The sequence below is a fragment of the Nocardia sp. CWNU-33 genome, from assembly GCF_046764895.1.
Taxonomy (GTDB): Bacteria; Actinomycetota; Actinomycetes; order Mycobacteriales; family Mycobacteriaceae; genus Nocardia.
The window spans coordinates 1-57,671 of sequence record NZ_JBKOQN010000025.1 but is presented as its reverse complement, the minus strand read 5'-3'; the positions used below and the strand labels follow the sequence as shown (position 1 = coordinate 57,671).

The 57,671-nt window shown below is 65.8% G+C and carries 40 protein-coding genes and 1 pseudogene (1 of these 41 running past the window's edge); 22 read left to right on the top strand and 19 right to left on the bottom strand.

All coding sequences use genetic code 11. The features are described 5' to 3' along the window. From ACLMAL_RS28035 to ACLMAL_RS28025, 3 genes are all read right to left on the bottom strand, one after another. On the bottom strand, positions 1-13,463 hold the 5' portion of the coding sequence (locus tag ACLMAL_RS28035; RefSeq protein ID WP_412001825.1) for an SDR family NAD(P)-dependent oxidoreductase. It extends 8,431 nt beyond the left edge of the window; only the first 13,463 of its 21,894 coding nucleotides appear in the window; it begins with the start codon at positions 13,461-13,463; its stop codon lies beyond the left edge, outside the window. A 410-nt stretch (positions 13,464-13,873) separates the two neighbouring features. Next, positions 13,874-14,761, bottom strand: a complete 888-nt coding sequence (locus tag ACLMAL_RS28030) for a helix-turn-helix domain-containing protein (RefSeq protein WP_412001824.1) — start codon at positions 14,759-14,761, stop codon at positions 13,874-13,876. Next, positions 14,742-15,260: a DUF6879 family protein gene (locus tag ACLMAL_RS28025; RefSeq protein ID WP_328402104.1), complete on the bottom strand. Its 519-nt coding sequence runs from the start codon at positions 15,258-15,260 to the stop codon at positions 14,742-14,744. The genes ACLMAL_RS28030 and ACLMAL_RS28025 overlap by 20 nt, the downstream gene beginning before the upstream one ends. Before the next feature lie 466 nt (positions 15,261-15,726). On the opposite strand from ACLMAL_RS28025, the gene ACLMAL_RS28020 reads away from it, so the two are divergent. Further along, on the top strand, positions 15,727-16,023 hold the full coding sequence (locus ACLMAL_RS28020) for a hypothetical protein (protein ID WP_412001823.1): 297 nt from the start codon (positions 15,727-15,729) through the stop codon (positions 16,021-16,023). On the opposite strand, the gene ACLMAL_RS28015 is transcribed toward ACLMAL_RS28020, so the two are convergent. Both ACLMAL_RS28015 and ACLMAL_RS28010 read right to left on the bottom strand, forming a co-directional pair. Then, on the bottom strand, positions 16,020-16,655 hold the full coding sequence (locus ACLMAL_RS28015) for a LysE family translocator (RefSeq protein WP_328402108.1): 636 nt from the start codon (positions 16,653-16,655) through the stop codon (positions 16,020-16,022). The genes ACLMAL_RS28020 and ACLMAL_RS28015 overlap by 4 nt on opposite strands. 69 nt (positions 16,656-16,724) lie before the next feature. Further along, on the bottom strand, positions 16,725-19,967 hold the full coding sequence (locus ACLMAL_RS28010) for a carboxyl transferase domain-containing protein (RefSeq protein ID WP_412001857.1): 3,243 nt from the start codon (positions 19,965-19,967) through the stop codon (positions 16,725-16,727). A gap of 49 nt (positions 19,968-20,016) precedes the next feature. On the opposite strand from ACLMAL_RS28010, the gene ACLMAL_RS28005 reads away from it, so the two are divergent. Further along, on the top strand, positions 20,017-20,637 hold the full coding sequence (locus ACLMAL_RS28005; protein ID WP_412001822.1) for a TetR/AcrR family transcriptional regulator: 621 nt from the start codon (positions 20,017-20,019) through the stop codon (positions 20,635-20,637). Positions 20,638-20,806: 169 nt separating this feature from the next. On the opposite strand, the gene ACLMAL_RS28000 is transcribed toward ACLMAL_RS28005, so the two are convergent. Next, positions 20,807-22,318, bottom strand: coding sequence for a flavin-containing monooxygenase (locus ACLMAL_RS28000; protein WP_412001821.1), 1,512 nt, complete (start codon positions 22,316-22,318; stop codon positions 20,807-20,809). A 444-nt stretch (positions 22,319-22,762) separates the two neighbouring features. On the opposite strand from ACLMAL_RS28000, the gene ACLMAL_RS27995 reads away from it, so the two are divergent. The 7 genes and pseudogenes from ACLMAL_RS27995 to ACLMAL_RS27965 all read left to right on the top strand — a co-directional run bounded on the left by ACLMAL_RS27995 (position 22,763) and on the right by ACLMAL_RS27965 (position 30,569). Next, positions 22,763-23,908 (top strand): LLM class flavin-dependent oxidoreductase, encoded by a 1,146-nt coding sequence (locus ACLMAL_RS27995; protein ID WP_412001820.1) that lies wholly within the window; start codon positions 22,763-22,765, stop codon positions 23,906-23,908. Positions 23,909-24,138: 230 nt separating this feature from the next. Then, the gene (locus ACLMAL_RS27990) at positions 24,139-25,569 is read left to right on the top strand and encodes an APC family permease (RefSeq protein ID WP_412001819.1); all 1,431 of its coding nucleotides are present in this window, start codon (positions 24,139-24,141) and stop codon (positions 25,567-25,569) included. A 148-nt stretch (positions 25,570-25,717) separates the two neighbouring features. Then, positions 25,718-26,134: a YybH family protein gene (locus tag ACLMAL_RS27985; RefSeq protein ID WP_412001818.1), complete on the top strand. Its 417-nt coding sequence runs from the start codon at positions 25,718-25,720 to the stop codon at positions 26,132-26,134. A gap of 486 nt (positions 26,135-26,620) precedes the next feature. Next, complete coding sequence (locus ACLMAL_RS27980; protein ID WP_412001817.1) at positions 26,621-28,207, top strand: alpha/beta hydrolase; 1,587 nt, start codon at positions 26,621-26,623, stop codon at positions 28,205-28,207. A gap of 420 nt (positions 28,208-28,627) precedes the next feature. Next, positions 28,628-29,362 (top strand): annotated as a pseudogene (locus ACLMAL_RS27975) (TetR/AcrR family transcriptional regulator); the annotation flags it as partial. A gap of 257 nt (positions 29,363-29,619) precedes the next feature. Continuing rightward, a complete protein-coding gene (locus tag ACLMAL_RS27970; protein ID WP_412001816.1) occupies positions 29,620-30,051 on the top strand; it encodes a DUF5994 family protein in 432 nt (143 codons plus the stop codon). Positions 30,052-30,065: 14 nt separating this feature from the next. Then, positions 30,066-30,569, top strand: coding sequence for a DUF5994 family protein (locus ACLMAL_RS27965; protein WP_412001815.1), 504 nt, complete (start codon positions 30,066-30,068; stop codon positions 30,567-30,569). A gap of 180 nt (positions 30,570-30,749) precedes the next feature. Here ACLMAL_RS27965 and ACLMAL_RS27960 read toward each other — a convergent pair whose 3' ends face one another. Both ACLMAL_RS27960 and ACLMAL_RS27955 read right to left on the bottom strand, forming a co-directional pair. Further along, entirely contained in the window at positions 30,750-31,610 is an 861-nt protein-coding gene (locus ACLMAL_RS27960) for a 3-hydroxyacyl-CoA dehydrogenase (protein ID WP_412001814.1), read from the bottom strand. Between the two features lie 43 nt (positions 31,611-31,653). Next, positions 31,654-32,325: a TetR/AcrR family transcriptional regulator gene (locus tag ACLMAL_RS27955; RefSeq protein ID WP_412001813.1), complete on the bottom strand. Its 672-nt coding sequence runs from the start codon at positions 32,323-32,325 to the stop codon at positions 31,654-31,656. Between the two features lie 294 nt (positions 32,326-32,619). On the opposite strand from ACLMAL_RS27955, the gene ACLMAL_RS27950 reads away from it, so the two are divergent. Then, the gene (locus tag ACLMAL_RS27950) at positions 32,620-34,425 is read left to right on the top strand and encodes a hypothetical protein (protein WP_412001812.1); all 1,806 of its coding nucleotides are present in this window, start codon (positions 32,620-32,622) and stop codon (positions 34,423-34,425) included. A gap of 50 nt (positions 34,426-34,475) precedes the next feature. Continuing rightward, positions 34,476-35,150 carry an HAD family hydrolase gene (locus tag ACLMAL_RS27945; protein WP_412001811.1) on the top strand — a complete coding sequence of 225 codons (675 nt, stop codon included), beginning with the start codon at positions 34,476-34,478 and terminating at the stop codon, positions 35,148-35,150. Here the strand turns inward: ACLMAL_RS27945 and ACLMAL_RS27940 are convergent. Then, positions 35,104-35,751: a TetR/AcrR family transcriptional regulator gene (locus ACLMAL_RS27940; RefSeq protein ID WP_412001810.1), complete on the bottom strand. Its 648-nt coding sequence runs from the start codon at positions 35,749-35,751 to the stop codon at positions 35,104-35,106. The genes ACLMAL_RS27945 and ACLMAL_RS27940 overlap by 47 nt on opposite strands. Positions 35,752-35,867: 116 nt before the next feature. Between ACLMAL_RS27940 and ACLMAL_RS27935 the strand changes: the two genes are divergently transcribed. Together ACLMAL_RS27935 and ACLMAL_RS27930 are read left to right on the top strand one after the other, a co-directional pair. After that, positions 35,868-37,016, top strand: a complete 1,149-nt coding sequence (locus ACLMAL_RS27935; RefSeq protein WP_412001809.1) for an acyl-CoA dehydrogenase family protein — start codon at positions 35,868-35,870, stop codon at positions 37,014-37,016. Positions 37,017-37,059: 43 nt separating this feature from the next. Continuing rightward, the gene (locus tag ACLMAL_RS27930) at positions 37,060-37,812 is read left to right on the top strand and encodes an SDR family NAD(P)-dependent oxidoreductase (RefSeq protein WP_406230712.1); all 753 of its coding nucleotides are present in this window, start codon (positions 37,060-37,062) and stop codon (positions 37,810-37,812) included. Positions 37,813-38,149: 337 nt separating this feature from the next. Here ACLMAL_RS27930 and ACLMAL_RS27925 read toward each other — a convergent pair whose 3' ends face one another. Then, positions 38,150-38,572 carry a winged helix-turn-helix transcriptional regulator gene (locus ACLMAL_RS27925; protein ID WP_412001808.1) on the bottom strand — a complete coding sequence of 141 codons (423 nt, stop codon included), beginning with the start codon at positions 38,570-38,572 and terminating at the stop codon, positions 38,150-38,152. An 80-nt stretch (positions 38,573-38,652) separates the two neighbouring features. On the opposite strand from ACLMAL_RS27925, the gene ACLMAL_RS27920 reads away from it, so the two are divergent. Further along, positions 38,653-39,561, top strand: a complete 909-nt coding sequence (locus ACLMAL_RS27920) for an NmrA family NAD(P)-binding protein (RefSeq protein WP_412001807.1) — start codon at positions 38,653-38,655, stop codon at positions 39,559-39,561. Positions 39,562-39,641: 80 nt separating this feature from the next. Here the strand turns inward: ACLMAL_RS27920 and ACLMAL_RS27915 are convergent, their stop codons facing one another. Next, on the bottom strand, positions 39,642-40,373 hold the full coding sequence (locus tag ACLMAL_RS27915; protein WP_412001806.1) for an SDR family NAD(P)-dependent oxidoreductase: 732 nt from the start codon (positions 40,371-40,373) through the stop codon (positions 39,642-39,644). A 102-nt stretch (positions 40,374-40,475) separates the two neighbouring features. On the opposite strand from ACLMAL_RS27915, the gene ACLMAL_RS27910 reads away from it, so the two are divergent. Continuing rightward, the gene (locus ACLMAL_RS27910) at positions 40,476-41,324 is read left to right on the top strand and encodes a helix-turn-helix transcriptional regulator (protein WP_412001805.1); all 849 of its coding nucleotides are present in this window, start codon (positions 40,476-40,478) and stop codon (positions 41,322-41,324) included. Positions 41,325-41,384: 60 nt separating this feature from the next. Here the strand turns inward: ACLMAL_RS27910 and ACLMAL_RS27905 are convergent, their stop codons facing one another. Next, positions 41,385-43,667 (bottom strand): ATP-binding cassette domain-containing protein, encoded by a 2,283-nt coding sequence (locus ACLMAL_RS27905; protein WP_412001804.1) that lies wholly within the window; start codon positions 43,665-43,667, stop codon positions 41,385-41,387. Positions 43,668-44,182: 515 nt separating this feature from the next. Here ACLMAL_RS27905 and ACLMAL_RS27900 point away from each other — a divergent pair. Continuing rightward, positions 44,183-45,673: a WS/DGAT/MGAT family O-acyltransferase gene (locus ACLMAL_RS27900; protein WP_412001803.1), complete on the top strand. Its 1,491-nt coding sequence runs from the start codon at positions 44,183-44,185 to the stop codon at positions 45,671-45,673. Positions 45,674-46,143: 470 nt separating this feature from the next. Here ACLMAL_RS27900 and ACLMAL_RS27895 read toward each other — a convergent pair whose 3' ends face one another. Next, on the bottom strand, positions 46,144-47,028 hold the full coding sequence (locus tag ACLMAL_RS27895; protein WP_412001802.1) for an LLM class F420-dependent oxidoreductase: 885 nt from the start codon (positions 47,026-47,028) through the stop codon (positions 46,144-46,146). Positions 47,029-47,139: 111 nt separating this feature from the next. On the opposite strand from ACLMAL_RS27895, the gene ACLMAL_RS27890 reads away from it, so the two are divergent. Continuing rightward, entirely contained in the window at positions 47,140-47,730 is a 591-nt protein-coding gene (locus ACLMAL_RS27890; protein WP_412001801.1) for a hypothetical protein, read from the top strand. Between the two features lie 48 nt (positions 47,731-47,778). On the opposite strand, the gene ACLMAL_RS27885 is transcribed toward ACLMAL_RS27890, so the two are convergent. Further along, on the bottom strand, positions 47,779-47,988 hold the full coding sequence (locus ACLMAL_RS27885) for a hypothetical protein (RefSeq protein ID WP_412001800.1): 210 nt from the start codon (positions 47,986-47,988) through the stop codon (positions 47,779-47,781). Positions 47,989-47,999: 11 nt separating this feature from the next. Further along, positions 48,000-49,085, bottom strand: a complete 1,086-nt coding sequence (locus ACLMAL_RS27880) for an SDR family oxidoreductase (RefSeq protein WP_412001799.1) — start codon at positions 49,083-49,085, stop codon at positions 48,000-48,002. 110 nt (positions 49,086-49,195) lie between these two features. On the opposite strand from ACLMAL_RS27880, the gene ACLMAL_RS27875 reads away from it, so the two are divergent. From ACLMAL_RS27875 to ACLMAL_RS27860, 4 genes are all read left to right on the top strand, one after another. Next, entirely contained in the window at positions 49,196-49,810 is a 615-nt protein-coding gene (locus ACLMAL_RS27875) for a TetR/AcrR family transcriptional regulator (protein WP_412001798.1), read from the top strand. Positions 49,811-49,917: 107 nt separating this feature from the next. Next, on the top strand, positions 49,918-50,232 hold the full coding sequence (locus ACLMAL_RS27870; protein WP_406230723.1) for a nuclear transport factor 2 family protein: 315 nt from the start codon (positions 49,918-49,920) through the stop codon (positions 50,230-50,232). Positions 50,233-50,274: 42 nt separating this feature from the next. Further along, the gene (locus ACLMAL_RS27865) at positions 50,275-51,417 is read left to right on the top strand and encodes an alkaline phosphatase family protein (protein ID WP_412001797.1); all 1,143 of its coding nucleotides are present in this window, start codon (positions 50,275-50,277) and stop codon (positions 51,415-51,417) included. 126 nt (positions 51,418-51,543) lie between these two features. Continuing rightward, a complete protein-coding gene (locus ACLMAL_RS27860; RefSeq protein ID WP_412001796.1) occupies positions 51,544-51,867 on the top strand; it encodes a hypothetical protein in 324 nt (107 codons plus the stop codon). A gap of 497 nt (positions 51,868-52,364) precedes the next feature. Here the strand turns inward: ACLMAL_RS27860 and ACLMAL_RS27855 are convergent, their stop codons facing one another. Together ACLMAL_RS27855 and ACLMAL_RS27850 are read right to left on the bottom strand one after the other, a co-directional pair. After that, the gene (locus ACLMAL_RS27855; protein WP_412001795.1) at positions 52,365-53,201 is read right to left on the bottom strand and encodes a peptidoglycan-binding domain-containing protein; all 837 of its coding nucleotides are present in this window, start codon (positions 53,199-53,201) and stop codon (positions 52,365-52,367) included. Positions 53,202-53,495: 294 nt separating this feature from the next. Then, entirely contained in the window at positions 53,496-53,669 is a 174-nt protein-coding gene (locus ACLMAL_RS27850; RefSeq protein WP_412001794.1) for a hypothetical protein, read from the bottom strand. A 113-nt stretch (positions 53,670-53,782) separates the two neighbouring features. Between ACLMAL_RS27850 and ACLMAL_RS27845 the strand changes: the two genes are divergently transcribed. After that, entirely contained in the window at positions 53,783-54,721 is a 939-nt protein-coding gene (locus ACLMAL_RS27845; protein WP_412001793.1) for an undecaprenyl-diphosphate phosphatase, read from the top strand. A 139-nt stretch (positions 54,722-54,860) separates the two neighbouring features. Here the strand turns inward: ACLMAL_RS27845 and ACLMAL_RS27840 are convergent, their stop codons facing one another. Further along, the gene (locus ACLMAL_RS27840; RefSeq protein WP_412001792.1) at positions 54,861-55,709 is read right to left on the bottom strand and encodes a LuxR C-terminal-related transcriptional regulator; all 849 of its coding nucleotides are present in this window, start codon (positions 55,707-55,709) and stop codon (positions 54,861-54,863) included. Positions 55,710-55,785: 76 nt separating this feature from the next. Then, complete coding sequence (gene secY / locus ACLMAL_RS27835) at positions 55,786-57,096, bottom strand: preprotein translocase subunit SecY (protein WP_412001791.1); 1,311 nt, start codon at positions 57,094-57,096, stop codon at positions 55,786-55,788. Between the last annotated feature and the right edge of the window lie 575 nt (positions 57,097-57,671).

Sequence of the window (57,671 nt, the reverse complement as noted above, 5' to 3'; positions counted from 1 at the left end):
GCTGTCATCTCTCGGTCGTCGCGGCCGCGCCGCAATGCCGCGACAAACCTCGCGGGACCCTCGATCGCGCGACTGCCGAGCGCCGAAAGCGTTGGTTGCGGACCAATTTCGAGGAAGGTGCCGATCCCGAGTTCGGTCAGGGCCCGCATCCCCTGCACGAAGCGAACCGGCTGTCGAGCCTGTCGCGCCCAGTACTCAGCCGTGAGCTCGCCGGCACGCACGGGGGCACCGGTGACATTCGAGATCATCGGGATCGCGGGATCCCGCAGCACGGTGCGCCGTGCGGCTTCGGCCAGATCATCGAGAATCGGGTCCATCAGAGGTGAATGGAACGCATGCGACACAGTCAGGGCAGTTGCGCGAATTCCTGCCGCTGCCAAATCATCCTGCAGCAATCCGAGCGTGCTGCGCGGCCCGGCGACCACGACCTGAGCCGGACTGTTGAATCCGGCGATCGCCGCCGCGGGCGCATAGCGTTCGAGTGCCGGGGCGAGCGCCGCCGAATCGGCCTCGACCGCCAGCATTCCGCCACCATCCGGCAGGCTTTGCATCAGCCTGCCGCGCACGGCGATCAAGCGCAGCGCATCGTCTACCCGCATCGCCTCGGCCGCGCATGCGGCCACATACTCTCCGACACTGTGGCCCAGCACTGCGGCGGGCACAATCCCCCAGTCACGCCACAGCTCCCACAGCGCCCACTCCACGGCGAACAGCGCAGGCTGGGTGAATACCGTACGGGCGAGCGTGTCTGCGGACGCACGGTCACCGTACAAGGCATCGAGCAGCCCCATTCCGTCGCTGATCGGCCCCAGCACGTCGTCGCAGTGTTGCAATGTCCGCCGGAACACCGGTTCGGTCTCGAACAATCCCCTGGCCATGCCCGGATACTGGGATCCCTGCCCGGTGAACAGCACTGCGATCTTCGGTGCGGCCGAGGCGCGCTCGACCCGGCCTCGCAGCACCGACCGCGCATCCGCTGCCGCAGCGCGCAATCGAGCGGCGGCGGTATCCGCCGTTGCCGCGACCACAGCCAGGCGCTCCTCGAAGTGGGTACGCCCGGTAGCGGAGGTGTAGGCGAAATCGGCGAGCTCGCCGACGGTCCCACTCAAACAGTCCGCCCAGCCATTCGCCGACTCGATCAGTGCGGCGTCGTCACGCGCTGAGACGACCAGCACCTGTGGTGCCGAAGCGATGTGACGACGAACGGGTTCCGGTGTGGCCTGTTGCAGAATGAGGTGTGCATTGGTCCCGCTCATGCCGAACGAGCTGACACCGACCGTGCGACGGCGGCCGGTCTGGGGCCACGCTCGCGGCTCCCGCACAACCTCCAGCGGTAGCCCCGACCAATCGATGAGCGGATTGGGCGTGTGGAAATGCAGGCTCGGCGGAATCATCGCGTGCTGCACCATCAGGACGGCCTTGATCACACCGGCGACACCGGCCGCCCCTTCGGTGTGCCCGATATTCGTTTTGACGGAGCCGATGAGCAGCGGCACGGTGCGGTGCTCGCCGTAGACCTCGGCAAGTGCCGCCGCCTCGATCGGATCGCCCAACGGTGTGCCGGTACCGTGAGCTTCCACGTAGTCGACTTCGCCCGGCCGGATTCCCGCTTGCCCCAAGGCATCCCGGATGACCCGCTGCTGGGCCGGGCCGTTGGGTGCGGTGAGCCCGTTGGACCTGCCATCGTGATTCACCCCAATACCGCGCACCACCGCGAGCACCCGGTCGCCGTGCTCGCGGGCCGCGGATAGTCGTGTCAGTACCAGCACACCGCAACCGTCCGCGCGGACATAGCCGTCGGCGTCGGCGTCGAACGCCCGCGACCGGCCGTCCGGCGATAGCGACGCCAGACGGCAGAACCCGATCGTGGTTTCCGGTGCCAGCTGCAGATTGACCCCACTCACCAGCGCCAGATCGCAGCGCCCCGCCCGCAGGCCGTCCCACGCCGACTGCACGGCGACCAGCGACGAGGAGCATGCCGTGTCGAGCGTGACCGCGGGACCCTGCAACCCGAGCGCGTAGGCCACCCGGCCGGCCGCGACGCTCGGCGCCGAACCGATCACGGAGTAAGCGCCGATCGACGCCGGATCTGTTGCCTGCGTGGCCGTTCCGGGATACTCACTGAAACACATACCGACGAAGACTCCGGTCCGGCTGCCCGCCAAACTCCCCGGCGCCCGCCCGGACCGCTCCAACGCCTCCCAGCTCGTTTCCAATAGCAGGCGCTGCTGCGGATCCATAGCCCTTGCCTCGGCCGCGCCGATGCCGAAGAAAGCGGGATCGAATTCGTCGGCGCCGTCAACGAATCCACCCCATCGGGTGTACATCGCGCCGAGAGCGGCGGGGTCCGGGTCGTAGAAGGCGTCGATGTCCCAGCGCTGCGGCGGGACCTCGGTGATCGCGTCCCGGCCCGCCCACAGCAGCTCCCAGAACTCCTCCGGGGTACGCACGCCGCCCGGGAACCGGCAGGCCATGCCCACGATGACGATCGGATCGTCGTCCTCGCCACCGATGTGCGTGACGTTGTCGGCGTCTCGTTCGTGCCGAACGGCGGTCCCCACCCCCTCGAACCGGTAGTCGATCTCCGGTTGGTCGAGGTCCGAGTGAGCGACTTGGCTCGCGCCGTTCGAATGGTCGAGTTTGACGTCAGTACCCTTGCGCTGCAACAACTTCGCTATGTCGCGCACGGTCGGGTAGTCGAAAACGAGTCCGGCGGGCAGGGGTGCACCGATCTCGGTGGCCAGTGCGGCACGCAACTCCATCCCGGTCAGCGAGTCGACGCCGATGTCGTGCAACGGCAGATCCGGATCGAGTTCGGCGGTCCGATCCAGCACACGCATCGCGATGCGCTCTACGAGCGCTACCCAACGGCCCGTATCTCGCTGTGTAGCCGCACTTTCCGAAGGATGCTGCACGTTCACCTGCCCCGTAGTCGCACCAGCATCGATAGGTCGCATGTCAGGGATCGACTCCCGTTTCGCCGCCGCGACCGAAACGCGAGCCGGATAGGCGGTGTACCAACGATCGGCCGAGAAATCGAAGACGCCTGCACAAGGACTGTCGACCGACAGCAATCGGTCCAGTGCCGCGGCAGCGTCCGCCACCCGCAGCGGCGACAGCCCGCGCCGGTCCAGGCGTTGGGTGAGTTCGGGCCGCCCTGCCGCCATCCCGACATCGGCAAAAGGTCCCCACACAATGCTCAGCGCGGACAGCCCGTCGGCACGCCGCCGCCAGGCCAAGGCGTCGAGCGCCGCATTGGCGGCGGCATAGTTCGCCTGCCCCGGAGTGCCCAGCCACCCCGCGACCGACGAGTAGGTGATGAACAGATCCAGCTCCATGCCGCGCGTCAGCTCGTCCAGATGCTGGGCCGCAAGGTATTTCGGGCCGAGGACCGCCTGGAAGCGACGCCAGGACAATTCGGTGACAACGCCGTCATCGAGCACGCCCGCGCAATGGACCACACCCCGCAGCGGCGGCAACCCCGATTCCTCGAACCCGGCGAGCAATTCCGCCACCGCTGCCCGATCCACGACGTCGACCTGACGAGTCACCACGTGAAGACCGTCGGCCCGCAGCGAAGCCACGAGCCGATCGCCCGCGTCATCCGGTCCGCGCCTGCCGACCAACAGCACTGTGCGTGCCCCGCGTGCGGCGAGCCACCGGGCCGCTGCCGCGCCGAGTCCTCCGAATCCGCCCGTGACCAAGTAAGTGCCGGTGCCGGCGACCGTTCGGATGCCGTTCGCCGTTGCACGAGTAGTCTTGCTTTGCAACGTAATAGGACCAGAATGGTGGTGTCGCCACAAGGAACGGAACGCGGTCTGCGCGTCGTCCGCCTCGTACACCGCCGGTTGGTCCCGGACAGCCAACGTACCGTTGTCGAACAGTTCCAGCACCGTGCGCAAGATCGTGCCCAGACGTTCTGGATCGGCCGAATTCGGATCGACCACTCGGTAGTCGATGCCGCGCCCGGCCTGTGCCCCGTCCTCGCGTCGGGACTGGCCCGGATCATCAATATCAATGAATCGTCCATGTGAGCCGACGATTTTTGCGGCACTTGCGGTGAACTCGCCCGCGATCGCATTGAATACGACATCGACACCTCGGCCGTCGGTGAGCGCGTGGAGTTGATCGCCCACACCGTGCGTGCGCCAGGTGTCGACCTGCGGGATATCGAGTCCGACGCCTGCCGCCCATCGGCTGAGGGCGACCGTGCCGAGCACGTGCGCCCCCGCCCACCCGGCCAACTGCACGGCGGCCATGCCGATTCCGTTCGCGGGAGCGTGCACCAGGACATGCTCACCCATCCGCACACCCGCCACCTCGAAGAGCCCGTACCACGCGGTAACGAATGCGGCCGGAATGGTGGCGCCCTCGGTGAATGTCATCCGCGCAGGCAGCGGCGCCACCAGCCGGTGGTCCACCGTGACGTAGCGCGCGAAACTGCCACTCGCCAACGCCACCACACGGTCACCGACGCGGAACTTGGTGACGCCCGCGCCCAGCGCGGTCACGCGACCCGAGCAATCCAGGCCGAGCGGCGCGGGAGCGTCCGGGTGAGTGCCCAACGCCAGCCATAGGTCACGCGGGTTCAGACCGGTGGCCTCGACCGCGATTTCCACCTCGCCCGGCGCCGGCGCGCGACGGGCGGTCGAATCCCAGCGCAATCGGCCCAGGTCACCGGATCGGTGGGCCACCAGGTGGAAGTTGTCCGCCACATCCGAATCCAGCACTCCGTCCGTCAGGTGAGCGGCATGCCACCGGCCGTCGCGGACGGCGAGTTCACGGTCTTCGATCCCGGCGACGAAGCCGGCTGTCACCAGCGCCGTGTCGACCGCGCCTGCCGCCTCCAAATCGACCAGGCGACAATCGAATTCAGGATGCTCGGTGGCAAGAGTTCGGCCCAGCCCCCACATCATGGCCTGCTCCGGGTCGGGGCGGTCGGCGCCGGAGACGCGTTGAGCACCCACCGTGAGCAGCCACAGCGTGGACGGCACACGGTCGGCACCGTCCAGCGCGCGGGCGAGCCGCAGTACTGTGCCGACCCGGTCCGCCGCGGAACCGGTGGTCCACGCGTAGACGATGCCACCCAACGGTGGGCCGGAGAGGAGCGCCGCGAAGTTCCCCTCGCCGGGCTCGATCGACAACCTCTCGCCGAGAACATCTTCCGGACGCAGCACGCTGATCTCGATATTTCGCGCCGACAGCCCGGCGGCGACTGCGTCCCCCGTCGGTCCGTCACTGAACACCAGCCATCGATCTGCGGCGCCCTTGCCGACGGGGAGTTGTTCGCCGATAGCGATCGGTGTCCACTGGAGACGATGGAACAGCCGCTCGATGCGGGCTGCCGCATGCTCGGGACCAGCGGTTTCTACGCGCAGGGCTGGAGTTCGCGCACCCCAAGGGACTGTTGCATACTCAGGACCAGCGGTCTCTCCGCGCAGGACTGTTGGCGCGCCCCTTGGGGCTGTCGCGTTCCGCAGGGCTTCGGCATCTCCTGGGCCTTCGGTATCCCTCAGGCTTTCGGCGTGCCCTAGGGCTGCGGTACCCCTCAGGGCTTCAGCGTCCCGTGGACCTACGGCATCCCGTGCTGCCGCGGCGCTCCCCGCCGCAATGAGGCACGCTCCTCCGATTGTCGCAATCGTGCCGCCGTCGCTGTCGATCAGCGTCGCGTCACCGACGATCACTCGTGCACCGCGATCGGTTACGCGAACACGGCAGCGCACCAGGTCACCGGCCGCACATTCACTGTCGGACAATGTAATTCGATCGATCGAAACAGGCAGATATAGCGTGTCAGGATCGGCGGTCAGCACGATGCTGTGCAAACAGGCGTCGAGCAGAACCGGATCCAACGACACCGACTCACTCGCAGAGGCCCACAGCGAGGTTTCCGATTCGGTCGCGCTGATCCGCCGAAACTCGGCAGCACACCGGTAGTCCTCGCTCAACCACAGCCCCCACTCCGCCACCCGGCCGTAATACGCAGCCCATGCCGCGCCATATCTGGCGTCCCGGTCGTCGAGTGGGACATGGTGGAGAGGTCTTCTGGCAGCTTGCCGCAGCCATGACCCACTCGGAGCCGGTTCCCGATGGCGGGCAGCCGCATGTAGCGCCGCCCGAGCGAAAGGATTCGACTCGGGTTCGATGCCGGAGGTACTGACGAAGCGCACCTCGTATCCGGCTGCCACAGCCTCGATTCGGATCTCGACCGTGCCAACGGACGGGACCGTGAGCGGCGATGTCAGCCGCACATGGGTGATCTCCCAGCGATCGGCCCCGGGCAGCTCGGCCGCGATCCGGGCGAGTTGCGCGACCATCCACGCGGCTGGCACCGTGGGCGCGCCGTGCAGCTGGTGCCCGCTGAACATCTCCGGCTCGACCGCGAGCACGCTGGTCGACAACTTGCCGACCGGCTGCTCACGCGGATCGTCGCCGGCCGGCCGTGTGGGCGTGAGGTCGAGCCAATGACGCTTGCGCTGGAACGGATAGGTCGGCAGTTCGATTCGTCGCCATGTTCGGTCGGAATGCACTGCATGCCAATCGATATCGGCACCCTCGACGTACCGGCGAGCCATTGTCGACAGTTCGCCGGAGCCGGTGGCTCGGTCCGCAACTGTGCCTGCGGCGCTGCTCCCGGTAGCCACCTGCTCGAGGGCCGCACGCAGTTGTGCGGTGGTGTCGACAATGATCGCCACTCGCGCGGCGAAATGCGTGCGGCCGGTATTCGCGCAGGCACAGAGGTCGTGGAGTCTCGTATCGGGATCTGCGATCAGCAGATCCCGATATCGACCGGCCAGTTCACGCAATCCGTCCGCACTCTTCGCGGACAGGGCCAGCAGGTGCCCGCGGGTGTGGTCGAGGGTGTCGGTGTGTGGCGAAACGGGGGCCTCTTCGAGGACGACATGCGCATTCGTGCCGCTGATGCCGAACGCGCTCACTCCCGCCCGACGTGGCCGTGCCGAACGCGGCCACGCTCGCTCCTTCGCGACGACTCGCACACCGATGTCGTCCCAGTCGATGTGCGGATTCCCGGATCGGAAATGCAGGGACGGGGGGATCCGGTCGTGCCGCATGGACTCGACCACCTTGATGATGTTGGCGATCCCGGCCGCGGCCTGCGTGTGCCCGAAATTCGATTTCACCGAGCCGATCAACAGCGGTGTGCTGTCGGGCCGTTCGCTGGTCAGTGCCGAGGCGAGTGCGTTCACTTCGATCGGATCGCCGAGCGCCGTTCCCGTCCCGTGCGTCTCGACATAGTCGATGTCGGATGCCGTCAGCGTCGCGTCCGCGAGCGCCGCGCGGATCACCTTTTCCTGTGCGGGACCGTTCGGCGCGCTCAAACCCTGGCTGCGGCCATCGGAATTGACCGCCGAACCCCGCACCAGGGCAAGTACTCGATCCCCATCGCGGCGGGCGTCCGACAATCGTTTGAGCACCAGCGTTCCCGCACCATCGCTCCACACCACACCGTCGGCGCGGGCGTCGAAGCTCTTACACCGACCGTCCGCGGCCAGCCCGCGCGCCCGCGCAAAATAGATGTCCAGCGAGGGTGTCAGAACCACGGTCGCGCCGCAGGCGAGTGCCAGATCGGATTCCCCGCGCCGCAGACTCTGCATCGCCAAATGCACCGTCACCAACGACGAGGAGCACGCGGTGTCAATGGTCAGGCTCGGACCATTGACACCGAGGAAATACGACAACCGACCCGAAGCGATACTCGCCAGATTCCCCGTGCCGAACCACGCATTCGGCGCCACGCCGGCCCGCGCCATCCGTTCGGCATAGTCGGTCGACATCACGCCGACGAAGACACCGGTGCGGCTCCCGGTCAGCCGGTCCGCCGAATACCCCGCGTGTTCCAATGCCTCCCAAGATGTTTCGAGTAGCAACCGCTGTTGCGGATCGAGCATCCTTGCCTCGCCGATCGAAATATCGAAGAACCCCGCATCGAACTCTTCGACACCGTCGACGAACCCGCCCCACCGGGTATACGTCTTCCCCTCGACATCCGGATCCGCATCGAAGTACGCCTCGACGTCCCACCGATCCCCCGGAACCTCGGTAACGGCATCGGTTTCCTCCGACACCAGCCGCCATAGATCGCCGGGGCTCCGGACCCCACCCGGGTACCGGCATCCCATCCCGATAATTGCGATCGCATCGTCGTACTCACTCGATCCGGCGACATCCTGGACCTGCCGACCCTCGACCTCGGGCCGCCCGTCCTCTTCTGGCCGAGCAGAGGCAGTGACCCGTTCGGCTCCGGCGAAGGTCGGGGCCGTAGCGCGGTCGGGTTCATGTGTCGCCGCGGCGAGCTCGGCTTCATCGGTTGCGGCAAAGGTCGTCTGGTGGTCGGGTTCGCGCACTGCTTTGCCCGCTGCGCGTGGCACGGTCTGTTCGGCTTCGAGTCGGGCAATCTCGTCTGCCACGGCGGCAACGGTCGGGTGGTCGAAGAGCAGCGTGGCGGGTAGCCGGACCCCGAGTTCCGATGACAACGTGTTCCGAAGTTCCACTGCGATCATCGAATCCAGTCCGAACTCACGCAGGGGGGTGCGGTCGGCGACCGGAGTCTTGCGGCCCAGCGCGGTGGTGGCGTGGGCGCGGACCGTGGCCAGGAAGTCCGTCACCGGGGGGTACGCGGCAGAAGCCGGTTGCGTGGCCACAATTGATCGGGTGGCAAGGGCAGGCGGGTAGACGGCGACGACGCCGTCAACAGCCAACAGCGACTTCAGGGTTCGGACCCCGTCCTCGACGTCGAGCTGTGCGACGCCGTGGCGCTCCCAGGCGCGTCGGGCCGCCGCGTTCAGGCCGCGCGCCATGCCGGTGTCTGCCCATGGTCCCCATTGGATGCTCAGGGCGGCCATGCCACCGGCAATCCGAACGCGGGCGAGTGCATCGAGGTACGCGTTCGCGGCCGCGTAGTTTCCTTGACCTGCGACGCCAACGGTGGCGCTGGCCGAGGAGAACAGCACGAAAAGGTCGAGCGCATGGGCAGCGGTCAGCTCGTGCAGATTCCAGGCACCGTCCGCCTTGCCCGCGAACACCCGACGCACCCGCTCAGGGGATTGCTCGATCAACAGCGCGTCATCCAGTGCTCCAGCGCAGTGCACAACCCCTGCCAATCGAGGCAGCCGGTCACCGAATCGGGAGATCAATGTGGACAGTGCATCTCGATCGGCGACGTCGACCTGCACGGTCTCGACCCGAGCTCCGAGCACTGAGATGCCCGCAATCGCCGCTGCAGCTTGCGCATTCGGACCATGTCTGCCGGCCAGCACCACCGTTCCAGCGCCGGCCTCGGCAAGTGTGCGCGCCGCGAGCAGACCCAACGCCCCCAACCCGCCGGTGATCAAATAGGCTGCGGCCCTGTCGAGTTCCATCGCACCGCTGAACTCCGGCAGGCGTGGCGCACGAAGCCCGTCAGCGCGGTGCGTGGTGTCAGGATCGTTCAGCCCCGCTGAGTCGCCGGGCGCCACCGAACGTGGGGCATAACGATCTCGTCCCCGCAGCGCAATCGTGGGATCGACGGCAGCGGTGCGGAGTTCCGCGACGAGCCTGCGGTCATCGGATCGAGCGCGATCCGGCAGATCGATCAGACGGCAACGCAGCTCCGGAAGTTCGGTGCGCACCACAGCCCCGAATGCGCACAGCGCGGCGGCCGCCGGACGCACTCGCTCGCCCGGCGTTACGGCGACGCCAGCAGTAGTGACCAGGTACAGGGGGCCGTCGTGCGCAATACGGGCCAGGGACTGCACGACTTCGACAGCGAGCTCGGTTTCGACACGCGCCGCAATCGCGCTGTCGTCTGCCTCGGCGTCACCGAGATAGACAACCGCCCGACCGGCCTCGCCGAGCATTCCGGCGATGGCGGTCCGGTCGGCCGTCCGGTCGATCCGGACAGCCGGGTGACCCGCCTTGCGAAGTGCCTCGGCCAACCGATCGGGCTGCTCACCGATCCCGATGACCAGCCACGAATTCGGCGCGACCACACCGGGTTCGGCCACCGTCCGCTCCCAGGCCGAGAGGTGAACCAGGTCCGGCATGACGACCTGCTCGTGCGCCGATCGGCCGAATCTCGTCTTCGCGTACCACACATCTTCGATATCGCAGATGAGGTCGCCGTCGTCATCGAAGACCCGGATTCGATTCGTTCGGCCGGTGCGCGTCGCTAGCGCCCACGCCGTCTCGACCTCGTCCGTGCGGTGCACGCGCAATCTGCCGATACCGACCGGCAATTGCCCGGTGTCCCCCTGCCAGGTCACCAACGCGAGCCCGGTTTGCACGGCAGCGTCGAGCAGGTACGGCAGCAGCGCCTGCGGTTCATCGGCCAGCTCTGCGGGGCGAGACAGCTTGGCCAGCATGAAGTCACCACCAGCACGCAGCTGTTCGATCCACCGAAACCGGGGGCCGAACGTCAGGCCTGCCTCGGTGCAGTTCCGATAGAACTCGGCGACATCCCATTCCGCGGCGTCGCTGTGCTCGGCCGCGGCGAGGTCGGTCGTGTCCCCTGGGCGGGTCCGTTCCCAGCGCACCGCCGACGCGGAAACAGCAGCCGCCCTTCCGGGTTCGACGCAGAACCTGATATCGATGCGATCATCAGCCGCGTCGACCACCGGCGCGGCGAGCTGGTCCAACGGAACCGGACGTGCGACAACGAAATCGACAAGTTCACAATCCGCGCCGGCGGCTCGCAGTGCTGCCCATGCCAGATATGCCGCAGGTACCACCGACCGATCCTGGAACCGATGTTCGGCGAGGTACCCGGTGTCCACCTGCGCATCAGCACTCAGCGGCGGCGCTTGACGCTCCCGCGCGAACGGGTAGGTCGGCAGTCCGTTGCGTCGCCGTGCCGGCACCGGCACCACCGCTGTCCAGTTGACATCCGCTCCAGCACAGTAGATCTCGCCGAGGCTGGTAAGGATCGTCGTGTCGTCGGACGAGGAGCGGCGCAGGCTCGGCAGCCGCATCGCCTCGGGATCCACTTGTCTCCCGAAGTCCAGCAGCACCGGATGCGGCCCCACTTCGAGATACGCGTCCACATCGAAGTCTGCCACCGTCCGCATCCCCTCCGCGAAACGCACTGTCCCGCGGGCATGTTCGCGCCAATACCCGGCATTCATCGCCGCGACCTCGAGCAACTGCCCGGTCACATTCGACACCAGCGGGATCGAGGTGATCCGGGATGGCTCTGCCACCAGCTCGGCCGCCTTCGCTTCGAAGTCGTCGAGAATCGGGTCCAGCAATGGCGAATGGAACGCTGTCGAGCCGGGCAACGAGATGGCACGAATGGCACGCTCGGCAGCCAACTCTCGAACTCGCCGCACCGCGGCCTCCGTGCCGGAGACAACGAACTGCCGCGGCCCGTTGAGGGCCGCCACCGCCAGGCTCGGTGCGAGTTCAGCGAGCAGATCCGCGAACTCGGCCTGCGCGCCGAACACTGCGGCCATTGCGCCCTGTTGCGACACGGCCTGCATCAGCCGTCCCCGCTCGGCCGCCAACCGCAACCCTTCCTCGGGGTCGAGTACTCCGGCGACCGTCGCCGCCACCAGCTCGCCGAGACTGTGCCCGAGCACCACATCCGGGCGGACCCCCCACGCGGCCCATAGTTCGACGCACGCCCACTCGACCGCGAAGAGCGCCGGTTGGGCGTATTCGGTGCGCGTGAGCACCTCGTCGCTCACGTCGAATAGCAGCGCCCGCAGCCGCAGACCACCAGGCAGCACACCGAGGATGTCGTCACAGCGATCCAGTGCCGCCCGGAATACCGGGTGACGCTCGTACAGCGCCGCTCCCATGCCCGCGTACTGCGCTCCCTGGCCCGTGAACAGCATGGCGACCCGCGGATTCCGCTCTTGCGGCAACCCCACACGGTGTTGCGGCGCCGCGAGCCGGCTCGCCGCCTCGGCCGAGGTCGATGCGACGATCGCACGCCGGTGCGCGAAGTGTGTTCGCCCGAGCGCCGCGGTGGCGCCGATGTCGGCGAACGGCAGCTTCGTGCGTGCCAATGCCGAGCCGTACCGCGCGGAGAGTGCCTCGAGGGCCGCTTCGGACCGCGCCGAAAGGGCCAGCACCGCAGGCATTTCAGGGACCGTTACGCTTTCGGTGGACGCGGCGGCCGCCTCGAGCACCACGTGCGCGTTGGTCCCAGCGAACCCGAACGAACTCACTCCGGCCAACCGCGGCCGGTCCGCCTCCGGCCATTCGACATCGCGCGTCGGCACCGCCAATGCCGTGCCGTCGAGCGCGATTCGCGGATTCAACGTGTCGAATTCGCGCTGGCGCAGGATCTGTCCCCGCTGCAACAGCAGCACCGTCTTGATCAGTCCCGCGATCCCCGCGGCCGCTTCCAGATGCCCGATCTGCGACTTCACCGAGCCGAGCAAGCACACCGACTCGTCGGACCGCGGCGCACCCAGAACCTCTGACAACGCTTCGATTTCGATCGGATCTCCGAGTGGGGTTCCCGTTCCATGGGTCTCCACATAGCCGATCTGCGCCGCGTCACAACCCGCGTCGGCGAGTGCCGCGCGCAGCAACTCCCGCTGTGCCACGGGATTCGGCGCGGTCAGCCCCATCGACCGACCATCGTGGTTCACGCTCGAGCCTCGAACGAGCGCACGAATCTCGTCGCCGTCCGCGATCGCGCGCGACAGCCGTTTGAGCACGATCACGCCCGCGCCTTCGCCGCGTACATACCCGTTCGCTCGTGCGTCGAATGGTCGGCACCGGCCGTCGGCCGACAACGCGCCCATCCGCGACAACGCCGCCGAAGTCAGCTCGGACTGCAGCAGATTCACCCCACCGGCCAACGCGACGTCGCACTCCCCCGACCGCAGGCTGCGACACGCTTGGTGCACGGCGACCAGCGACGACGAGCAGGCCGTGTCGAGAGCGACGACGGGACCGCGCAAGCCGAGCAGATAAGCCACCCGTCCCGCGACGACGCTCGACATCGTTCCGGTGAGCGTGTGTGCGTCGACCGACCGCACCCAGTCCGGCGTGATGGTCCGCTGATACTCCTGCCAACTGACGCCCAAGAAGACGCCGGTTCTCGTCGAGGCCGCACTTTCGGGCAGTAGCGCAGCGTCTTCCATTGCCTCCCAGGCAACTTCGAGCACAAGACGTTGCTGCGGATCCATCGCGGCGGCCTCCCGCGGCGCGATTCCGAAGAATTCGGTGTCGATCGCGTCGATCGGCGCGTCGAGCAAACCGGCCCGGCGCAGTCCGCTCTGCGGTGCCGGATCGGTGATCGGCCACCGGTCCGCCGGGACCTCGACGATGGCGTCGCGCCCCGAGATCAGCAGGTCCCAGTAGTTGTCCGGATTGTCTGCACCGCCGGGAAACCGGCAGCCGATCCCCACGACGGCGATCGGTTCGTGCGTGTGCCGCTGCGCCTCCAACTCCTGAATCCGGCGTAGTGCCCGCGTCAGCAAGACCCGTAGGCCATACCCGTCATCCGCCATTTGTGCCGCCAACCACAATCACACCGGGAGTTGTGACGAGGAACATACGACGACCCCGGATCGGCGTCAATCACTAGGAGTGTGCACAAAAGTAGCTCAAGTTACCACCGGGTAGCTTGTTGCTAAGCAAATGATGTTTGCTGGGTTGAAAGATTCGTGGTTGAAGGATTGCATGAGAGTGGTGCTGCGAGCACATCTTTCGCTCGGTCGTCGAGTCCGACCCCGCCGCTCTCGTCGCCGAGCTACTGCTGCAGCCGAAGTGTCAGGGACAGTGGGAGGTTCGGGCCAACTGATAGGGACCGGGCACCCCACGCGGCGAGGCGGCCGTCATCAACGCGACGCCCTCGGTGATGGCCTCGGTATTCCAGCAGGCGCGATCCTGTTCTTGCATCAATCGTCGCATCGAGCGCCTAGCGCAGTTCATGCTCTTCGGGCGGCGGAATACTCGAATCGAGCTCGTTCAATATCCCGACAATGAGCCCGCGGGCGGCCCGCCCGTAGACGGCAGAGCCTTTGAGCACCTCGAACATTCGCGCGTACATGGTGCACTCTTGCGGTTGGGTGATCTGAATACTCGCGGTCGGCGTTTCGAGTGCGACCAGTGTGTCGTCGAAGATCCAGAATCCGGTCGAGCCGACCGCCGTGCGTTCGGTCATCAGCGGGATGACGCCCAGCGAGATATTCGGCCGTGACAGCAGTTCGAGGAGTCGACCGAGCTGCCCCGCCTGGGTTTCTGCGGTGCCGAACCAGGTCCGCAGGGCCTGCTCCTCCAGCACGACGACGAATCGCTTGCCGCCGCGGCGGATGACGCGCTGCCGCTCCATGCGGACGGCCACCGCTTCCTCGATATCGTTCGGCGTGCCGAGGAATGTGGTCCAGAACGACAGCATCGCGGTCGAGTATTCCGCCGTCTGGAAGAGGCCGGGTATGACGTTGTGCTCGTATATGCGAAACACCTTCGTCTGCTCATACTGCTGGAGAGTGTGCGCGCCGAGTACCCGCTTCATTCCGGCACGGGCCTGCCTACGGAACTCCAGATAGGACGAATCGACCGAACGCAAGGTCGCGATCAGATCGGGCACCTGATCGTCGGCGGCGCACGCGGCACACCATCGGCGGATGTCGTGATCGGTGGGCGCTTGCGCGCCGTTCTCGATTTTGCTCACTCGCGTGGGATGCTGGCCGGTCTCGGCCGCCAACTCCCGCCCGCTCAGACCCGCGTCCTTGCGCATGTCGCGCAGCCTGCCGCCCAGTGCGCGGCGCGCCTCCTGAGCAGAACTAGACGGGTTGGTAGTCACGGTGCGGTATCGCCAGTTCCCACAGCGCATCGAAGGCGGTGCGGCACAGGCGAACGTCGTGCGGTTCGGTCGACGCCAACTTATCGATGGCGAGCCCGTTACCCGCATAGATCAGGAACACAACCAGACGATCGTCGAAGAGGTAGAAGTCGTTGCCGGGGATCGCGATCGAGGACACCAATCGGCGAGGCGCCCACCGGATGTCCTCCCCGGCCTCGACCATCGGCAAGGCGATGCTGTGCGACCAGCGCTGGTAGTCACTGAACGGTTCGGAAACGATCCGGATCCGACGGACCGACCGCCCGGCCGAGCTGTGCAGACGCACTGTTGCGCACCATTCTCGAAGCCATGCCAGATCGTCCGGCTGACCTGCCGCCCACTTCGCCATGTGCGGAAGTTCGACCGCCGTCCCATACGCATCGCGTGCCTCGAGGTGCACGGCCTCGCGCTCGAAATGCGTTAGTAGCCGGTCGAACTCATCATCCGATATCGACGCCACGGTCTCCCTGCCCGAAGAACCGCAGCATTCTGTCCGGGATTTCCACGCACGTTTCACCCGCGGGTATATCCATCTGAGCAAGAGCCTCCGAATCGGTAACCACCCAACCCTGCACCACCCACGAATCTCGATCGGTTCGGTAGACCGTTGGCGAACCGGCCGGGTTCGAACCAGGATCCTTGCCGATGAACGTCAGCCGCATGATGCCCCCTGGCTTCGACGGTTGCGAAGAATTGCGTCGCGCATTCATCCTGAACCGCGTCATCGCCGCACGTCAAGGGGTGTGCCGCCAGGACAGCAACAATTCGCAACTGTGTTCCCTCCCAGCGCGGATGACGCATAGATTTTGCTCGGCACCCGGCCCGGGGTCGCAGCACCGGGCACATCGACTTGCAGTGAGCCGCGGTCGGAAGGTCCGATGCGCCGGGTGCCACCGAACTCCACACTCGCATACAGGAGAGCACCGATGAGGCCGAAGGCGATCGGATTTCTGCGCCGCGACATTTCTGGTATCAGGCGGGAACGCCATGAAATGGAAATCCGTTCGCGGGCACGTGAACTCGGCTACGACCTGGCTCGCATGGTGATGCTGGGCCCGTCGGCGGATGCCATCGATCGACTGGTTGTGATGCTGAACCGACTCGGCGCCGCCGCAGTGATAGCGCCCAGTGCCGAGCATGTCGTCGAAGCGCGGGACCAGTTGTGCGCCGTGTGCGATCTGGTCATCGTCACGCCGCAGGAAAGATGGCCGCTCGGCCGCTAGTGATTGCCGCTCAGCGCGACGCTCGCGCCGACGCCGATGATCATGAGCCCGCCGGTGCTGCCCACTGCCTCGAGACGACGCGGGGAGCGGACGAACCACGAACGGGCCGTACCGGCCAGCAGCGCCCAACTGCTGTCCGAAACAACCTGGATGGCCAGGCAGACCGCGCCCAGGAGCAGGAATTGCATAGGCAGGGCGCCTGCCTCGGGGACCGCGAACTGGGGTAGCACTGCGCCGAGGAATACGTATGCCTTCGGGTTGGTCGCTCCGACGACGAATCCTTGACGCACGATCCGGCCTAGGGCCGGTTTTTCCGCGGCCGATTCCAGCGCGGCGGCCATCTGTTTGCGATCGCGAATCGCCATGACGCCCAGATAGATCAGATATGCCGCGCCCGCGATCTTGATGAGGGTGAACAGCATTGCCGATGCCGCCAGAATCGTGCCCAGGCCCAGGACAACGGCCGTCAAAGGCACAGTCGATCCCAATGTCGCACCGAGCACCGACAGTAATGCCGGACGGCGGCCCAGTGTCAAGGCCCGTCCGATGGCGAACAGCACATTCGGGCCGGGGATCACGACGATGACCAGTGCGGCGAGAGCGAAGGCTGCGAGGTGGGAAGCGGGCACCATCGGAGCAGCTTATGCTGGTGTCGGCCGGTGATGTCGCGAAGAGACTTCGCTCTGCTGGGGAGTGCTTCCTCAGTGCAGGGTGCGGATCCAGCGACGGGTGTCGGCAGGATCGATGACGGCATCGAGCTCGAGCACGGTGGCGGCGGTCAGGGCTTTGCCATTGGCGTAGGCGAGTTGGACGAGGTTGTCGAAGGCTTCGCGTTGTTTGCCGGGGTCTTCGATAGCGGCCAACTCTTTGGCGAAGCCAAGGCGAACGGCGCCTTCCAGACCCATGCCACCGATCTCGCCAGTGGGCCAGGCGATGACGAAGCGTGGCGCGCGGAAGGAGCCTGCGGCCATGGCTTGCGCACCGAGGCCGTAACCCTTGCGCAGGATGACAGTACCGAACGGGACCGACAGGGCGGCGGAGTCGATGAACAGCTTGCTGAACTTGGTGACCGTTGCTTGTTTCTCGGCGTCGGGGCCGACCATGAAACCCGGTGTGTCGCAGAGGGAGACGATCGGCAACCCATGGGCGTCGCACAGCTGCAGAAAGGCGCTCAGTTTGTCGGCGGCCGGTGCATCGATCGCGCCGCCCAGGTGGTGGCAGTTGTTGGCAATCAGGCCGAACGGATGGCCTTCCACTCGAATCAGCGCCGTGACGACGCCGACGCCCCAGTCGCGCCGCAGCTCCAGGACTGAGTCGACATCGGCGACGGATTCGATGGCGGCCCGAATATCGAAGGCGCGCAAGCGGTTGTCGGGCACAACGTGCCGGGACACGCGCGGATCCGGCGCTTCCCAGTCCCCCACCGCCCCTTGGAAGTACGCCAGGTAGCGGCGCGCGAGCGCGACCGCCTCGGCTTCGTCGCGCGCGACCACATGGACGACGCCATTGCGGCGCTGCACGTCGATGGGCCCGATGTCCTCCGGCGCGTAGACGCCGAGACCGCCGCCCTCGATCATCGCAGGGCCACCCATACCGATATTCGCGTCGGGCGTGGCGATGACGACATCGCAGATGCCGAGCAGTGCGGCGTTGCCCGCGAAACAGCGTCCGGACACGATGCCGATCAAGGGAACTCGGCCCGACAGCGCGCCCATCGCACGAAATGTGGTGACATCGAGACCCGAGATGCCCGCATAGTCGGTGTCGCCCGGTCGCCCGCCACCGCCTTCGGTGAAGAACACCACCGGCAGCCGCTGCTCGTGCGCCAGCGCGAGCATCCGGTCGGTCTTGGCGTGATTGCGCACGCCTTGGGTGCCCGCCAGCACGGTGTAGTCGTAGGACATCACCAACGCACGAGCCGATTGAGCACCGCAGCGGTCGGCATTGATGGTGGCGATGCCCGCGATCAAGCCGTCTGCGGGCGTGTTCGCGATCAGGTCCTCCTGGCTACGGCGCAGCCGCTGCGCGGCCACCGCGAGCGCGCCGTATTCGATGAAGCTGTCGTCGTCGACCAACTCGGCGATGTTTTCCCGTGCTGTGCGTCGACCCAGCCGACGGCGTTTGGCCACCGCATCCGGACGCCCCTCGTCCAGCCCGATCCGGTGCCGCTGCCGCACCTGCGCCAAATCCGCGCGCTCAGCGTCCAGGTCCACTGCGACCATGTCGGCGGCAGGACCGTCGTGGTCGGCGTCGGTCCAGGTCACCAGTAGGGCGTGCGGGTCGACAACCGCTCCCGGTTCGACGACATGACGCAGCACTCGCAGCGGCTGTTGGGCCCGCAGCACGTGCTGCATCTTCATCGCCTCGAGCACGGCCACTTCCGCACCTGCGGGGAGGGTGACGCCAGGCGGGGCAAGTGCGACGACGGTGCCGCCCATCGGGGATCGAAGCGCCTGCTCGTCGTCGTGCAATACCTCTTGCGGCCCGCGGGCCGAGGCCGAGTTTTGCTGGGCCGTATCTGCGCCGGGCGATCTGTCCTGCCCCACCGCGGACGGTTCGACGGCATCGGCATACGCCATCCTTGGTGCGTAATCCGCTGCGCGACCGGAGAGTTCGCTCATGTTGTCTTCGAACCACGAGGTCGTCACGGTGACCCCGCCGGCGAGCCGGTCGAGGGCTGCGCGCAGCAGACTCGTGTTGGTGTCCACGCCGACTACCACCGTCTCCGCCAAAGCATCCGAACATCGCCGCAGCGCAGCCGAGTACGTCGGTCCGTGGGCGATCACCTTCGCCAGCAAGGAGTCGAACTGCGCGCTCGGTCCGATACCCGCGTGCGCGGCGGTGTCGACCCGAACGCCGCCCCCCGTTGGTGGGGCGAAGCGCGTGATGGAACCCGTGCTCGGCACTATTTCCCCACCCGCGGTCACGAGTTCGGCATTGATCCGCGCCTGCACGGCGAATCCGCGCGCTGCTACGTCGGACAGCTCGAGATCCGCGAGAGCGCATCCCTGCGCGAGATCGAATTGAACCGCCACCAGATCCACACCGGTCACCTCCTCGGTCACCGTGTGCTCGACTTGCAGCCTCGGGTTTACCTCGAGGAACCACGCGTCATCACCGCCGACCAGGAATTCGACGGTGATCACGCCGCGACAGCCCACCGACTCGGCGATCCGGACGGCAGCGCTGTGCAGTCGTTCCCGCAGCGCCGCAGCGAGATTCGGTGCCGGAGCAATTTCGATGAGCTTCTGGTGCCGCCGCTGGACGCTGCAGTCCCGGTCGCCGATCGCGATCGCCCGCACGCCGTCCGCGACGACCTGGACCTCGATGTGCCGTGCGCCCGGCGCGAGCACTTCGGCATAAACGGTGCCATCACCGAAGCCCGCAAGCGCCTCGGCCACACAGCGTTCGTACGCCTCGACGATCCGAGATGCTTCGTGCACCACACGCATTCCCCGCCCGCCTCCCCCGGCCGCGGCCTTGACCATCACACCGCTCGGATGATCCGCGAGCAGTGCTGCGATCTCGGTCAGATCGGCACCGGCGGACGTCGCGGGCAGCACCGCGACCCCCGCCCGCTGCGCGGCCTCCCGGGCGGCGAGCTTGTTGCCGAAGATCCGCAACACCTCCGGCGCGGGTCCGACGAACACCAACCCTGCTTCCGCACAGGCGGCCGCGAAATCCGCACTCTCACTGAGGAACCCGTAACCCGGATGCACTAGTGCGCCGGAACCTGCCTTGCGCGCTGCGGCAACGACGGCGGCCACATCGAGATACGCCGCCGCCCCGACGCCCGGCAGTTGGACCGCGTCCTCGGCCAGCCGCACCGGCAGCGCTCCCACCTCGTCTGCGGTGTGCATCGCAAGGACCGAGTACGCCCGCTCGCGAGCCGTCCGGATCACCCGGACCGCGACCTCACCTCTGTTCGCCACCGCTATGCGCATGCCGACAGTCTGCGTTGACATTGACGTCAATGTCAACGACGATGATCCCATGACAGAGGCAGGCTGGTCGGTGCGCGCGGCGCGGGAAAGATCGCATACCTCCCGCCATCGCGCGCTACTGGACGCCGCAGCACAGGTCTTCGCTCTCCGCGGCTACGACAACACCACCGTCGCCGACATCACCGCGGCCGCCGGAGTCTCCCGAGCCACCCTGTACGTCTACTTCGCCTCCAAAGAGGAAATCTTCCTCGCCCTCGCCACTCAGGTCCGCGACGATTTCCTCGCCGCCCAGGAACCGGACATCGACCACGCCGATCCGCGAAACATGCTGGCCGCCACCATCGAATCCTTCGCCGCCGCCATCCTCGCCGCGGGCCCGATGCTGCGCCTCATCGACGAACGCGGCGCCGTCGACAACCGCATTGCCGCACTCGCCGAGGAAATCGCCGAACGGCCCATCCGCCGCTTCACCCGCTACCTGGAGCGCCTGCATGCCGCGGATCGGATCGCACCCGCCGTCCCGCCCCGCATCATCGCCGAAACCATCGGCTATACCCTCACCCGCGGCACCTTGGCCCGCGCCACCGCCACCCCTGCCGACCGCGGCGAATACCTCGCCCACATCAACACGGTCGCCGACACCCTCCTCAACCCGACCGACCTCCCCTGAGACAACCGACTCCACACCAACCTCACCCCCCACCGCAATTTCTCGGGGTGTGCACGCTTTGCGGTGCCCCACATCCGGACCGGATCCCGAAAAATGGTGCGACCAAGGGGCGACCGCCGACCGCCGACCGCCGGGACGCTCGAATGGGGCGAGCTACGGCTGGACTCGGTCAGGCGGTGCGGGAGTCGGCGAGTGAGCGATCGCCGAAGCTGGTTGCGGTCTGGGCGGCGGTGAAGGCCAGCACGCCGTCTTCGATGGGGCCCTTGCGGAGCATGGTGCGGTCGCGGAAGTAGTTGTTGATCACCTGCCATGGGCCGCGGATGCCCTGGCGCGGCATCACAGCGTCGCCGCGCTGGATGTAGCCGGAGGTGAGGGCGCCGCCCATCAGCGAGTCTTCGGAGCGGTCGCCGTCCTCGGCCACGGCGACCACCTTGTCGAAGCCGTTGGTCTGCATATGGTTGAGCAGGCGGCAGAAGTATTCCGCTGCCAGATCGGCCTTCAGCGTCCACGATGCGTTCGTGTAGCCGAGCACCACCATGGCGTTGGGAATGCCGCTGAGCAGCGCGCCCTTGTAGGCCACGCAGTCGCGGGTCACCACAGGTTCGCCGTCCACCTCGAGTGTCACGCCCCCGAGCATCTGCACGGTCAGGCCGGTCGCGCTGATGACGATGTCGGCGGGCAGCTCTGCACCGGACTCGAGCCGGATGCCGGTCTCGGTGAAGGTCGCGATGCGGTCGGTGACGATCGAGGCGCGGCCGCTGCGCAGGACCTTGAAGAGGTCACCGTTGGGGACCACACACAAGCGCTGATCCCACGGGTTGTAGGACGGTGTGAAGTGGCGCATGTCGATGTCCTTGCCGACCTGCATCCGGACCGCGCCGAGCAGCAGCTTCTTGGCCATCTCGGGGTTGGTGCGCGAGAGCTGGAAACTAGCGCGCTGCAGGGCGATATTGCGGGCGCGGCCCAGCTTGTAGGCCACCTTCGCGGGCACGCGGGTGAGCTTCATACCGACTGCGACGGGATCGTCGGCGGGCAGTGCCGTGATGTAGGTCGGCGAGCGCTGCAGCATGGTGACATGCGCGGCATCCTCACTCATGGCGGGGATCAACGTGATCGCGGTCGCGCCGCTGCCGATCACGACGACGCGTTTGCCTCGGTAGTCGAGATCCGCGGGCCAATGCTGGGGATGCACGAGTTCCCCGCCGAAGTCGGCTTCGCCGGGGAACTCGGGGCGGTACCCGTTGTCGTAGTCGTAGTAGCCGGTGCAGCCGACGAGAAAATTGCTCGTGTATATCTCGGAGTCGCCGGTCTGCTGGTCGACCGCCTCGACCGTCCACAGCCCGGCTTCGGTGGACCAGCGCGCAGTAGTCACCTTCCGCCCGAAACGGATGTGGTCGGTGACGCCGTACTCCGCCGCCGTGTCCTCGATGTACTGCCGGATGTGCGGTCCGTCGGCGAGCACCTTGGTACCGATCCAGGGCCGGAAGCCGTAGCCGAAGGTGTACATATCCGAGTCCGAGCGAATGCCCGGGTAGCGGAAGAGATCCCAGGTGCCACCAATCGCGGTCCTGCGCTCCAGGATCGCGTAGCTACGCCCGGTCTGCTCGCGGGTCAGATGGCAGGCCATGCCGATTCCGGACAGGCCTGCGCCGATGATCAGTACGTCGACATGCCGCGTCATTGAGGTACTCGTTTCGTCTGGTCTCGCCCGGGCGCCCTCGGCCGCGCGTTCCCACAAGATTACGTGTTATCGATAGTTACGTCTAGTAGTGGAGGTCGGCGCGCCCGGGTCTACCATTAGAACCGGGGTGGTGACAAGGGTGACCCCTGGCCATAACGCGCAGATCATGAACGACTGCGGCGCTCACGGCTCGCGGCGTACTGTCCCCAACCCGAGGTGTCGCATGTGTCGCGGAGCTGACCGGACTGCTCGAGGAATCACCCGCGTCGCGGTCGAGCACCGTCCGTACCACGACCGATCCGGCAACCATCACCGCCGAGCGGCGCAGCGCCGACGGCTTTGCCGGCGCCGGGCTCATTCCGCACAAGGTGTCCATCACCGACTTCACCGACACGCACTTCAACGACCTGTTCCCCCGGAACTCCTGAAGGGAGATCGGCTCCGATGAGTCTGTCGTTCCACTGGTTCCTCCCCACCTACGGCGATTCCCGCAGTCTGGTCGCGGGCGGGCACGGCACCTTCATGTCCGGCGATCGCCCCGCGACACTGCGTTACCTCAACCAGATCAGTGCCGCCGCCGAGGCCAACGGTTTCGAGGCCGTCCTCACCCCGACCGGCACCTGGTGCGAGGACGCCTGGCTGACCACCGCCATGCTCGTCGAGACCACCGAAACCCTGAAGTTCCTGGTGGCGTTGCGGCCCGGTCTGATCAGCCCCACCCTCGCCGCACAGATGGGCGCGACCTTCCAGCGGCATTCGCGCGGCCGGTTGCTGCTGAATGTGGTGACCGGCGGCGAACCGCACGAGCAGCAGGCCTACGGCGACTTCCTGGACAAGGAGCAGCGCTATGCACGTACCGGCGAATTCCTGCACGTGGTGCGGGAACTGTGGAAATCGGCCGATCCGGTGACCTTGGATGGCGAGCACATCCAGGTGCGCGGCGCCCAGTTGGCCAATCGGCCCGACCCGATCCCGCCAGTGTTCTTCGGTGGTTCGTCCGCGCCGGCGGGGCCGGTGGCCGCTCGGTACGCCGACACGTACCTCACGTGGGGCGAGCCGGTGCTCGCGGTGAGCAGGAAGCTCGACTGGATCCGTGGACTCGCCGTCGATCAGGGCCGCGTCCTGGACTACGGCCTGCGCATCCACGTGATCACCCGCGACACCGCCGAGGAAGCGTGGGCCGAGGCCGACCGTCTGCTGAAGGGCATCGACCCCGCCGATATCGAACGGGTGCAGGCCAGCCTGTCCCGCAGCGAGTCCGAGGGACAGCGTCGCATGTCCGAACTGCACGGCGGCAGCACCGACCGATTGGAGATCGCGCCGAACCTGTGGGCGGGCGTCGGCCTGGTCCGCGGCGGCGCGGGCACCGCGCTGGTCGGCTCGCACGAGGAAGTGGCCGAGCGCCTCATCGAGTACTCGAAGGTCGGCGTCAGCCATTTCATCCTCTCCGGCTATCCGCATCTGGAAGAGGCCTACTGGTTCGGTGAGGGCGTGCTGCCAATCCTCGAGCGCAAGGGCCTGTGGCGGAATCCGGTCAACGGAGCGGGCACCCCCGGCGCCACCCCGTTCACGGCGTCCTCCAACAGCTGACGACCGCCCTCGTCGCCCCCGGAAGATGCCGGATTCCATGGCGCGATGGGCACCGCCGTCTGCCGGGTCGACGAGTAACAGCAGGTGATGCAGCTACGCAGGCACTGCGTCGACGCAGTGCAGTGCGGTACCCCCAGTCATGGGTACCTGTGTCCCACCGACGAGAATGGTCTGCCGAGTCCGGCCGAGCCGGCGGACTCGGCAGACCATTTTTCGTCCAAAGGGAGTACATGACAAGCGCACCAGCGCGGCGGTGGCGCCGCCGCTTCCCCGAAGAAGCGAGCACGCCAGACGCCGGTACCGCCACGCTGAAGCGCAGCCTCGGCCGCGTCGATCTCACTGCGATGGGCGTCGGCACCATCGTCGGTGCAGGCATCTTCGTGATCACCGGAGTGGCCGCGGCGGAGAAGGCCGGTCCGTCTATCGTGCTGTCGTTCGTGCTCGCAGGCACAGTCTGTGTGCTCGTCGCGCTCTGCTACAGCGAGCTCGCCGCAATGGTTCCGGTCTCCGGCAGCGCCTACACCTATACGTACGCGACCCTCGGCGAGGGACCTGCGTTCCTGGTCGGGTGGAATCTGCTGTTGGAATTCGTCATCGCCGGTGCTGCCGTCGCCATCGGCTGGTCCGGCACGGTGGTGTCCGCACTGGACTCGATGTTCGGAATCACGCTGCCGAAGGCCATCACGGCAAGCCCTACTGAGGGTGGTGTCCTCAACCTGCCCGCGGTGCTGATCATCGGGGTGATCGTCGCGGTGCTCGTCGGTGAGGTCTCGCTGACCGCACGCATCACCAAGGCACTGGTCGGCGTGACCATCGGCGTGCTGGTGCTGGTCGTTGCCGTCGGCGCCCCGCATATCGATGTGGGAAACTGGACGCCGTTCGCGCCCTTCGGCCTCGGCGGCGTCGTCGGTGGCGCCGCCATCGCGTTCTTCGCCTTCCTCGGCTTCGATGTGGTCGCGGCCTCGGCGGAGGAAGCTCGCAACCCGCGCCGCGATGTGCCGTTCGCGATCATCGGCACGGTTCTCATCGCCACCCTGCTGTACGCACTCGTCAGCGCGGTACTGACCGGAATCGCCCCCTTCGCGACACTGAACAACGCCTCGCCGATCGCGACCGCCTTCGGCGGACTGCACATCGGCTGGATCGGCAATGTCATCGTGATCGCCTCGATCATCGCGCTCACCAAGGGTCTGCTGCTGATCGTGTACGCACAGGTGCGCCTGATGTTCGCCATGTGTCGTGACCGACTGTTGCCGAACACCCTCGCCACCACCGGCAAGCGCTCCACCCCGGTCCGGCTGACGCTGCTGCTCGGCACCGTCTGCGCAGCGATCGCCGGACTGCTGCCGATCGACATCGTCGTCGAGCTGGTGAACATCGGCGCGCTCTCGGCCTTCGCGGTGGTGTGCGTCGGGGTGCTGGTGCTGCGCAAACTGGAACCGAACCGCGAGCGTCCGTTCCGCACGCCGCTGGTTCCCGTGGTCCCGATCCTCGCGCTGGTCGGCTGCATCTTGCTGGCAACCACACTGGACGCGCTGACCTGGGTCCGTTTCGCGGTCTGGGTGGCCATCGGTATCGCCGTCTACCTGGGCTACGGCCGCAAACGCTCGGCCATGGCCGCACCGGAACCCGCCACGGAGGCAGTTCAGGCCGAGCGGTAGCGGGCGACTTTTCCGCAATTGAGATCTTGCACGAATTCGACCGAGAGCATTCCCGATTCATTGCGGATAACCAGGGATTTCGGCACGCTCTCTGGCAAGAGTCGCGGCACCCCACCCTCAACGGCCGTGTGGAAAGGACAACAACCCTATGTCCGATGACGAGAAGCAGATCCGGATCCTGATCGAACGATGGGCCGCCGCGGTGCATGTCGGCGACCTCGCCGGTGTCCTCACCGACCACGCGCCCGACATCGTGATGTTCGATGTGCCGCCGCCGAACGAGGGGATCCGCGGCATCGACGCCTACCGTGACGTCTGGCCCGGCTTCTTCGAATGGCAGGCCAAGGGCGCAACGTTCGACATCGTCTCACTCGAGGTCGCCGCCTCCGGTGACGTGGCCTTCGCCTACGCCCTACTGCTGTGCGGCACCGCGGAGGATTTCGCCACCGATCCGGCGAAACGGCTGCGCCTAACCTTCGGTCTACGCAAGCAGGAAGGGCGCTGGGTCATCGTGCACGAGCACCATTCTTTCCCCGACACCGGTTTCGAATCGGACAACGGCTAGCCCGAGGCCGGCCCTGCGGCTGCACTCGATGCAATCATGCAGCAGACGCCACTCCGGACATCGCGGCGCAGAACGGAATCGCGCACGGGGCCACGCCAAGCCGCGACAACGCTCTGAGCTTTCCTTTTCTCCTTTCAGAACTCCAGCGGCATCTGAAATTTCATCGAATGCCATTGTGCGCACAACGCAGTGCCGCTCGGGCGGTAGCAGTGCGGTGCGCAATACCGCATCGCGTGCACCAGGAGTTCCACGTGAATCAGCCAGGCTACGAGAAGCATTCGGGCACCCGACCCTCCGCCCGGTAAGAGAACCGGACGGAGGGTCCCGATCCGCCCGGCAGCATCGGACCGATGCTCAACAGTGAGCGCAAGTTCGCTGCGCGGAGTAGTCGATACCGCCTCGGTTTCATTCCAACGAAGAAAGCCGCGCGCAGCGTCGGGCCCATGCTCTACTCGAAGGCATTGGTCGGTGATCGGGGGTCTACCCATGCGACGTCCTTTTGGGCTGCTCGGCATCGCGGCGGCCGTACTACTGGTCGCGGGGTCCGGCTGTTCCCCCAACGGACCCGTGCCAGGCAAGGCCGTCGCGTCGCCGCAGCCATTTCCGACGCACGAGACCTATCTGGCGCAACGGGTCGAATGGCAGCCGTGTCGGGAGGAGCCCGACCTGGACTGCGGATCAATTCGCGTTCCGGTCGACTACGAACGCCCGGCTGCCCTAGCCATCACAATGCCGTTGGTCCGGCTGCGCGCGACCGATCCGGCGCATCGACTCGGCGTGCTCACCACCAATCCCGGCGGGCCGGGCGAATCCGGTTACGAGCAAGTGGTATCCGCACGCAACCCGCACGACACCAGCCTGCGCAAGTTCCTTGCCCGCTACGACCTCGTCGGCTTCGACCCGCGCGGTGTCGGCCGCACGGCGGGCGTCAAGTGTCTCGGCGACCGCGAGATGGACGAGTATCTCGCCACCGACTTCACCCCGACCGACGCCGCTGGACTGCACGCGGTCGCGGCGGCGCACAAGCGTTACGCCTCGGCGTGCCTGCGTCAGACCGGCACGTTGCTCGGCTTCGTCGGCACCGAATTCGTCGCTCGCGACATGGACATCATGCGATCGGCCCTCGGCGAGGACACACTCAACTTCATCGGCTTCTCCTACGGCACTCGAATCGGCCAGCAGTATGCCGAGCAGTTTCCACATCGAGTCGGCCGCATGCTGCTGGATTCCGTCGACGATCCGAGCGTCCGGACCGAGCGCTGGGATTTCTCCGGCGCGGAACCCGCGTCGAGCACAGGCCCCGTCGAACTAGCTCCGCGCGACCGTGTCGTACGCGACATGCTCGCCTCGTGCGCGGCCCGGCCGGACTGTCCGGTGGGGACCGATGCCGAAGCGGCGATGCGCGCCCTGCGCGAACTCATCGACCGCATCGACGCGCACCCGATCCCCGCCGCCGACGGCAGGAAGGTGGGCTCGAACCTGGCGCTGATCGGCATCTTCCAGGCGACCTATGACGAAAGATATTGGCCCAGCTTCGAAAAAGCCTTCGCGCAAGCACTGGACGGCGACGGCACCGGATTCGCCCAGCTCGCCGACAGCTATGTCGGTCGCGGCGATTCGGGCGCCTACTCGACCTCCGATTCGGCCTTCTGGGCGGTCCAGTGCGTCAACGACGATCCGGCGACCTACCAGTCGAAGTCCGAGGACGAGATACTGGCGGAGTTGGCGCGGATCGCACGAAGTCGCGCGGTGGCTGCGCCGATTTTCGGCGCCAATCGAGTGTTCAGCACCCCGCTGTGCCTGTTCTGGCCAGTGCCGCCGACACAGCAGTCCAGAGCGGTCGATGCCGCGGGTGCGCCGACCATCGTGCTGCTGAACAACACCGAGGACCCGGCGACGAAACTGGAAGGCGCACAGAACGTCGCGCGCAACCTCGCCGACGCGGTCTTGGTGGTGAACGAACACGAAGGCCACATCGCCTTCGACAACGGCTCGAAGTGCATCGACGCGATCGTCGTCGGCTTCTTCCTCGACGGCATCGTCCCCGAGAAGGGGACGCGCTGCCAGGGCTGACCTGCCACGTCAGCCCTGGCAGGCACCAGAGGCGCAGCACCCCTCACCGCGTCGCGCGGCCAGCCCTTCTTTGACGGCAATCGCGGCAATAGCCAGTCCCGCGAGGGGATCGGCCTACCCTGTACCAAATCCGGGTTACGGGCTGGATTGAAGGATCGCTGTGTCGCGTCCCGCGCCCGATCAGGTTGCCGCTCCAGCGAACACAGTCCATGCCGACCGGCAATGCGCCGGTCAGAAGTTGTGATGTGGGCCGCCGATCGAATGGCCTATGCGAACCCGCCTCGCCATCAGTGATCCTTCAACAATGTAGACATCGAGCGTAGACCTACAACGTTGACACCGCGTCGATATGGGCGTGTACTGGAGGTCTAGACGCCGGGACGGCCTGACACCGACTCCGGCCGAGAGGTGCTGAATTCGATGAACGCAACCAGAGATGGACCAACCGGACGCCCGAAAGGTCATGGCGACAGGAAACGCGCCAGCCACAGCCCGCTGACCCGGGCCGCAATGCTCGCGGCCGCGCTCGAGATCATCGACCGCGACAGCGTCGACCAACTGTCCATGCGGCACCTCGGCGACGCGCTCGGCCGAGACCCGATGGCGCTCTACCGACACGCGGCCAACAAAGCGGCGGTCCTCGACGGAGTCACCGAGATGGTGCTCGAACAACTGACCGTCGACATCGACGACCCCGACTGGCGCCACCAGCTGCGTGTCGTGGCACGCGAGTTCCGCGAGCTGGCGGTGGCGCACCCGAACGTGGTTCCCCTGCTGGTCACCCACCCGCTGGCCACGCCGCTCGGACTGCGGCCGCTGGGTACCCTGCGCCCACTGGAAAACACGCTGGATCTGCTCACCCGCGCCGACTTCAGTGGCGCGGACGCCCTGCACATCTACCGCGCCCTGTTCGGTTTCCTCAACGGCCACATTCTCAACGAGCTCCAGGAAATCGTCGAACGCCCCGAAGAAACCACCGACCTGTTGCGCCTCGGCCTCAATCGCCTGCCGATCGGTGAATTCCCTTTGCTGCGCGGCCTCGCCTCGGACCTGGCCGCCTACGACGGCGTGACCGAACTCGAGCGCGGCCTGGACATCCTGCTGTCCGGCCTCACCATGACCATGACCCCAAGCCGGTCCACAGTCGAGACAGGAGCCCCAATCATGACACCTTCACCGATCCGAACCGATCCGAACAACCGCATTCCGTCCACAGATCGGCTCCGGCTGCGGTGCACACCACAAGCAGCCGACGCCGGCGACGTCGACGATCCCGAAACTATTGCCGCACAGCAGCGTTGGGATTCCGAAGGCGGAGCCGAAAGTCGCCGGAACGCGACCGTCATCACCGGGACAAGGCAGCACCTCGCTGTCGAGAGGCCCGAATTCGCAGCCGAGACAGGAGCCGCACCATGACCTCAGTACAGATTCGACGGCACGCTGCGCGCCACCGCGTGCCACCCGACTACACGCCTCGGCTGAGATTGAAGCCGAAAGCCGAAAGCATCGGGTATCTCGACGGCGCGTGGTGGCCCCGATCCGACGACCTCACCGCCGAACTGCCAGATCTGCTGGCAGTCTTGGCAATTCGACTCGGCCCCGTCTGGCGAGTCGTCTACGACCCCGCCGGATGGTCATCGCCGCCCCCACAGATGACCGCCAACGGTCGGGTAGTTCGACTCGACGCCTACCCGTTCGAGCTGTGGAACACGATGTATGTGTTCGGCAGCGACAGCACCTTCATCGTGCTGCAGGTAATCCCGTCCGCAACGAATCAACTCACCGCGCATTCGGCCCTGATGGCCGCCGCCACCCCCGAACCGGCGACCACTATCTCCAGATGAAAGGAAACCAGACCATGATCCCCATTCAAACGCAACGCCCCATTACCAATCACCGCGACATGACGAGGAATACCGGTCCACCCCAACGCGACCGGCAACCCTTCCGCACACCCACCCGCACACCACGCCTGCTACTGCGCGAAGGCGGCACGCGGTCCAGCAACGTCGACGGCGCGTGGTGGCCGTGGACGGCCAATCTCACAGCCGAGCTGCACGACCTCATCAGCGTGCTCACCCCACGGCTCGGACCGACTGTGCGTATCGGTTTCGACTGGAACGCCGTCAGTCTCACCCAACGACGTATCGATCACGACGACGGCATACAGATACACGGCCCGGGCAAAAACCAACCACCCGACGTCATGCACCTCATCGGAGCCCAGGGCGCCCGCCTCACCTTGCTCGTCATCCCTGCCGATACCTCGCCCCTCCAGGCCGACCGGCAGATGCGGCGAGCATCAGGAAAGCCGCTGTCGCCGACCGCGACAGCACCCAGCCCCGAGACCAAGTCCTACTGAAGGACGATCGCGATACCAGGGCCCGGTTCAGAAGTACCGGGCCCTCGCGGTGGAGTTGTGTCGGGGAGCTAGTGCATGTCGGTGACCAACCCGAATTCCCTGAGCAATTCACCGCACTCGGTCGAGCCCAATTTCTTGATCAAACCTGCTGCGCGTTCGAAGTGCTTGTCACGCCCGCGGTCAGGCGGAATAGCGGTAGAACCCCTCTCCGCTGGCGAGGCCGAGCTTGCCCTTGTCGATGTAGTTCACCTTCAACCACGCCGCGAGTTGCTGCGCGTCCTCGCCGCCGTTGGCAAGGATGTTGTAGGGGGTGGTGAGGCCGATGACGTCGAGGATCTGGAACGGACCGTGCGGGGAACCGGTCGCGATCCGCCAGGTCGTGTCGACCGCCTCTGGTTCGGCGTATCCACCCGCACCGAGCGCCATGGCGGCGTTGAGCAGCGGCACGAGCAACGAGTTGAGCACGTAGCCGGCCTTTTCCTTGTGCAACTCGATCGGCACCATGCCGATCGCGGCCGCGAAATCGACGACCGCCTGGAACACCTCGGGGTCGGTCTCGGGCGTGCCCATGATTTCGGCAGTGTTGTACTTCCACACGTGGTTCGCGAAGTGCAGCGCGAGGAATTTTTCCGGTCGGCCTGTGAAGTCCTTGATGTCGCTGGGCAACAGGGTGGAGGAGTTGGTGGCGAAGATGGTGCGATCGGGCGCGAGCTCGCCCAGTTGCTTGTAGATCTCCTGCTTGATGGTGAGAACCTCCGGCACCGCCTCGACGACCAGGTCGGCGTCCCGCACCGCGGCGGAGAGATCGGCGGTCAGCACGATTTCGGCCGCCGTCTGCTCCGCCTTCCCATCCGCGGCTCCGGCAACCTCTTCGTCATAGGTTGCCGCCAGCTTGTCGAAACGATCGCGAGCGCCGGTCAGGGCATCATCGCTGATGTCGTAGGCGGTGACATCGAACCCTTTGAACGCGGTCTGGAACGCGATCTGCGAACCGAGCACCCCCGTCCCGAGGACTGTCACCTTGCGAATCTCGATGGTCATTGCTGTCTCCTTTCTTCACGGGGCGAAGTCCGCCCCTCGATGTTCACTCGTCGTCTTCGGTGTCGGCACGGTCGAGCGACGCGAAGAATCCGGCGACGATCTGCGTGATCTGGTCACGCAAGTCGCCGATCGCGCCATAGCCGGGATGCACGCCGGTCGACGGCCGGGCAAGGATCAGGTGCAGCACCGCGAACACGCTGCGACCTGCCAGCAGTGCCTGCTTGTCCAGGCGGCGCGATTCGCGGCCGCCCTGCCTGGCGGCAGCCGCCAAACGCACGGCGATCATCGCCTCGAGCTGTGCAACAAGGGCAAGGCCCTCGGCGCGGTACTTCTCGGTCGGCGAGCCGAATAACAGTTCACGCTGGTAAGCCACGGTGTTCTCGACATGCCGGTCGGCAGCCTCCACGGTCGGCCGCACCATGCTGAGCACCGCGTCCACCGGCTCACTCTGCGAGCGCGACTGCGCGTCGCCGAGTTCGAGTGCCAGCCGGAGGTCCTCGTTGTAGACCATCAGCAGCAACTCACCCTTGGACGACGCGTACCGGAACAGCGTCCCCGCGGCGACATCGGCGCGGTCGGAGATCTGCTGCGTGGTGACGCTCTCGAAGCCCCGCTCGGCAAACAGCGCCGCGGCCGCTTCGAAGATGCGCAACTGTTTGTCGCGCATGTTCCGCTGGCGGCGACCCGCGTGCGCCGGGTCGGGCGAGATCGTCATCCGACACCCTAAGATAGTGAGCAGACTCATTAATGAGCGTACTCCTTGTTGTCTGATGGGCAACCCCCAAGACCGCGACCGACGCGCGGACCGAAACCATCGGCGCAGACCGACGCATCGGCACAAACCCGCGCTCAACTCGTTTGCCGCAGTGCGGAATACGCGACACCATCCGATCTCGCCACCCATCAGCTCGGCCTCCCATAGACGGCAACAACCACGCCGACCGCGCGCGCATGGGTGAGTAACCTAGGGTCTTTTCGACGCCGATCTCGGGGAGAAACAGTGCCGAATGTGCCTTCGCACACGCTGACTTCACTGGTAACCGTGGCAGCCCAACAACTGGGTTATGTGTGCCGGGCGACCAACGCCGACGAAGTGGCGGAGTTCATCGGCCCGCGTGGCGACGGCCCGCACTACCTGTGGTTGGACAACCTGCGCCGTAGCCTGAACGAACACCCAGCCGACCAGTGGCCAACGCTCGTCACGGACTACGTCGGCACATTCCTCGCCGAAGTGGACATGGAGTACACGGATCCGCTGGACACCAACGACTTTGCCACAGTGCGGGGCCTGCTCAGGACGCACTTCGCTCCGGCAGGTGCCGACACGGGCATCGATGGCGTCCGCCGGGACGTTGCGCCGGGAATCGTGCAAGTGGCGGTGCTGGGGCAACTCCACACCGCCGTGGCTGTCACCCCCGAGATGCTCGCCCACTGGGATATCGGTCTCGACGAACTCTTCGACCTCGCCGAGGCGAACACGCGCGCCGACAGTCGCCTCGAGGTCGAGTGGAAGGGCTACAACGACGCGTACTTCGCCTTGCTGAGCGGCTCGGACTTCGCCAGCGCCCACGCAAGGTGGCTCGACGACTACCCGGTAATCGGAATGTACGGTGCACTTTTCGTCACCTCTCACGAGGGAAACGTGTACGTGCACCCCATCACCGGACCAGACGCGATGACGGCCATGATCCTGCTCGGCAAGGTAGCGGCCAACACCTATCGCAGCGAACCGCGACCGGTCAGTCCGGCGGTCTATTGGTGGAAGGACTCGGAGATCAGCCTCGCGGCCGGCACCGAGATCGACAAGGACGGCAACGTCGCGGTACACCAGACGCCGGAATTCGACTCGCTGCTGACCAGCCTGGCGGTGACGTGCGATTTCGGAGTGGTCCCGGCCGGCGAAGTCGATACCGCCCTCGACGCGCTTGCGCTGTATGAGCAGATGTGCGCCCATTCGGACAACAGCACGGCACCGCCCGCCGTCCTCGACCTCCTGGCCGAAATAGAGAGCAGGGGCGCGGCCGTCGGATTCGTCACGGCCGTCGCGGATGTCCGCGGAGCCGTGTTGCGCACCTGGGGGCCGAGCCGGGGCCAGCACCTGCTTGCCGTCCTGAAGCTGACCAAGGACCGCGACCTCGCCGTACTCGACGTCGCGACCGGGCACCTCTACGACCCGCGCGGCCGCGTCGATGTCCGCGTCACTGTCGGCGCACACGACCACGACAGGAGGACACTGCCCTATCTCACCGCCACGCTGCTCGAGGACTTCGTGGTCGGTGCCGCCGACCCCGACGATCCGTTCTTGTTCGTCGCGCGCAACGATGAGAACTACATCCGCACGCGCCGCCACGAGTGGGTCTATGAGATCGAACATCGGGCCGGATCCGCCGCGGAGCATTTCCGGGTGTACACCATGCTGCACACTGTGGTCCGCGCCGTCATCTGGGCGTGGGCCTGCGGCGACCCATCGTGGACGCTCGCTGTGCAATGGCGGCGGGTCGATCCCGAAACGCCAGGAATCGAGGCGGCGCAGGGGCAGGAAATCCTGCAGGACGAGCTGTCGTCCATGGCGTCCGGCATGACCGTCGACGGATTGGCCATCCTCGAGACGTTTCTGGCCGTACGAGACACGCCGCTGCCCTCACCCGAGTCCCTCGATCTTGCGGTCGATCCGTCCGTGCTGCGCGAGCTGGGGTCGGCGCCCGCCGAGTTCGTCACGCCCAGCGCCGAGACAGACGGAACCGCAGCGTTGACCGAGGGGCTCGACGACGACCAGGAACCTCCGGAGCAGCACTTCCCGAATCGCAACGAGTAACCATCACAGGACATCTGTGCGGCCGATCGACAGGCCGCTACAGTCGGTTGGTGACCTGGACCATCGGCTTCGACCTGGACATGACCTTGATCGACTCCCGTCCCGGCGTCGCACGGGCGATCGACACCATCGCTACCGAGTTCGATCTCCCGCTGCGTGGCGTCGAGCTCGCCGACCGGCTCGGCCCCCCGCTCGACCAGCTATTGGGCGACGCGGGTGTCCCCGCCGATCTCATTCCGGCCCTGGTGGCCCGTTATCGCGCGCTCTATCCGACCGTGGTGCCGCACATTCCGGCCATGCCCGGCGCCGATGCGGCATTGGCCGCTGTGGCCGAGCGCGGCGGGCGAGTAGTGATCATCACCGGCAAGCACGAGCCGTTGGCACGGCTGCATCTGGTCGAACTCGGTTGGCAGATAGATCATTTGGCAGGTGATCTCTGGTCGGCGGGCAAGGCCGGTGTGCTGCGCGAACAGCGCGCCGATGTCTTCGTCGGCGATCACGCCGGTGATATGCGCGGCGCGCGGGCCGCGGAGGTGGCGGCTGTCGGCGTCACCACCGGACCGTGCGACGCCGACGAACTCCGCGCGGCGGGCGCGGACGTCGTGCTGGAGAACCTCACCGAGTTTCCGGACTGGCTCAGCGAATTCGGAGCCCGCGCGGTGCATCGACCACCGGCGGTCAGTGGCCGGGCGCGTCCGAGGGCAATGCCTGGAATCGCAGGGTGAGACCATCCAGTAGCGCGTCCAGGCCGGTTTCGAAAGCGGCGTCGTCGATTTCGCGTTGCCGCCCCGACAGCAGGTGGGCTTCGTCGAGGTGCGGGTAGTTGCCGCGATACACCGCCGCGTCCTCGGGGAAGCCGCCCGCGAACGACCCCAGGGTGGAACCGGTGACGAAGAACCGCATGAGCGCGCCCACCTGAGTTGCTTCACGTCGCGGCCAGCCCGCCGCTACCAGCCCACCGAAGACGGCGTCTGCCTGGCGTAGTGCGTTCGGCCGCCTGCCCATCCCCTGATGCAGGGCAGGCACCAGGTTCGGATGGTCTGCCAATGCCGCGCGATACGACCGGGCCCAGGCTTCGAGCGCGCCGCGCCAGTCGGTGTTGCCGCTGAACATCGACAGATCCACCTTGCCGAGCACCGCATCGACCATCGCGTCGAGCAGGTCGTCCTTGGTGGCGAGGTGGTTGTACAGCGACGGCCCCTGCACCCCGAGTTCGGTGGCCAGCCTGCGGATGGATACAGCTTCGAGGCCTTCGGCATCGACCAGGGCCAACGCGGCGGACACTATGCGCTCGCGGCTCAGCAATGGTCGGCGCGGTCTTCCCACGAAAACCTCCTGGTCGATCGGCCCTCAGTGTCGCATGAGGGCAGTAAACTTGCGTTGTTAGTTTATGCAGGGCTAGCCTACAAGAAACTTTCAGCGTTAGTTTTCTTGGAGTTGCGGTGAACCTGGAACTGTCCGATGAACAGGCAGCGGCACAACGCATGGCCGCCGACTTCGTCGACCGCGAGATCACACCGCACGCAACGGAATGGGATCGCGCCGAATCGGTCGATTCAGCGATTGTGCCGCGGCTCGGCGAGCTCGGATTTCTCGGTCTCACCATTCCGGAGGAATACGGCGGCAGCGGCGGCGACCATCTCACCTACTGCCTCGTGCTGGAGGAGCTGGGCCGCGGCGACTCCGCCGTGCGCGGCATCGTCTCGGTCTCCCTCGGCCTCGTCAGCAAATCCATCCACCACTACGGAACCGACGAACAGAAGCGCACCTGGCTGCCCCGGCTCACCGCGGGCGAAGCGCTCGGCTGTTTCGCGCTCACTGAACCCGAAACCGGGTCGGACGCAGCACAATTGAGCACCCGCGCGGTTCGCGACGGCGACGGCTGGGTGATCTCCGGCAGCAAGATGTTCATCACCAACGGGACCTGGGCCGAGGTCGCGCTCGTCTTCGCACGCACCGGCGGCGCCGGGCACCGCGGTATTACGGCCTTCCTCGTTCCGACCGACTCCCCCGGCTTCGCCGCCCGCCCCGTGCACGGCAAGCTCGGGCTACGCGGGCAGGCGACCGCGGAACTCGCGCTCGACGACGTTCGCATCCCCGACAGCGCACGACTGCACACCGAGGGCAAAGGTTTCACCGTCGCGATGGCGGCACTCGCCAGGGGCCGGATGTCGGTGGCCGCGGGTTGTGTGGGCATCGCACAGGCCTGCCTCGACGCCGCGGTCGGATACGCCACGCAGCGGACACAATTCGGCAAGCCGATCGCCGGACACCAACTGGTGCAGGAACTGCTAGCCGACATCGCACTCGACGTGGACGCGGCCCGGCTGCTGGTGTGGCGGGTGGCCGATCTGATCGACCGTGGCGCCGAGTTCGCCATCGCATCATCCAAGGCGAAGCTGTTCGCGAGCGAGGCTGCGGTGCGCGCCGCCGATCGCGCGCTGCAGGTGTTCGGCGGTTACGGCTATATCGATGAGTTCCCTGTCGGCAAGTATCTGCGCGACGCCAAGGTGATGACGCTCTACGAGGGCACCAGCCAGATCCAGAAACTGCTGATCGGCCGAGACCTGACCGGAATCAGCGCATTCTGACGACGTCGGATCCGGCCTAGCCGAAGAACAGAAAGGACCATCGATGAACAGGTTCACCGACAAGATCGCCGTCGTGACCGGTGCGGCACAGGGCATCGGTGCGGCCACCGCGGTGCGGTTGGCCGCCGAGGGCGCTGCGGTGGCGGTGCTCGACCGCAATGCTCCGGACAAGACCGCCGAGCAGATCACCGCGGCAGGCGGCACCGCACGCGGCTATGTCTGCGATGTCACCGATCGCACCTCGGTGCAGTCCGTATTCGACCAGGTGGCAATGGATCTCGGGCAACCGCACATCCTGATCAACAATGCCGGGATCACCCGCGACGACATGTTCTTCCGACTTTCCGAGGACGATTGGAACGCGGTCCTCTCGGTCAACTTGACCGGGGCCTACCACTGCGCGCAGGTCGCACAGAAGTTCATGGTCGCGCAGCGCTACGGCAAGATCGTCTCGCTCTCCAGCCGCTCCGCCCTCGGCAACCGGGGCCAGGCGAACTACGCCGCCGCCAAGGCCGGGATCCAGGGCTTGACCGCGACGCTGGCCATCGAACTCGGCCCCTACAACATCAACGTCAACGCGGTCGCCCCCGGCTACATCGCCACCGCAATGACCGCCGCGACCGCCAACCGAGTAGGGCTCACCGCCGAGGAGCACCAGCAGTCCGTTGCTGAGCGCACCCCGCTCGGCCGCGTCGGACAGCCCGAGGAGGTCGCCGCTGTCATTGCGTTCCTGGCCAGCGACGAGGCCTCCTACGTCAGTGGCCAAACGCTCTACGTCAACGGTGGGGCCCGCTGAGCCGGCCCGAGTGCCGCTATAGCAACCGCCCGGTATAGCGAGGATAATGAGCACTTCGATCGACTATGTCGATAGGAAGGAGCCACGGCAATGAGAGCTATGCCGAATCGCTCACTCACAATCCTCCTCGCGGGTCTGGCAACCGTCGGCAGCCTGGGGCTGTCGGGTACCGCGGCAGCTGCCGTAAGACAGCAGGACCCACAGCAACAGCCGGAGTGCACGGTAGGCGAGAGATCGGACCAGGGTCCCTTCCGCTGCGAGTGCGGACCCGATGGCAAATGGATCTGCATCAGAAGAAGGTGATACGGATAGCGGCCCATCGGCCGCACAGTTCCATTCAAGCCTGATTCGCGGATGCGTGCTCGGCATCCCACTGCTGCCGGGCGGCGGCGATGACGCCTCTGTGCTCTCGCGACCAGTCGGCGAGCACCAGCACCGTCTCCGCGAGACTCCGGCCGGTCACGGTGAGCCGGTACTCGACCTGCGGCGGGATGGTCGGGTAGGCGATCCGTTCGATGATCCCGTCCCGCCACAACCTTTTGGTGGTCAAGGTCAGCATGCGCTGGGAAATACCCGGAATTGCTCGCTCCAGTTCGCGGAAGCGACGCACTCCCTTGCTCAGCTCCACGATCACCAGCACCGTCCACCGGTCCCCCAGCCTGTCGAGGACGTCGCGAATCCCGCAGTCGTCATCGCCACAGGGTCCATCGGGCATAGGGCCCGCTGCCTGCGAGCTAACCGCCGTGTTCGTGACTGACATCAGAGTGCCTCCTTATGCTGCCGCCCGCGATTGCGGATGCTGGGTCATGTTCAGCAACTACAACATTCGGGAGTGCACCAATGATCCTCGTCACCGGTATTTCCGGTTCGCTCGGCAGCCTCGTCTTCGGCGGGTTGTCCGCGCTCGACGACATCACCGTCACGGCGGGCAGCCGTTCCGGTGACGGCGCCGGCGTCCGGCACATCGATTTCGACGACCCCGCCACCCTGGTCGAAGGGTTTCGGGAGGTGGACGTGCTGGTGTTCATCTCGGCCGGATACGCGGAAGACGACGTGGTGCTGGCCAGGCACGACGCGGTAGTCGCCGCCGCGACGACGGCCGGCGTCCGGCACGTCATCTACACCAGCCTCGCGGGCTCCGGCGATCAGATGACCATCGCGCTCCCGCACCGATGGACCGAGACACGGCTGGCTTCGGCGCCGCTCGATGTGACGATTCTGCGCAACGGACTCTATGCCGAAGTGCCGATCGGATTGGCGGCCGCAGGTGCCGCCCCGGCCGCCGAAACAGGTTTCTACACAGCCGCATTCGGCAATGGACGAGTGTCGGTTGTCGCTCGCGAGGACCTCGCCGACGTGGCGGTGCGGGTAGCCGCCGAAACCAGCCGTGACCTCACGGCCGGCGGTCGTAGCAGGCACGCGGGCAAGGTCTACGAACTCGAAGGTGTCGCGACGATCGGCGGGTCCGACATCGCAGCGGTGCTGGCCGAATCGCTCGGCCGACCGGTGAGCTACCGACCCATGTCATTGTTCGACACCCGAATCGCACTGCAGAACATCGGAATGGAGCCCTACCAAGTCACGAATGCCGTCTCCATGTTCGCCAACATAGGCGCGGGTGTGCTCGAGGCAAACCGGACCGACCTGCTCGAACTACTGCCCGGTGTGCCCCGCGATGTCCGGGCACTGCTCACCGCGGCCGTGCGAACCGGCGGGTACCAGTCCGTTTCGATCACTACGACCCGCTGAGCACCGCTGCCATGACGGTCACCGCACCGCCGAGCCGGACGAACTCGCCGCTCGCGCGGTTGGTCACCGCTCGAACGCGGTCACCAGGGCACCGGACCGAAGCGATCGAAGAATCCACCGGTCGGTCCGTCCGGTCCGATCGACGCCAGGCGGACGATCGCGTCGGTACCCTCGGTGACCGTTTGGTGGCCTGAGTTGTTGTTCAGATCCGTTGCGGTATAGCCGGGGTCGGCGGCGTTGATTTGGATGTCGGGCAGCGCACGAGAGTACATCGAGGTGATCATGTTGAGGGCGGTCTTCGAGGACGGATAGGGCAGGCCGAGAAGGGTGGACTCGATGCGGGTCGGGTCGGAGGTTCGGGCCAGGGAGCCGATGCCGCTCGACACCATCACGATTCGAGGTTGGGTGGCCGCGCGTAGCAGCGGCAGGAACGCGTTGGTCACCTGAACCGCGCCGAAGACGTTGGTCTCGAATACTTCTCGGAAGTCTGCGGCTTCGGTGTCGGGCGGAAGTTTGCGGGTGCCGCCGATGCCGGCGTTGTTCACCAGCACATCCAGCTTCCGCGTCCGTTGCCCCACCGCCGCGACGGCCGCAGTGATCGAGTCGGCTGAGGTGACCTCCAACTGGATGAACTCGACGTCGAGGCCTGCGGCAATGAGGGCGGCCGCCGCCGACTTACCGCGATCGGCGGCGCGTGCGGCCAGGAACACCTGCCAACCGAGGCTCGCCAGCCTGCGGACGGTCTCACGACCGAGTCCTTTGTTCGCTCCGGTTACCAGAACCGTCGTTGCGGAGTTCGTAGGGTTGTTCATCATCCGAGCATCGCCCGCCGCAGTCGAGGTACTCCAGGACCGGCAGCTCCTGGGACCCGCGGTACCACCCCGCCGCGCGAGTAGTACGGCATGATCGACGGCATGGACCGCACGGAACTGGCCGAACTGCTTCGGCGGGCCCGTGCCCGCATCCAGCCCCGCGATGTCGGCATCCCCGCGGGCTTCCGCAGACAGGTGCCTGGACTGCGCCGCGAAGAGGTCGCACAACTGGCCGGTGTCAGTGTCGATTACGTGGTTCGGCTGGAACAGGGCCGCGGCCCCCGACCGTCGATCGCCGTACTCGCGGCGCTGGCCAGGGCCCTGCGCCTCAATGACGAAGACCGCGATCTGCTGTTCCAGTTCGCCGGATCCGCACCACCGCAAGCCGGCCGGATCGCCATGGTGGTCCGGCCGAGCGTGCTGCGACTGCTCGACCGGATGGCCGACCTGCCCGCACTAGTTCTTTCCGCGAAAGGCGATGTGCTGGCTTGGAATTCGATGGCGGCCGCACTGCTCGGCGACTTCACCGAGTGGCCGCCCGCGCAACGCAACATCATCTGGCAGCAGTTCCTCGGCACCGGACCACGCCGGGTCGCGGCGACCCCCACCGAGACACAGACGGCTGCCGTCTTCTCGGTGAGCAGCCTGCGCAGCGCCCGAGCTCATTACCCCGATGATCCCGACCTGCTGCTCCTGATCAGCGAACTCCGTACGCGCAGCACACGATTCGAACAGTTATGGAACGAACGGCCATCCGAACCATGGCGCAGCGCCAGCAAGTCGGTCGACCATCCAGAACTCGGTCTCCTGGTCCTGGAGTGCGACACTCTCCTCGTCCCCGACTCCGACCAGACCGTCATCGTCTACTCCGCAGCACCCGGCACCCCCGCCGCCTCGGCTCTCGACCTGCTCCGCATCACCGGCACCCAACAGTTCACCGGCCACAGCTGATTCGCCCCGAGGTCGGGGGCGCTGTAGCCGGAAATCGACCCCCGGCTACAGCGCAGCCGCTTACGCCGCCTTGTACTTGCGCAAGTACTCACCGGTCAGCGAGGTCGGATGCTCGAGAAGTGCCGCCGGCGTGCCGGTGAAGACCACTTCACCACCATCCTTGCCACCATCCGGCCCGAGATCGATCACCCAGTCCGAGTGCGCGACCACATCGAGGTTGTGCTCGATCACCATCACCGTGTTGCCTCGCTCGACCAGACCGTCCATCAGCGCGAGCAGGGTGTCTACATCCGACATGTGCAGCCCGGTGGTCGGCTCGTCGAGAACATAGACGCTGCCGGTGTTCTGCAGTTGGGTGGCCAGTTTGATGCGTTGGCGCTCGCCGCCCGAGAGCGTGCTCATCGCCTGGCCGAGGCTCAAGTAATCCAGACCGACCTCGTTCATAGTGCGCAGCTTCGTATGCAGCGCCTTCTCGGGGAAGAACTGCACCGCCTCTTCGGCCGACATCTCCAGCACGTCCGCGATCGAATTGCCGCGGAAGGTATGTGCAAGCACCTCATCGGAGAATCGCCGTCCATCGCAGGCGTCGCAATGGGTGGTCACCGGATCCATATAGGCGACCTCGGTGATGATCACGCCGCGCCCCTCGCACTGCTTGCACGCGCCCGCGGAATTGAAGCTGAACAGCCCCGGCGATTCACCGGTGGCCTTGGCGAACAGCTTGCGAATAGGGTCCATGAGCCCCAGGTAGGTGGCGGGTGTGGAGCGCGAGGAGGCTGCGATCGCGGATTGGTCCACGAAGATGGCCTCGGGATGGTTGCGCACGAACACATCTCGAATGAGGCTGCTCTTGCCGGATCCGGCGACGCCGGTGATCGAGGTGAGCACGCCGGTGGGGATCGCGACAGTGACATCCTTGAGGTTGTGCACGGTTGCGTGCTCGATCAGCAACGCACCGTTCGACTTCCGGAACACCTCCTTCACCGTGAACGGCCTGCGCAGCCCGGCGCCGGTCGGGGTGTCGGCCGCACGCAGCTCGGCGAAGCTGCCCTCGAACACGACCTGTCCGCCGTGCGCCCCGGCGCGCGGCCCGACATCCACAATATGGTCGGCGATCTGGATGACATCCGGATCGTGCTCGACGACCAGCACAGTATTGCCCTTGTCCCGCAACGCCTTCAGCAGATTGTTCAACCGCCCGACATCGCGCGGGTGCAGGCCGACGCTCGGCTCGTCGAAAATGTACGTCATGCCGATCAGTGTGCTGGCCAGATGCTTGATCATCTTCAGCCGCTGCCCCTCACCGCCGGACAGGGTCGAGGTCGCCCGGTCCAGGCTCAGATAGCCGAGACCGATATCGGCCACCCGCTGCAGTGCGGTGCGAATCGCGGCGGCCAGCCCAAGTGCGGCCGGATCGGTGATCTCGTCGAGCACCGCCATCAGATCGGTGATCTGCAAGCCCGACCAGTCGGCGATATTGCGTCCGTTGATCTTCGTCGCGAGCGCCTCGGCATTGAGCCGTGCGCCGCTGCACGTCGGACACACTCCCTCGGTGAGGAACTTCTGCATCTGCTCGCGAGTCTTCTCGCTGAGCGTGGAGGTGTCGCGCTGCAACCGGGTGCGGGTGAACTTCGCCGCCACCCCTTCGTAATTCGCCTTCCATGTGCCTTTGCTGAAGGTCAGCTCCACCTTGCCGCCGGTGCCGTACAGCAGATCCTGGAATTCCTCGGCGCTGTAGTCGGCGAGCTTCTTGTCCGGATCGAACCGGCCGGAGTTGCCGTACAGCTGCCAGTCACCGCTGCCCACCCCATAGCCGGGAAGCAGGATCGCGCCCTCGTTGAGCGACTTGCTCCGATCCACGAGCCGGTCGGGATCGGCGCGCACCGTCTGACCGAGCCCGTCACAATCCGGGCACATGCCCTGCGGCACGTTGAAAGAGTAGTTGTAGACGAATCCGGCCGAGGGCGAACCGAATCGGGCGAACATGGCCCGCACCATCGAGTAGATATCCGTCATGGTGCCGACGGTGGAGCGCGGCCCGCCGCCGACCGGCTGCTGGTCGATGATCACCGGCGCGGTCAGGTTTTCGATCGCCTCGGCGTGCGGGCGCTCGTAGCGGGGCAGGAAGTTGAGTATGAAGGCGGGAAATGTTGCGTAGAGCTGGCGCTGGGATTCCACGGCAATGGTGTCGAACACTATGGACGACTTCCCGGAACCGGAGACACCGGTGAACACCGTGATCTTGTTCTTGGGGATCTCCAGCGACACATTGCGCAGGTTGTGCTCGCTGGCCCCCAACACTCGGATGACATCGGTGGCGGCAACGGAATCGGTCAATGGCATACCGACCACCATGCCATCTGACACCGACAAATTGCCCGGGTTGAAGTGGTGAAAATCACATCAATGCGGTATATGCATTATCGGTCACAGTTCTCCGCATGGTTCGCGAGCGAGGTGCGCCGAACAGCCGTCAACGGCCGTCGACCTCGCCCCCGGGCACCAGTCCGGAATGCCCTGCCTCGATAGCGATTTCATCTTCGTGCCGCACGCGCCCGCCGCTGCCGGCGCGGACCGTGATCGACGAGCGGTCACCGGAGTTACACATCCTTATCCAGGGTTTGCGCAGAATTAACCTGCCGAGCACGTGATCGCGACCGATAGCACTCGGTCGACAACTAGACTCAATGACGCGTCTTCGAAACAGACACCGGCTTCACCGGACGAGCGGAGCGGCTCGAACGGTTCTCAGCGCCCGCAGATACCGACAGATCGTCAATGCGTTGCGGCACCATCACGCCGCCGCCCCTGAATTCAGTCGGCAGTCTGTCCTGACCCAGCGACATCGCGGAGACCCCATGATCCACACCGACCTGAAACCCGCCAGCCACTTGGACATCCGAATCACGACGCCCGGCCAACTCGCCTGCGGCACACGCGCGAACCCGGTAGCACCGTCGCAAAAGATTCCGGTATCGAGCGATCGAGGGCCGTCTCGCCAGCTCAGCTCGCTCGACGTCCTGCTGCTCAATGCCGAATCACCCGCCATGCTGCTGCACGTCGGATCGGTCACGCTGCTCGAGCCGACCGCCGAAGACAGTGTGTTGACCGTCACCGCATTGCGGGAGTTGATTGCAAGCCGCCTGCACCTGATCGCACCGCTGCGGTGGCGATTGCGCACCGTTCCTTGGGGCCTCGATCTGCCCTATTGGGACGACTGCGACACCATCGACCTCGGATATCACGTGCGCGATACGCGTCTGCCGGAAGGCTCGACCGACGTGGCGCTGGCGGATCTCGCGGCCCGCCTGCATGCGCAGCCGCTGGACCGAAGCCGACCGCTGTGGGAATGTCACCTGATCTCCGGACTGGCCGGAGGTCGCCAAGCCATCTACACCAAGGTGCACCACGCACTGATCGATGGCGTGTCCGGTGCCGAAGTGATGGCCGTTGTCTTCGACGTTGTCCCGCAGTCGCAACCGGTGCCACCACCGGCCGACGGGGTCACGCTGGGTCGAACTCCCAACCCTGCCGAAATGCTCGGTCGCGGCATCGCGAACACGATGACCCGCCAGGCCGACCGGATGCGCCTGCCGTTGCGCCTTGGACCGATGCTGCCGAGCGCACTCGACGATATGCGCAGGGTGAATCCCGGGTTGCCCGGCACCGGCCCCAACAGCACCGACCGCTCCTTTGCGTTCGTGTCCCTGCCCCTCGATACCGTCAAGCAGGTCAAGAACAGCTTCGGCGGCACCGTCAACGACGTCGTGATGACGTTGTGCGCCTCAGCATTTCGCCGCTGGTTGATCGACCACGACATATCCGCCGACGACCCCGCCGTTGCCGCGATACCCGTATCGGTCCGCACCCCCGAGCAGTGCGGCACCGCGGGCAACCAGTTCTCCATCATGCTGTGTGAACTTCCGATCGGCGAAGCGAACCCACAGCACCGCATGAAACTCACCCACGCCGCCATGCTCGCCGCCAAGGAGCGCTTCCACGCCACCCCACCAGCCCTACTGCACTACGCCACCGCAGTCCTCCCCCAGATCCTGCACGGCCTGGCAACCCGAATGCTGCTCCGCGCCGCCGCACCCGCACTCCCCCTGGCCAACATGGTTGTCTCCAACGTGCCAGGCCCCCAGATACCGTTGTACGCCGGAGGAATTCGCGTCGCAGGCAGCTATCCCATCTCCGTGCTCACCGACCTATCGGGCCCACTCAACATCACCGTCATGTCCTACAACGGCCACCTCGACTTCGGCATTCTCGCCTGCACCGACACCATTCCAGATGGGTGGAAATTCGCCACTTACTTGAAAGACGCGCTCGCCGAACTAGTTCCGTAGCTTCGCCGAACCGTTCAGTACCTACGCACACGTTTGCATCGTCAGCAGCGCCGAGACGGCCTGAAACGCAGGATTTGACCGAATGCTCAAGTCATCTGCGGAAATGGATGGGTTCAAATCCACTATCCTCCGCTGAAACAGCAGGTCAGGACACACTTTTCGGCGCCATTACCTGCTGTTGTTTGTTGACCGACAACGCCGACCGCTCACGAAATAGTTCAGAGCCCGCAGGTCAGCAGCGCTTTCGGCATCCGACCCTCAGGGGACGTGTGTCGTCGAACACGGCACGGGCGACAAGCCCACCCTCGAGACCGCCCTTGCCACTCGCTCGACCACCGGCACGACCGCCATACTTCACCACTACGTAAACCAAATCTATTGGGAGACAAGGAAAATGAAGAATCGGCGCCGCTTGCTCGAGACATCGTCGATGTCATCACGAATACAGGGGCCGGAAACGCCGAAGCACGCTAACGCAGGAGCGGAATCACCGGCGCAAAGTGCTCCATGCTGTCTTCGAGCACGGTGATGTAGCTGATGCCGTACCGCTCGCGGCGATCGCGTAGCCGCTGCGCCATCTCCTCGGGCGTCCCGATCAGTAGGATCGGCAGCTCCTCCGGACTCTCCGCGACATCCGGCGGCAGTGCGGGACCGAACACTTCCAGCACGGCCGCCAGTTCATGCGGCGGAACGACGCGCTGGATCAGGATATTGAGCTCCACCTGATCGACTCGCGCGCCGAGTAGACCGCGCACGTAGTCGATCCGCTCCGCGGTTTCTTCGACCCCCGCCATCTGTAGTGGCCCACCATTGCGCGCCGCCGCGGCCCCGGTGAATCCGATGATGTCGGCGTGCTTCGCGGCAACGCCGAGCAGGCGGTCACCCCAGCCTGCGATGAGCATCGGCGGGCCGGACGGCTGTGCGGGGCGCGGCTGATATTCCGGATCCGAAAACAGCCCGCGCAGCGTGGTGATCGTCTTCTCCAAGTGCTCGACACGCTTGCCGCCGCTGGCGAACGGGATACCCGCCGCCTCGAATTCGGCCTGCACGTAGCCCGCGCCCAATCCGAGCTCCACTCGGCCATCGGTGAACTGGTCCGCGCCCGCCACATCGCGAGCAAGCAACACCGGGTTGTAGAACGGCGTGTTCAGCACGAAGGTGTTCAGCCGGACTCGCTCGGTCGCCTCAGCCGCCAGAATCATCGCGGGAAACGGCGCAGGCATCCCGAGATGATCGGCCACTCCGATCACGTCGTAGCCGAATTCCTCTGCCCTACGGCACTTTTCGATCCAATTCGCGCGGGAATCGGGAACCACCATGTTGACGCCGAACCGGAACGGACGTGGCACAGTCATAACGTCTGTCTACCATCATGATTCGACCGCAGGGCACCGACGGTATCCGGAATCGCTGTCGGTCCGTGCTGGCAGAGTGTGCACCACTGATTCAGGAGGTGCTCGACAAACATGGGTGACTACTTCGAACGGATCGTCGACATCGAGGTGCCCGCTACGGAGGCGGACGCGGTGGCGGCCCGGATGTTGGACTGGATGATTTCCCGACGGCTGCTCACGCGGGAGATGTCCGGTGACGCGATGTACAGCCTCGGGGTGGACAAAGGTTATGTGCCAGGACCGGATTGGGCGCAGGTCACCCAGGAATGGGGCGACTGGATCCCCGGTCCGGTAGCTGTGATCGTCGGGCGCGCCGACCACTACGGCGGGCAGGGCGGGATCGAGCCGGAGTCGGCGGTGTGCCCGCAGTGCCACGCTACGACGGTGATCATCGACTACCCGCAGCAGTGGGAAGCCGATCCTGAGATCTGGCGACCATTCCGGAACGGCATCGACGCGTGGGAGCAGACCGGCGTCGGCACTGCCGCCTGCAATTCCTGCGGTGACGCGATCCCGGTCACCGAATGGCAATGGCCGTGGGGGTTCGCTCTCGGCGCACTCGCCTTCGACTTTTGGGGTTGGCCACCACTCACCGACACCTTCATCACCGAGTTCGGCGCACAACTGGGACACCGTATCGACCATCAAACGGGCAAATTCTGACGTATCCATGCCTTTCCACGGCACCTTCAGCACGCCGCGACCGGCCGGTCAACATTGCGCGAGCGTGCCAGCCGCGATAGCGATTCCGACGAGCGTCACCGCCGCGGCCAATACCGCCACCGGCCGCCGCATGGTGTCCCATCGCGACGACCTTCGCGAACGACTCAGCGCTCCGGCTGTCGATGTCGTGGCGGTGCGCCGTCCCAGCCAGCGCCTGACCAGCGTGACAACGGTGACGATCACTGTCGCAATCAGCATGACCGAACCCCCTACGCGCCGACAGCGTTTGCCGGCCGGGACCGACGCACCGGCGTTGTGGAGCCTCGTGGCGTCGCGACAACACCGTGTTCGATCAGGCTCTCCGCGGTGTCCAGCAGGGTTTCCCGCACCGGGCGCATACGCCAGCCGAGTTCTCGGCGTGCCTTATCGGCGCTGAGTCGCTCCGGTCGTCCCAGCGTCGGCACCGCCAGTCGCACGCTCTTGTCGAACACTGCCATCGCACGTACCAGTAGATCGGGAATGCCCCGGGTGGGCACCCGAAATCCGCGCGGGCCGAATTCCGCGGCAAGGGTCGCCGCCATCTCCCGCATCCACACATGCTCGCCCGCACAGATGTATCGGCTGCCCGCCGCCTGCGGCAACTCCATCGCCAGCCGGTGCGCCACCGCGAGATCCCGCACGTCGACCACCGACCAACCCACCCGCGGTGAGCCGGGCACACTGCGCCCGAGCAGCCACTGCACCGGAACGATCGACGTGCTGAGCGCCGTGGACAACAGCGGCCCCAGCACCATTCCCGGGTTGATCACGACCAGCTCGAGCCCCCGCTCCGCGGACAGCTCACCGATGAATTCCCAGGCGGCACGCTCGGCGAGGGTCTTGCTTTTCTGGTAGGCCGCGCTGCGCTCGACCACCGACCAGTCCGCCTCGGTGCGGACCGCCTCGGGGTCGTCGTGACCGTGCGCCACCGCCGCGATCGAGGACGTCAGCACCACCCGCCGCACCGTGTCGGCAGCGGCGCAAGCGCGCAATATCCGCAGCGTGCCCTGCACCGCGGTGGTGATCAGCTCCTGCTCGTCGTCCGGCGGAGCAGCCGGGAAAGGCGAGGCGACATGCATGAGGTAATCACAGCCGGAAACAGCTGCCGTCCAGCCGGAATCGTCGTCGAGATCGGCCTCGACGAACGTCAGCTCGCCACCGATCCGATCGGCCAGCGCCACCAAATGCGCTCGCTTGCCTGTGTTGCCGAGATCCCGAACCGTCGCGCGCACTGCATAGCCGTGCTTCAACAGTTCGGCGATGCAGTGTCCGGCGACGAATCCTGTTGCGCCGGTGACGAGTACCTGTGTGCCCATATGCTTACCCGCTTCGAAGGTGAGAAGCGCTCATCCGATCTGAGCGCCGCTCAGATAATCTAAGCATTGCATAGATGAGTTGTCCAGGACTCGTCGAATAGGCTCGGATAGTGACGCGGACGAGTTATCACCACGGCGCACTGCGCGACACCCTGCTTGCCGCCTGCCTCCGGTTGATCGAAACCGAGGGCATCGGCGCGGTGAGCCTGCGCCGCGTGGCCAGGGAGGCGGGCGTGAGCACCGGCGCGCCTTATCACCACTTCGCCGACCGCGCCGCACTGCTCGCCGCACTGTCTACCCAGGGCTTTCAACTCCTCGGCAACGAAGTGACGGCCGCACGCGCGGCCGCGGACACCCCACTGCAAGCGCTGACCGCACTCGCGGAGACCTACGTGCGGTTCTCCCGCGAACATCCCGGACACTTCCGGCTGATGTTTCGCCCCGAACTCTCGCAGCCCGACAAGCATCCCGACGCCATGGACGCGGGCGACGCCGCGTTCGCGGTACTGGCCGACACCGTCGCCGACTGTGTCGCCGCGGGCTTGCTGCCCGCCGACAAAGCCGACACCATCGCCGTCGCCTGGTGGGGACTCGCGCACGGTCTCGCCTCACTGTGGCTCGACGGACAATTGGAAAAGCGCTCGGTCCAGCTCGGCACCGAGGCCCCCGCACTGGTAGACGACATCATGCGCACCTTCACCGCACTCATCGCGCCCAGCGCATAACGCGCACCGCAACGTCACACGTCCGAGGTCCGAACTGCCCTAGAGTGAGTGCCGGATATTTGCTGTTTCGCCCTACGCTCCCCACCCGATTCGAGAGGGAAGACCGGATGACCGCACCGCAGCTCGATCCAGTGGTTCAAGAATTCGTGGACGCGCTCAATGACAATGACCAGGACCGGTTGTTCGCGGTCCTGACCGATGACGCGTCGATGTCCGACGACGGTGTCGAACGCAACCTCGCGCAGTGGACCGACTCCGAGGTCTTCGGCAGCAGCGGTCGGATGGAGATCGAATCGATCGGCGACGGCGGCACCGAGCTGGTGGCCAACTACACCAACTCGCGCTGGGGATCGATGCGCACCAATTGGCGCTTCATCCTTCGCGACGGCAAGGTCAGCCGATTCGAGACCGGGCAGGCCTGAAACTCTTGCGGACACAGCCCTGATATTGACAGGCTGACGCACGTGTTCGTCGCGCCCCGTTACGGTACGGGCTCACTCGCAGATCTGTTTCCTTCGCTCCTCGCCGGGCTCGGTGTGCCCGGCGAGGTCGACCGGCTCAGCCTCGGCTGCACCGCCAACCGCATCTGCGTGCTCTTGGTGGACGGCCTCGGCGCCGAGGCGCTCGCGGCGAATGCCGATGTGGCGCCGTTCCTGTCGAGTCTCGTCCCGGCCGAGCTCGCGGCGGGCTTCCCCAGTACCACCGCGACCAGCCTGAGCTCTCTCGGCGTCGGTGTCCCACCCGGCGAGCACGGGATCGTCGGCTACCTGATCAACGTTCCCGGCTACGACCGGTTGGTGAATTCACTGCGCTGGCGCCTGCACGGCGAAGGACCGAAGGTCGACCTGCTGCGCGAGCTCATCCCGGAGAAATTCCAGCCCAACGCAACGGTTTTCGAACGCGCTGCAGCCGATGGCATCGCCGTCACACAGGTCGCCCCGCACTATCAGGCCGGCTCCGGGCTCACCCGAGCGGTGCTGCGCGGCTGCGAGTTTCGCCCCAACGTCTCGACCGGCGACCTCGTCGCTGGCGTCGCCGAAGCACTGCGCGCGGGCGAACGCGCACTGGTATACGCCTACCACGGCGACCTCGACACCACCGGCCACGTGCGCGGGCCGTCCTCGGACGCATGGCTGCTGGAATTGGCGCACGTCGACCGCCTCGCCGCCACCATCGCCGAACACCTACCCCCGAACGCCGCACTGGTCGTGACCGCCGACCACGGCATGGTGGAACTCGACGCCCGCATAGACTTCGACAACACCCCACCCCTCCAGGACGGTGTCGCCCGCCTGGGCGGTGAACCCCGCGCCCGCCACGTCTACACCACCGGAGGCGCTGCCGCCGACGTCGCCGCGACCTGGCAGGAATTCCTCGGCGCCGACTTCCACGTGCTGTCTCGCGCCGACATCATCGCCCGCGGCTGGTTCGGCCCCACCGTCTCCCCCCACGTCGCCGACCGCATCGGCGATCTGGTCGTGGTCGCCGCCGGTTCCCGCGGCATCATCCGCACCGGCGCCGAGCCACTGCAAGCGATGCTGATCGGCCATCATGGATCCCTCACACCTGCGGAAATGAATGTGCCGCTGCGCGTCCATCGCACGTGATCGTGCGGTACGGCGCGGTGCACGGCGAACTCACGCGCAGACCATAGCGAACGACCAGCCTGATTGGCCCTACGCTGGGGGCGATCGTCGCGGACAATGCGCGCGACCAGCTGCCAGGAGGAATAGATGAATGCCAGGCTGTCACGGACCGGCCGGACCGGCCTCGGGGTCGCGGCGGTCGTGTTACTGCTGGCGGGGTGCAGTGATATCGAGCGAGTGCTCAATCGCGGTGGTGACACGCCCTGCAGCGAATACGTCAAGCAGGACCAGGACACCAAGCGGGTGACGATCACCAAGTTCATCAAGGAGCAGACCAAGGATGATCACGAGCCTGCGGGCACCGTGGTCGATGCGACGATCATCTCCGTGGACCTGCTGTGCGGCACGCAGCGCAATGCGGATACGCCGATCAAGAAAGCCGATGTGGCAGGCATTTTCATCACGAAGTGAGTTCTGGACGAACAGTGTTGCGCCCGGTGACGGATGGGCGCAACGCTGCCGGCGGCTCGACGGAGGCACTGCGTTCCGGCGGGTAGAGGCCACTAACGAGTCCGACACCTGGACCTGCACACATCGGTAGCGATGCCGACGAGATCGACCCGCCGGGGCCATGTCGGACCAAGGAAGTATCCGCTGAGGCGCTCCTCATACATTGCTTCGAGGAGCGCATCAGCATCGCGTCGGTGGGCTCAATAATCGTTCGACGCAAGCGTTCTCCATGAATACCCTCGGGCCATGCCACCGCCACTGGATCGACGAGCGCGATCGTGTGAGCCAGTCTCCGGCAAGCGCGCCGGGCGAGCTATCGCGAGAACATTGCGAAATCCGTGTGCAAAACACCCGGCTGGCCCCGATAGGAACGGCGCGGAGAACCGCTGGGACAGCATTTGGAGACTGTCCGGTTGGGCTAACTCGCATCTCAACCTCGGTGGTTGGTTGCCAGCAGGTCAGAACATGTCGACAACCCACACTTCCAGGTCGGCCAGGGGATTATTCGGCTCCGTAGGACTGGCGATACGATGCTGCTGGATTACCGTGCCCAGGCTGAGGATGTCGGCGCGGGGCGTCTTGAACTTTTCCTGGTTCGAGGCGTAGGTGAAGCGGCATCCACCGACCAAAGCCGACTGGGCGATCCGCCGGATCTCGTTCAGAGTCACCGCGCTCAGCGGTGAACTGCGCACGCAGATATCGCTGGCGCATCCGTCGACCAACGTTGAGGTCATCGGTCGGCCGTTGGCGTGCTGGGGTTCGGTCGCGAAGTCGGCGAAGCCGATGTAGTCGGTCTCTCCCTCGCCGTAGATGTTGATCTTCATTGCGTTGCCGATGGGATTGATCGGGGTGCCTCGATGCTCGGCGCGCCCGTCGGGCCCTGGGTTGGCCACTCGCGGCGGGGTCGGACACAGTTGGTGAGTATGCGGCAGACCCGCCTCCGTCGGCGAGACGAAGCTGGTGGACAGTGGGGTCGACCTCTCCAGGACGTCGATTTCGTCATCGAGACTCTTGATCGTGCCCTTGCCGACAATGCGATCAGCTGCGTCCTGGCCTGGGGCCAGAATGCCGCGCGCGTTCTTGTAGTCCTCGACCGCGTCGCCGGTGTCTGTTCCGTAACGGCCGTCGACCTCGAGACCGGCATCGTCGATCTCGTTGAGCGCGATCTGAATCCGCCGCACGTGCTCGCCGACACCGTTGATCCCCTCGCCGATATGCGCAGGATCGGAAACCAGGCAGTTCTCCAGCTGTTGGTCGCGGTCCGGCGAGGTGAACAGCATGCTTTTCAGGCCCATGGTTCGTTATCCTTTCGATGCGCTGTTCTGCAGCGAGCCCGCGGTGCTGGCGAGGATCGTCGCGGATTGGTCATGGCACCATGTCTGGTCGCCTGATCTGATGTGGAGTCATATAGCGAGGCCGGATGCGACCGAACGCTAGCGCGCTCAGCCCGCTAGGACCTGAGTAGTCCACTACGCGGATTCAGGCCCACCGGCCTCGCGCATCGCCCGCGAAGCGACGGCCCGTCAGACTCTCTTCCTCGTTCTTGTGTCACTGATGACATCGGGGCCTTTGCCATCGAAGATGGGCCATTATCTTTCGGCGAACTCGCGTAGCGGCTTGAAGTCGTAGCCGACGAAGGCCAGGACGATGGCCGGCGCGGCGGCGTGGTCGAAGAACGCACGGATGTGGTGGCCGATCTCATCGACCGCCACGCAACGAATTTGGTAGCCCAGCAGGCGGATGCGGACGAGATCGGCATCCACAACAGGTGAGCTCGAATGAGGCGAAAGCCGCTGAGGGAAGCGGCATTCGGGCATATCGGTCCGTGGGCGGGGCTCTACGAAGTTGCCGTTGTGCGCATGCGAGACTCGTCGCGATGCTCACCTATTTTCAAGCGACTGTCATCGGTGCGGTGCAAGGTGTCACCGAACTGTTCCCGATCTCGAGCCTCGGGCATTCCGTGCTGGTTGCCGCATGGCTCGGAGGTGATTGGCAGAAATTGGTCAGCCCAGGCGAGTCGGCCACGGGCACACCGTATCTGGCGTTCGTGGTGGCCTTGCACGTGGCGACGGCGGTGGCGCTGATCGGCTACTACTGGCGGGACTGGTGTGCCATCGTCGCCGGTTTCATCACCACGCTGCGGACCGGGCGCCGCGACACCGTCGCGCAGCGGTTGGCGTTGCTGATCGTGATCGCCACCATTCCTGTCGGTGTCCTCGGGCCGTTGCTGGAACATCCACTGCACGCGCTGTTCGCGGCGCCGCTCTGCGCCGGCGTCTTTCTGATGCTGAATGGTGTCGTGCTGATCGTCGGTGAGGGATTGCGCCGGCGAAATGAGCCTTCGCTGGCGGAATATGGGCGACGGTTCGCCCGACAGGAGGCCCTCACTGGGGTTCTCACCGCCGAAGCGCAAACCCGCCGCCAATCCGACCGCCCACTGGCCGCCCTCGGGATCCGGGATGCCGTCGGTATCGGCTTCGCTCAAGTCGGCGCGCTGCTGACCGGGTTCAGTCGGGCGGGCCTGACCATGGTCGGCGGCCTGTGGCGCGGTCTCGAATACAAGCATGCGGCCAAATTCGCTTTTCTGCTTGCGACTCCGGCGATCCTGGGCGCGGGGATACTGGAAATACCGGAACTCATCGGACCGGAGACCGACGGCATCCGAGGGCCGGTGCTGGTCGGCGCCATCGTATCCGGACTGTCGTCCTGGCTGGCCGTACGGTTCCTCGAGCGGTACTTCCAGACCCGCACTCTGCTACCGTTCGCGGTTTACTGCGTGGTCGCCGGGGTGCTCTCGATCGTCCGATTCAGCTGAAGTCTCGGCCTCGAGCTCCGCCCGATCCCATCCAGACCTATCGCTGTGGCACCACCGAGATGAAGTCAGCCACGCGGCTTCGAGAGGCAGTCCGACCCCAGAATCTTGCGTCAACCGAGCCAGGTGGCCTCAGCGGAAGTCAGGAGCGAGGAACCAGGCGATGGGTATGGGCATAGACGACGGCATGTACACGATCGCGAACACCGAGTTTGGCGAGCATGTTGGAGACGTGGGTCTTGACCGTCTGCTCGCCCACGCCGAGGGCGCGGGCGATCTCGGGGTTCGTGTACGCCTTGGCGATCAGAAGCAGGACCTCGTGTTCGCGGGCGGTGAGTGTCTCGACTTCCGGTGCGGCGGGGAATGGTTCGATTCCGTCGGTCAGCCGCGCGATCAGACGGCGCGTCAGGCGTGGATCGATCAGGGCAGCGCCGCGTGCCGCAATCCGGATGGCGGAGATCAGATCCTCGGACGGCAGCGCTTTGGTGAGGAACCCGCTCGTGCCGAGACGCAGTGCGCGGTAGAGGTTCTCATCGGTGTCAGAGGTGGCGAGGGTGAGGATCCGAGTCCTACTACCGAGTGCTGCGATCGTCTCGATGGCGGCCGTGTCGTCGAGACCGGGCATGTCGAGGTCGAGAATGGCGACGTCGGGTTGTAACCGCTCCATTTCCCTTATGGCGGTGACAGTGTCGGGGACCTCCGCGATGCAGTAGATGTCCGGCTGGGTGCCGACCACCGCCCGCAGGCCCGAACGAAACAGTGCGTGATCGTTGGCCAGCAACACTGAAATCGTCGAATGCTGTGCAGCGGTAAGGATGTCGACCGGCGGTGCGCCTGCCGATCCGCACGGGTCGAACTCCACCGTCTCGCCACGCCTGGCGATCGGAGTGTCGGCGTGCGCGTAACTCACCGACAGCATCGTGGCGGTGATCGCGAGCAAGAGCGACGACACCACCCGCAGCAGGGGGCGTGTCGACGTAGTCGTGGCCATGATCTACGACCGTAGATTCCGGAGCCTTCGACGTACATAGGCAATCGGGAGTATTCGAGCTCCCCCGATGGAGTGATCAGCGCAAGAACCCCCTGTAGTTCTTGTTCATCACCTGGCTCTCGATCTGTTTGATCGTGTCCAGACCGACGCTCACCACAATCAGCACCGAGGTACCGCCGACCGCAAGGCTCGGTGCCGAGCCGACTGCGCCGAAGTGCAGTAGCAGGTTCGGCAGTACCGCGACAGCGCCGAGATAGATGGAGCCGGGCAGGGTAATCCGACTGAGGACATACCCCAGGTGGTTCGCGGTCGGCCTGCCCGGGCGGTAGCCCGGGATGAACCCGCCGAACTTTCTCATCTCGTCCGCGCGCTCCGCCGGGTCGAATGTGATCGCGACATAGAAGTACGTGAAGAACAGGATCAGCGCGAAGTAGATCGTCGCATAAACCGGATCGCCTGGGGTGACCAGGTACTTCTCGATCAGCTCCTGCCACTTGCCCGAATTCTTCGAGGTCAACTGCGCGAGCAGGGTCGGTATATACAGCAGCGAGGACGCGAAGATAACCGGAATGACGCCGGCCTGGTTAACCTTCAGCGGCAGATATGTCGATGAATTGCCATACATCTTGCGGCCGACCACGCGCTTGGCATACTGCACCGGAATTCGTCGCTGGCCCTGCTCGACGAAGATCACCCCCACGAGCGTCAGAAACATCGCAACGCAGACCGCGGCGAAGATCAGCCCGCCCTGGCTGTCCACAATCGCCTTGCCTTGACTCGGGATTCGAGCCGCGATACCGGCGAAGATCAGCAGCGACATACCGTTGCCGATACCGCGTTCGGTCACCAGTTCGCCGATCCACATGACCACCGCCGCGCCCGCGGTCATCACCAGCACCGTGACCACCATGCCGAACAGCGATCTGTCCGCCAGGATGTTCGCGGGGCAGCCGCGCAGTAGCTGCCCATGCGCAGCCAGCGCTACCAAGGCCGACGCCTGCAGGACGGCCAATGTCATTGCGAGATAACGGGTGTACTGCGTGACCTTGGCCTGACCGGACTGGCCTTCCTTACGCAGCTCCTCGAACCGCGGGATCACGACGGTCAGCAGCTGAGTGATGATGCCAGCGGTGATGTACGGCACGATCCCGATCGCGAACACCGACAGTTGCAGCATCGCGCCGCCCGAGAAGAGATCGATGAGCTGATAAATCCCGGCGGAGTCTCCGCCGGAGACGAATGCGATACAGATGCGAATCGACTTGTAGTCGACACCGGGCGACGGAAGCATCGCTCCGAGGCGGTACAGCGCGAGCAGGCCCAGTGTGAAAAGGAGCTTCCGCCGTAGGTCCGGTGTCCGGGAAGCCGATACGAGGGCGGGAAGCACATATCCTCCTGACAAACGACGCGTGTGATGGACAGGCGCTCACTCTGTGAAAGGAGGAGCCGAACCTGCCGCGCGACTTGGACAGTACGGAAATTCATGCCTCGGCCACGTCGGCCGCGGGTCGGATTTCGATCTCCCCCGACGGCGGGAGTCATCGGCTCCGGACGTCTCGGCAGCGCACGTTATTCGGCATGTGCATGTGTTGAGTTGTCGTGTGCCCGACGCTATGTCGGCGGCGAGGATGTGCGCTACGAGCGCGGAGTCGAACAGGTTCGTCGAATCGCGCGCCGCGTGAGCAGGCTTCGAAATGTAGGTGCGAAAGTCCTAGTGTCGGTGGCTCGTTCGGTCCATGACGCAGGTGAGGTGGAACCCTGTTACACCGTCTCCGACACCGACATCGACGGTCACCGGAATCACCGCAGCGAATCACAGAGGAAGCCCCGGAGCCGATGGGTGAATTCAAGGGGTCGTCGCAACACTGCCTGCTTTTAGCGGGTAAGTAGATCACGCAGACGCTCGGCTGGGGTTTCCCAGTCGAGCGTTTTGCGTGGACGATCGTTGAGTTGGTGAGCGAC

Bases quoted from the DNA above. Each gene is read 5' to 3' on its own strand.
- ACLMAL_RS28020 (WP_412001823.1), top strand. From the start codon at position 15,727: ATGAGGCCGAAGGCGATCGGATTTCTGCGCCGCGACATTTCTGGTATC.
- ACLMAL_RS28015 (WP_328402108.1), bottom strand. From the start codon at position 16,655: ATGGTGCCCGCTTCCCACCTCGCAGCCTTCGCTCTCGCCGCACTGGTC.
- ACLMAL_RS28010 (WP_412001857.1), bottom strand. From the start codon at position 19,967: ATGCGCATAGCGGTGGCGAACAGAGGTGAGGTCGCGGTCCGGGTGATC.
- ACLMAL_RS28005 (WP_412001822.1), top strand. From the start codon at position 20,017: ATGACAGAGGCAGGCTGGTCGGTGCGCGCGGCGCGGGAAAGATCGCAT.
- ACLMAL_RS28000 (WP_412001821.1), bottom strand. From the start codon at position 22,318: ATGACGCGGCATGTCGACGTACTGATCATCGGCGCAGGCCTGTCCGGA.
- ACLMAL_RS27995 (WP_412001820.1), top strand. From the start codon at position 22,763: ATGAGTCTGTCGTTCCACTGGTTCCTCCCCACCTACGGCGATTCCCGC.
- ACLMAL_RS27990 (WP_412001819.1), top strand. From the start codon at position 24,139: ATGACAAGCGCACCAGCGCGGCGGTGGCGCCGCCGCTTCCCCGAAGAA.
- ACLMAL_RS27985 (WP_412001818.1), top strand. From the start codon at position 25,718: ATGTCCGATGACGAGAAGCAGATCCGGATCCTGATCGAACGATGGGCC.
- ACLMAL_RS27980 (WP_412001817.1), top strand. From the start codon at position 26,621: ATGCGACGTCCTTTTGGGCTGCTCGGCATCGCGGCGGCCGTACTACTG.
- ACLMAL_RS27970 (WP_412001816.1), top strand. From the start codon at position 29,620: ATGACCTCAGTACAGATTCGACGGCACGCTGCGCGCCACCGCGTGCCA.
- ACLMAL_RS27965 (WP_412001815.1), top strand. From the start codon at position 30,066: ATGATCCCCATTCAAACGCAACGCCCCATTACCAATCACCGCGACATG.
- ACLMAL_RS27960 (WP_412001814.1), bottom strand. From the start codon at position 31,610: ATGACCATCGAGATTCGCAAGGTGACAGTCCTCGGGACGGGGGTGCTC.
- ACLMAL_RS27955 (WP_412001813.1), bottom strand. From the start codon at position 32,325: ATGACGATCTCGCCCGACCCGGCGCACGCGGGTCGCCGCCAGCGGAAC.
- ACLMAL_RS27930 (WP_406230712.1), top strand. From the start codon at position 37,060: ATGAACAGGTTCACCGACAAGATCGCCGTCGTGACCGGTGCGGCACAG.
- ACLMAL_RS27925 (WP_412001808.1), bottom strand. From the start codon at position 38,572: ATGTCAGTCACGAACACGGCGGTTAGCTCGCAGGCAGCGGGCCCTATG.
- ACLMAL_RS27920 (WP_412001807.1), top strand. From the start codon at position 38,653: ATGATCCTCGTCACCGGTATTTCCGGTTCGCTCGGCAGCCTCGTCTTC.
- ACLMAL_RS27915 (WP_412001806.1), bottom strand. From the start codon at position 40,373: ATGAACAACCCTACGAACTCCGCAACGACGGTTCTGGTAACCGGAGCG.
- ACLMAL_RS27910 (WP_412001805.1), top strand. From the start codon at position 40,476: ATGGACCGCACGGAACTGGCCGAACTGCTTCGGCGGGCCCGTGCCCGC.
- ACLMAL_RS27905 (WP_412001804.1), bottom strand. From the start codon at position 43,667: ATGCCATTGACCGATTCCGTTGCCGCCACCGATGTCATCCGAGTGTTG.
- ACLMAL_RS27900 (WP_412001803.1), top strand. From the start codon at position 44,183: ATGATCCACACCGACCTGAAACCCGCCAGCCACTTGGACATCCGAATC.
- ACLMAL_RS27895 (WP_412001802.1), bottom strand. From the start codon at position 47,028: ATGACTGTGCCACGTCCGTTCCGGTTCGGCGTCAACATGGTGGTTCCC.
- ACLMAL_RS27890 (WP_412001801.1), top strand. From the start codon at position 47,140: ATGGGTGACTACTTCGAACGGATCGTCGACATCGAGGTGCCCGCTACG.
- ACLMAL_RS27885 (WP_412001800.1), bottom strand. From the start codon at position 47,988: ATGCTGATTGCGACAGTGATCGTCACCGTTGTCACGCTGGTCAGGCGC.
- ACLMAL_RS27880 (WP_412001799.1), bottom strand. From the start codon at position 49,085: ATGGGCACACAGGTACTCGTCACCGGCGCAACAGGATTCGTCGCCGGA.
- ACLMAL_RS27870 (WP_406230723.1), top strand. From the start codon at position 49,918: ATGACCGCACCGCAGCTCGATCCAGTGGTTCAAGAATTCGTGGACGCG.
- ACLMAL_RS27860 (WP_412001796.1), top strand. From the start codon at position 51,544: ATGAATGCCAGGCTGTCACGGACCGGCCGGACCGGCCTCGGGGTCGCG.
- ACLMAL_RS27855 (WP_412001795.1), bottom strand. From the start codon at position 53,201: ATGGGCCTGAAAAGCATGCTGTTCACCTCGCCGGACCGCGACCAACAG.
- ACLMAL_RS27845 (WP_412001793.1), top strand. From the start codon at position 53,783: ATGCTCACCTATTTTCAAGCGACTGTCATCGGTGCGGTGCAAGGTGTC.
- ACLMAL_RS27840 (WP_412001792.1), bottom strand. From the start codon at position 55,709: ATGGCCACGACTACGTCGACACGCCCCCTGCTGCGGGTGGTGTCGTCG.